The organism is Yoonia maritima (genome assembly GCF_043641945.1).
In the GTDB taxonomy this organism is placed as follows: domain Bacteria; phylum Pseudomonadota; class Alphaproteobacteria; order Rhodobacterales; family Rhodobacteraceae; genus Yoonia; species Yoonia maritima_B.
Window position 1 is genome coordinate 227,619 of record NZ_JBHZRX010000003.1, and the last position, 57,155, is coordinate 284,773.

60 protein-coding genes (2 of these 60 cut by a window edge) are annotated in these 57,155 nt (G+C 54.8%); 24 read left to right on the forward strand and 36 right to left on the reverse strand.

The window, feature by feature from the left end; translation table 11 throughout:
- Positions 1-545, forward strand: the 3' portion of a protein-coding gene (locus ACHUEV_RS07720; protein WP_394178599.1) for a 3-hydroxybutyryl-CoA dehydrogenase. It extends 331 nt beyond the left edge of the window; only the last 545 of its 876 coding nucleotides appear in the window; the start codon falls outside the window, past its left edge; the stop codon is at positions 543-545.
- On the opposite strand, the gene ACHUEV_RS07725 is transcribed toward ACHUEV_RS07720, so the two are convergent.
- Genes ACHUEV_RS07725 through ACHUEV_RS07755 form a run of 7 tightly spaced genes read right to left on the reverse strand, consistent with a single transcriptional unit; the run spans position 542 to position 5,878 of the window.
- Positions 542-1,420 (reverse strand): lysophospholipid acyltransferase family protein, encoded by an 879-nt coding sequence (locus tag ACHUEV_RS07725; RefSeq protein WP_394178601.1) that lies wholly within the window; start codon positions 1,418-1,420, stop codon positions 542-544. The two genes, ACHUEV_RS07720 and ACHUEV_RS07725, sit on opposite strands and share 4 nt — an antisense overlap.
- 36 nt (positions 1,421-1,456) lie before the next feature.
- Entirely contained in the window at positions 1,457-1,726 is a 270-nt protein-coding gene (locus ACHUEV_RS07730) for an HPr family phosphocarrier protein (protein WP_394178603.1), read from the reverse strand.
- Positions 1,723-2,118 (reverse strand): PTS sugar transporter subunit IIA, encoded by a 396-nt coding sequence (locus ACHUEV_RS07735; protein WP_394178605.1) that lies wholly within the window; start codon positions 2,116-2,118, stop codon positions 1,723-1,725. Before ACHUEV_RS07735 ends, ACHUEV_RS07730 begins: the two co-directional genes overlap by 4 nt.
- Positions 2,115-3,029, reverse strand: a complete 915-nt coding sequence (gene rapZ / locus ACHUEV_RS07740; protein ID WP_394178607.1) for an RNase adapter RapZ — start codon at positions 3,027-3,029, stop codon at positions 2,115-2,117. Before rapZ ends, ACHUEV_RS07735 begins: the two co-directional genes overlap by 4 nt.
- Positions 3,026-3,448, reverse strand: a complete 423-nt coding sequence (locus ACHUEV_RS07745) for an HPr kinase/phosphorylase (protein WP_394178609.1) — start codon at positions 3,446-3,448, stop codon at positions 3,026-3,028. The genes rapZ and ACHUEV_RS07745 overlap by 4 nt, the downstream gene beginning before the upstream one ends.
- A complete protein-coding gene (locus ACHUEV_RS07750) occupies positions 3,449-5,173 on the reverse strand; it encodes an ATP-binding protein (RefSeq protein WP_394178611.1) in 1,725 nt (574 codons plus the stop codon).
- A gap of 3 nt (positions 5,174-5,176) precedes the next feature.
- Entirely contained in the window at positions 5,177-5,878 is a 702-nt protein-coding gene (locus ACHUEV_RS07755; protein ID WP_394178613.1) for a response regulator transcription factor, read from the reverse strand.
- 300 nt (positions 5,879-6,178) lie between these two features.
- Between ACHUEV_RS07755 and ACHUEV_RS07760 the strand changes: the two genes are divergently transcribed.
- Together ACHUEV_RS07760 and ACHUEV_RS07765 are read left to right on the forward strand one after the other, a co-directional pair.
- Positions 6,179-7,777, forward strand: coding sequence for a phosphoenolpyruvate carboxykinase (locus tag ACHUEV_RS07760; RefSeq protein ID WP_394178615.1), 1,599 nt, complete (start codon positions 6,179-6,181; stop codon positions 7,775-7,777).
- Positions 7,778-7,837: 60 nt separating this feature from the next.
- Positions 7,838-8,374: a DUF3859 domain-containing protein gene (locus tag ACHUEV_RS07765; protein WP_394178617.1), complete on the forward strand. Its 537-nt coding sequence runs from the start codon at positions 7,838-7,840 to the stop codon at positions 8,372-8,374.
- 8 nt (positions 8,375-8,382) lie between these two features.
- Here the strand turns inward: ACHUEV_RS07765 and ACHUEV_RS07770 are convergent, their stop codons facing one another.
- Positions 8,383-9,153: a sulfite exporter TauE/SafE family protein gene (locus ACHUEV_RS07770; RefSeq protein ID WP_394178619.1), complete on the reverse strand. Its 771-nt coding sequence runs from the start codon at positions 9,151-9,153 to the stop codon at positions 8,383-8,385.
- A 147-nt stretch (positions 9,154-9,300) separates the two neighbouring features.
- Here ACHUEV_RS07770 and ACHUEV_RS07775 point away from each other — a divergent pair, with 147 nt between their 5' ends.
- Entirely contained in the window at positions 9,301-10,986 is a 1,686-nt protein-coding gene (locus ACHUEV_RS07775) for an acyl-CoA dehydrogenase family protein (protein WP_394178621.1), read from the forward strand.
- On the opposite strand, the gene ACHUEV_RS07780 is transcribed toward ACHUEV_RS07775, so the two are convergent.
- Positions 10,983-11,741, reverse strand: coding sequence for an IclR family transcriptional regulator domain-containing protein (locus ACHUEV_RS07780; protein ID WP_394178623.1), 759 nt, complete (start codon positions 11,739-11,741; stop codon positions 10,983-10,985). The genes ACHUEV_RS07775 and ACHUEV_RS07780 overlap by 4 nt on opposite strands.
- A 107-nt stretch (positions 11,742-11,848) precedes the next feature.
- On the opposite strand from ACHUEV_RS07780, the gene ACHUEV_RS07785 reads away from it, so the two are divergent.
- The 4 genes from ACHUEV_RS07785 to ACHUEV_RS07800 all read left to right on the forward strand — a co-directional run bounded on the left by ACHUEV_RS07785 (position 11,849) and on the right by ACHUEV_RS07800 (position 15,630).
- Positions 11,849-12,556 carry a 3-oxoacid CoA-transferase subunit A gene (locus tag ACHUEV_RS07785; protein WP_106746035.1) on the forward strand — a complete coding sequence of 236 codons (708 nt, stop codon included), beginning with the start codon at positions 11,849-11,851 and terminating at the stop codon, positions 12,554-12,556.
- On the forward strand, positions 12,553-13,236 hold the full coding sequence (locus tag ACHUEV_RS07790; RefSeq protein ID WP_394178625.1) for a 3-oxoacid CoA-transferase subunit B: 684 nt from the start codon (positions 12,553-12,555) through the stop codon (positions 13,234-13,236). Before ACHUEV_RS07785 ends, ACHUEV_RS07790 begins: the two co-directional genes overlap by 4 nt.
- Before the next feature lie 9 nt (positions 13,237-13,245).
- A complete protein-coding gene (pcaF, locus tag ACHUEV_RS07795) occupies positions 13,246-14,448 on the forward strand; it encodes a 3-oxoadipyl-CoA thiolase (protein ID WP_394178627.1) in 1,203 nt (400 codons plus the stop codon).
- A 153-nt stretch (positions 14,449-14,601) separates the two neighbouring features.
- Entirely contained in the window at positions 14,602-15,630 is a 1,029-nt protein-coding gene (locus ACHUEV_RS07800) for an SDR family oxidoreductase (protein WP_394178629.1), read from the forward strand.
- Here the strand turns inward: ACHUEV_RS07800 and recO are convergent.
- The 12 genes from recO to folK form a co-directional block, all read right to left on the reverse strand.
- Positions 15,627-16,352 (reverse strand): DNA repair protein RecO, encoded by a 726-nt coding sequence (gene recO / locus ACHUEV_RS07805; RefSeq protein WP_394179255.1) that lies wholly within the window; start codon positions 16,350-16,352, stop codon positions 15,627-15,629. The genes ACHUEV_RS07800 and recO overlap by 4 nt on opposite strands.
- A 267-nt stretch (positions 16,353-16,619) precedes the next feature.
- The gene (locus tag ACHUEV_RS07810; protein ID WP_394178631.1) at positions 16,620-16,946 is read right to left on the reverse strand and encodes a DUF1491 family protein; all 327 of its coding nucleotides are present in this window, start codon (positions 16,944-16,946) and stop codon (positions 16,620-16,622) included.
- Positions 16,947-16,958: 12 nt separating this feature from the next.
- Entirely contained in the window at positions 16,959-17,876 is a 918-nt protein-coding gene (era, locus tag ACHUEV_RS07815; RefSeq protein ID WP_394178633.1) for a GTPase Era, read from the reverse strand.
- On the reverse strand, positions 17,873-18,553 hold the full coding sequence (gene rnc, locus ACHUEV_RS07820) for a ribonuclease III (protein WP_394178635.1): 681 nt from the start codon (positions 18,551-18,553) through the stop codon (positions 17,873-17,875). Before rnc ends, era begins: the two co-directional genes overlap by 4 nt.
- Positions 18,550-19,383: a signal peptidase I gene (lepB, locus tag ACHUEV_RS07825; RefSeq protein WP_394178637.1), complete on the reverse strand. Its 834-nt coding sequence runs from the start codon at positions 19,381-19,383 to the stop codon at positions 18,550-18,552. The genes rnc and lepB overlap by 4 nt, the downstream gene beginning before the upstream one ends.
- Before the next feature lie 51 nt (positions 19,384-19,434).
- The gene (acpS, locus tag ACHUEV_RS07830) at positions 19,435-19,836 is read right to left on the reverse strand and encodes a holo-ACP synthase (protein WP_394178639.1); all 402 of its coding nucleotides are present in this window, start codon (positions 19,834-19,836) and stop codon (positions 19,435-19,437) included.
- Complete coding sequence (locus ACHUEV_RS07835) at positions 19,833-20,267, reverse strand: ABZJ_00895 family protein (protein ID WP_394178641.1); 435 nt, start codon at positions 20,265-20,267, stop codon at positions 19,833-19,835. The genes acpS and ACHUEV_RS07835 overlap by 4 nt, the downstream gene beginning before the upstream one ends.
- Before the next feature lies 1 nt (position 20,268).
- Positions 20,269-21,021: a pyridoxine 5'-phosphate synthase gene (locus tag ACHUEV_RS07840; RefSeq protein ID WP_394178643.1), complete on the reverse strand. Its 753-nt coding sequence runs from the start codon at positions 21,019-21,021 to the stop codon at positions 20,269-20,271.
- 48 nt (positions 21,022-21,069) lie between these two features.
- Entirely contained in the window at positions 21,070-21,732 is a 663-nt protein-coding gene (locus tag ACHUEV_RS07845; protein WP_394178645.1) for a DUF2062 domain-containing protein, read from the reverse strand.
- 24 nt (positions 21,733-21,756) lie between these two features.
- The gene (locus ACHUEV_RS07850) at positions 21,757-23,889 is read right to left on the reverse strand and encodes a RelA/SpoT family protein (protein ID WP_394178647.1); all 2,133 of its coding nucleotides are present in this window, start codon (positions 23,887-23,889) and stop codon (positions 21,757-21,759) included.
- Between the two features lie 39 nt (positions 23,890-23,928).
- Positions 23,929-24,282: a DNA-directed RNA polymerase subunit omega gene (rpoZ, locus tag ACHUEV_RS07855; RefSeq protein ID WP_090201487.1), complete on the reverse strand. Its 354-nt coding sequence runs from the start codon at positions 24,280-24,282 to the stop codon at positions 23,929-23,931.
- Between the two features lie 126 nt (positions 24,283-24,408).
- Positions 24,409-24,993 carry a 2-amino-4-hydroxy-6-hydroxymethyldihydropteridine diphosphokinase gene (gene folK, locus ACHUEV_RS07860; RefSeq protein ID WP_394178649.1) on the reverse strand — a complete coding sequence of 195 codons (585 nt, stop codon included), beginning with the start codon at positions 24,991-24,993 and terminating at the stop codon, positions 24,409-24,411.
- A gap of 100 nt (positions 24,994-25,093) precedes the next feature.
- On the opposite strand from folK, the gene ACHUEV_RS07865 reads away from it, so the two are divergent.
- From ACHUEV_RS07865 to ACHUEV_RS07890, 6 genes are all read left to right on the forward strand, one after another.
- Positions 25,094-25,672, forward strand: a complete 579-nt coding sequence (locus tag ACHUEV_RS07865) for a LabA-like NYN domain-containing protein (protein ID WP_394178651.1) — start codon at positions 25,094-25,096, stop codon at positions 25,670-25,672.
- 94 nt (positions 25,673-25,766) lie between these two features.
- Positions 25,767-26,717, forward strand: a complete 951-nt coding sequence (gene ispH / locus ACHUEV_RS07870; RefSeq protein ID WP_394178653.1) for a 4-hydroxy-3-methylbut-2-enyl diphosphate reductase — start codon at positions 25,767-25,769, stop codon at positions 26,715-26,717.
- Entirely contained in the window at positions 26,717-27,319 is a 603-nt protein-coding gene (locus ACHUEV_RS07875; protein ID WP_394178655.1) for a class I SAM-dependent DNA methyltransferase, read from the forward strand. The genes ispH and ACHUEV_RS07875 overlap by 1 nt, the downstream gene beginning before the upstream one ends.
- Positions 27,312-27,764 carry a ribonuclease HI gene (gene rnhA, locus ACHUEV_RS07880; protein ID WP_106358610.1) on the forward strand — a complete coding sequence of 151 codons (453 nt, stop codon included), beginning with the start codon at positions 27,312-27,314 and terminating at the stop codon, positions 27,762-27,764. Before ACHUEV_RS07875 ends, rnhA begins: the two co-directional genes overlap by 8 nt.
- The gene (locus ACHUEV_RS07885; RefSeq protein WP_106358609.1) at positions 27,761-28,387 is read left to right on the forward strand and encodes a trimeric intracellular cation channel family protein; all 627 of its coding nucleotides are present in this window, start codon (positions 27,761-27,763) and stop codon (positions 28,385-28,387) included. Before rnhA ends, ACHUEV_RS07885 begins: the two co-directional genes overlap by 4 nt.
- A gap of 118 nt (positions 28,388-28,505) precedes the next feature.
- Positions 28,506-30,050, forward strand: a complete 1,545-nt coding sequence (locus ACHUEV_RS07890) for a hypothetical protein (RefSeq protein WP_394178657.1) — start codon at positions 28,506-28,508, stop codon at positions 30,048-30,050.
- Between the two features lie 42 nt (positions 30,051-30,092).
- Here the strand turns inward: ACHUEV_RS07890 and ACHUEV_RS07895 are convergent, their stop codons facing one another.
- Together ACHUEV_RS07895 and ACHUEV_RS07900 are read right to left on the reverse strand one after the other, a co-directional pair.
- Complete coding sequence (locus tag ACHUEV_RS07895; protein ID WP_394178659.1) at positions 30,093-31,070, reverse strand: NAD(P)H-quinone oxidoreductase; 978 nt, start codon at positions 31,068-31,070, stop codon at positions 30,093-30,095.
- A complete protein-coding gene (locus tag ACHUEV_RS07900) occupies positions 31,067-31,765 on the reverse strand; it encodes a COQ9 family protein (protein WP_394178661.1) in 699 nt (232 codons plus the stop codon). Before ACHUEV_RS07900 ends, ACHUEV_RS07895 begins: the two co-directional genes overlap by 4 nt.
- Before the next feature lie 109 nt (positions 31,766-31,874).
- Between ACHUEV_RS07900 and rpsU the strand changes: the two genes are divergently transcribed.
- From rpsU to ACHUEV_RS07915, 3 genes are all read left to right on the forward strand, one after another.
- A complete protein-coding gene (gene rpsU / locus ACHUEV_RS07905; RefSeq protein WP_008231221.1) occupies positions 31,875-32,081 on the forward strand; it encodes a 30S ribosomal protein S21 in 207 nt (68 codons plus the stop codon).
- A gap of 141 nt (positions 32,082-32,222) precedes the next feature.
- Positions 32,223-32,822, forward strand: a complete 600-nt coding sequence (locus ACHUEV_RS07910) for a hypothetical protein (RefSeq protein WP_394178663.1) — start codon at positions 32,223-32,225, stop codon at positions 32,820-32,822.
- A gap of 226 nt (positions 32,823-33,048) precedes the next feature.
- Positions 33,049-34,008, forward strand: a complete 960-nt coding sequence (locus ACHUEV_RS07915; protein WP_394178665.1) for a Hint domain-containing protein — start codon at positions 33,049-33,051, stop codon at positions 34,006-34,008.
- Between the two features lie 16 nt (positions 34,009-34,024).
- Here ACHUEV_RS07915 and ACHUEV_RS07920 read toward each other — a convergent pair whose 3' ends face one another.
- From ACHUEV_RS07920 to ACHUEV_RS07940, 5 genes are all read right to left on the reverse strand, one after another.
- Complete coding sequence (locus ACHUEV_RS07920) at positions 34,025-35,059, reverse strand: Hint domain-containing protein (RefSeq protein ID WP_394178667.1); 1,035 nt, start codon at positions 35,057-35,059, stop codon at positions 34,025-34,027.
- Between the two features lie 241 nt (positions 35,060-35,300).
- On the reverse strand, positions 35,301-38,390 hold the full coding sequence (locus ACHUEV_RS07925; RefSeq protein WP_394178669.1) for a DNA translocase FtsK: 3,090 nt from the start codon (positions 38,388-38,390) through the stop codon (positions 35,301-35,303).
- An 11-nt stretch (positions 38,391-38,401) separates the two neighbouring features.
- Positions 38,402-39,577, reverse strand: coding sequence for an aminotransferase class I/II-fold pyridoxal phosphate-dependent enzyme (locus ACHUEV_RS07930; RefSeq protein WP_394178671.1), 1,176 nt, complete (start codon positions 39,575-39,577; stop codon positions 38,402-38,404).
- Positions 39,578-39,683: 106 nt separating this feature from the next.
- Complete coding sequence (locus tag ACHUEV_RS07935) at positions 39,684-41,012, reverse strand: amidase (RefSeq protein WP_394178673.1); 1,329 nt, start codon at positions 41,010-41,012, stop codon at positions 39,684-39,686.
- Positions 41,013-41,169: 157 nt separating this feature from the next.
- On the reverse strand, positions 41,170-41,400 hold the full coding sequence (locus tag ACHUEV_RS07940; protein WP_394178675.1) for a hypothetical protein: 231 nt from the start codon (positions 41,398-41,400) through the stop codon (positions 41,170-41,172).
- Positions 41,401-41,731: 331 nt separating this feature from the next.
- On the opposite strand from ACHUEV_RS07940, the gene ACHUEV_RS07945 reads away from it, so the two are divergent.
- From ACHUEV_RS07945 to ACHUEV_RS07955, 3 genes are all read left to right on the forward strand, one after another.
- Positions 41,732-42,979, forward strand: a complete 1,248-nt coding sequence (locus tag ACHUEV_RS07945; RefSeq protein ID WP_394178677.1) for a UbiH/UbiF/VisC/COQ6 family ubiquinone biosynthesis hydroxylase — start codon at positions 41,732-41,734, stop codon at positions 42,977-42,979.
- A 6-nt stretch (positions 42,980-42,985) separates the two neighbouring features.
- Positions 42,986-43,735, forward strand: coding sequence for a type I methionyl aminopeptidase (gene map / locus ACHUEV_RS07950; RefSeq protein ID WP_394178679.1), 750 nt, complete (start codon positions 42,986-42,988; stop codon positions 43,733-43,735).
- Positions 43,736-43,804: 69 nt separating this feature from the next.
- Positions 43,805-44,362, forward strand: coding sequence for a hypothetical protein (locus ACHUEV_RS07955; RefSeq protein WP_394178681.1), 558 nt, complete (start codon positions 43,805-43,807; stop codon positions 44,360-44,362).
- Here the strand turns inward: ACHUEV_RS07955 and ACHUEV_RS07960 are convergent, their stop codons facing one another.
- The 3 genes from ACHUEV_RS07960 to ACHUEV_RS07970 are packed head-to-tail and all read right to left on the reverse strand — an operon-like array spanning position 44,363 to position 46,119.
- Positions 44,363-44,542, reverse strand: a complete 180-nt coding sequence (locus ACHUEV_RS07960) for a Trm112 family protein (protein WP_394178683.1) — start codon at positions 44,540-44,542, stop codon at positions 44,363-44,365.
- On the reverse strand, positions 44,539-45,180 hold the full coding sequence (locus ACHUEV_RS07965) for an LON peptidase substrate-binding domain-containing protein (RefSeq protein ID WP_394178685.1): 642 nt from the start codon (positions 45,178-45,180) through the stop codon (positions 44,539-44,541). Before ACHUEV_RS07965 ends, ACHUEV_RS07960 begins: the two co-directional genes overlap by 4 nt.
- A gap of 27 nt (positions 45,181-45,207) precedes the next feature.
- Positions 45,208-46,119, reverse strand: coding sequence for a tetratricopeptide repeat protein (locus ACHUEV_RS07970; protein WP_394178687.1), 912 nt, complete (start codon positions 46,117-46,119; stop codon positions 45,208-45,210).
- A gap of 107 nt (positions 46,120-46,226) precedes the next feature.
- Here ACHUEV_RS07970 and ACHUEV_RS07975 point away from each other — a divergent pair, with 107 nt between their 5' ends.
- Both ACHUEV_RS07975 and ACHUEV_RS07980 read left to right on the forward strand, forming a co-directional pair.
- Complete coding sequence (locus ACHUEV_RS07975; RefSeq protein WP_394178689.1) at positions 46,227-46,856, forward strand: GDSL-type esterase/lipase family protein; 630 nt, start codon at positions 46,227-46,229, stop codon at positions 46,854-46,856.
- Positions 46,853-47,287, forward strand: a complete 435-nt coding sequence (locus tag ACHUEV_RS07980; protein ID WP_394178691.1) for an NUDIX hydrolase — start codon at positions 46,853-46,855, stop codon at positions 47,285-47,287. Before ACHUEV_RS07975 ends, ACHUEV_RS07980 begins: the two co-directional genes overlap by 4 nt.
- On the opposite strand, the gene ACHUEV_RS07985 is transcribed toward ACHUEV_RS07980, so the two are convergent.
- Both ACHUEV_RS07985 and rbfA read right to left on the reverse strand, forming a co-directional pair.
- Entirely contained in the window at positions 47,254-47,970 is a 717-nt protein-coding gene (locus tag ACHUEV_RS07985; RefSeq protein WP_394178693.1) for a phosphodiester glycosidase family protein, read from the reverse strand. The two genes, ACHUEV_RS07980 and ACHUEV_RS07985, sit on opposite strands and share 34 nt — an antisense overlap.
- On the reverse strand, positions 47,970-48,365 hold the full coding sequence (rbfA, locus tag ACHUEV_RS07990) for a 30S ribosome-binding factor RbfA (protein WP_106746183.1): 396 nt from the start codon (positions 48,363-48,365) through the stop codon (positions 47,970-47,972). Before rbfA ends, ACHUEV_RS07985 begins: the two co-directional genes overlap by 1 nt.
- A gap of 97 nt (positions 48,366-48,462) precedes the next feature.
- On the opposite strand from rbfA, the gene dapB reads away from it, so the two are divergent.
- Positions 48,463-49,272 (forward strand): 4-hydroxy-tetrahydrodipicolinate reductase, encoded by an 810-nt coding sequence (dapB, locus tag ACHUEV_RS07995; protein ID WP_394178696.1) that lies wholly within the window; start codon positions 48,463-48,465, stop codon positions 49,270-49,272.
- A 14-nt stretch (positions 49,273-49,286) separates the two neighbouring features.
- Here the strand turns inward: dapB and ACHUEV_RS08000 are convergent, their stop codons facing one another.
- From ACHUEV_RS08000 to truA, 3 genes are all read right to left on the reverse strand, one after another.
- Positions 49,287-53,552 (reverse strand): translocation/assembly module TamB domain-containing protein, encoded by a 4,266-nt coding sequence (locus ACHUEV_RS08000; RefSeq protein ID WP_394178698.1) that lies wholly within the window; start codon positions 53,550-53,552, stop codon positions 49,287-49,289.
- On the reverse strand, positions 53,549-55,324 hold the full coding sequence (locus ACHUEV_RS08005; protein ID WP_394178700.1) for an autotransporter assembly complex protein TamA: 1,776 nt from the start codon (positions 55,322-55,324) through the stop codon (positions 53,549-53,551). The genes ACHUEV_RS08000 and ACHUEV_RS08005 overlap by 4 nt, the downstream gene beginning before the upstream one ends.
- Positions 55,325-55,426: 102 nt before the next feature.
- Positions 55,427-56,194 (reverse strand): tRNA pseudouridine(38-40) synthase TruA, encoded by a 768-nt coding sequence (gene truA, locus ACHUEV_RS08010; protein ID WP_394178702.1) that lies wholly within the window; start codon positions 56,192-56,194, stop codon positions 55,427-55,429.
- A 94-nt stretch (positions 56,195-56,288) separates the two neighbouring features.
- On the opposite strand from truA, the gene ACHUEV_RS08015 reads away from it, so the two are divergent.
- Positions 56,289-57,155 carry the 5' portion of a YcjX family GTP-binding protein gene (locus tag ACHUEV_RS08015; protein ID WP_394178704.1) on the forward strand. Its footprint extends 546 nt past the window's final position, so 867 of the gene's 1,413 nt are visible here — the first part of the coding sequence; it begins with the start codon at positions 56,289-56,291; its stop codon lies beyond the right edge, outside the window.

Consider the following 57,155-nt stretch of genomic DNA (forward strand, 5'->3'; position numbering starts at 1 on the left):
AGACGATTCTAACGTCGAACACATCGTCGATTTCGATCACACGCCTTGCGTCGCGCACGGACCGCCCTGAAAAGTTCATGGGCTTTCACTTTATGAACCCGGTCCCGATCATGCAGCTTGTGGAGCTGATCCGCGGAATTGCAACTGACGAAGCAACGTTCAAAGCCTGTTTCGAAGTTGTGGAGCGGTTGGGTAAGACATCTGCCACAGCCGAAGATTTCCCCGCGTTTATCGTGAACCGCATCCTGATGCCGATGATCAACGAAGCGATCTATACCCTTTACGAAGGTGTCGGATCGGTCCAGTCCATCGACACCTCGCTGAAGCTGGGTGCGAACCATCCGATGGGTCCGCTCGAGCTTGCAGATTTTATCGGGCTCGATACCTGTCTGGCGATCATGAACGTGTTGCACGATGGACTAGCAGATACGAAGTACCGGCCTTGCCCGCTGCTTACCAAATATGTCGAAGCAGGTTGGCTGGGCCGCAAGACTAAACGCGGCTTCTACGATTACCGAGGCGAGACACCAGTCCCGACGCGTTAATTGCCCAAACCCAAGGTCTGTTCACGCAACCACGCCATAAACGCGCGTGGCTCTTTCAGGCGGGTCTGGATTTCGTCGTTATCAAACGGTTTGCCGATAACCGGCTTCTGCGGCTTGCCGCAGGAATGCACGATTTCATACAAAAGAAGACCTTGGCGTAGCGTCGCAGAAACCCGGTTCGCCATTTGATACCAGCGCGAATTCGATCCGGGAAAGAAGCACGGTACAACCTGTGCACCCGAAGTACGGATCATCTTGGAAGTAAACACGTTCCATTCAGCCTCGATCGCGGGGCCGAACATTGTCTCGGATGAAGCGACAACACCAGACGGAAATAGCGCGATCAATCCACCCTTCTTAAGATGCTCCATCGCGGTTCGCCGCATCTCGACCATTTGCTTTTGAGCGTCAGGCTGGTGCGGGAACGGCACCGGGATCATGAAAGCACCGGCTTCTGGGTCAATCCCCGTTAGGATAGAACGCGTTAGAATGCGATAGTCAGTGCGGACACGGCCAATCATATCAGCAAGGATCATCCCATCAACCATCCCATGAGGGTGGTTTGCCACCAACACCGTCGGACCAGATTTAGGAATATTGTTAAGCTGTTCTTGCGGCGTCAGTAGGTCAATTCCCATCACGCCCAATGTGGCCCGCCAAAAATCCTGACCGTGGAATTTTCCCAAGCCTTCGAACTTGCGGATCATACGAATAACCCTGACCTTGGCAGTCATCCATTCGATGGTACGAATGACATTGCGCCTCAGCGGGCTATCGAACGTATTGGAATATGTAAGGCTACGACGGTCATAGACATGCGGCGCCTCGTTCGCCGCTACCGAAGGTGTTTGAATATTCCGGGTCGTTTCAGTCACGGTAATTCTTCCTATCGGGCCAATATGAAATGACCGTTAGCTCCCTTCGCCGAACTTGTCAGCGACCAAGTCAGTGATTGCAGCACAAAGAGCATCAGCCTGCGGGCCACGCGTTTCAACATCGATATAAGTCCCGATTGATGCGGCAAGCATCAAAAGACCCATTATGCTATCACCACTTGCGCTTTCACCATCTTTACTGACGGTCGCTTCGGCGTCAAATTGTTCTACCAGTTCAACCAGCTTGGCTGATGCACGCGCGTGCAGGCCCTTAATGTTTTCGATTTTTAGTCGGCATGTTGTCATGCGTGAGATCCGCCATTGTGGCTGTTAATATATTTATGCGCAGCAGTGATCGCAGCCTCGACCGCATCAGGAACTGTGCGGCGACGCGACTTGGCAAGCTTAATAAGCATGGGAAGATTGGCACCGTATAAAATACGGCGATTCTCGGGGCTGCACGCCCGTAGCGATAGATTTGAAGGTGATCCACCAAACATGTCTGTCACGATAACAACGCCGTCGCCCGTATCCACCGCATCGGCAGCATCACAGATTTCGGCTTGTTTGGCGGCGCGGTCGTCCTCGGGGCCAATGGCAATACTGATCACGCCCGTCTGTTCACCAACGACATGCTCAACCGCAGCAAGATATTCCTGCGCTAGCCCGCCATGTGCCACAATGACAATACCAATCAAACCTGGTGTCCCTTGTTACCCAGCGCATCGCGCCGTTCCATCTCTCGGTGCCGTTTAGACACATGCCACCCGTCTTTCGCAAGAGCAGATGCAAGTTGTTCGGTCACAGCGACCGAACGGTGTTGCCCTCCTGTACACCCAAACCCAATCGAGAGGTGCGATTTGCCCTCTTCCTTGTGGGCAGGCAACAGCAGATCAACCAGTGATTTCATTCTGGCAAAGAACTCTTTGAACCGCGGATCAGCCGCAACGTATTCTGCAACAGCCGCATCGCGACCATCCAGTGGGCGCAATTTCTCTTCCCAGTGTGGATTTCGCAGAAATCTGCAATCAATCACAATATCCATACCACGCGGCAGGCCGCGTTTGTAGGAAAATGAATGTATCGTAACGCCTAATTGCCGGCCATCACTTGGCGCGAACCACCGTTCGATCTCTGCCCGCAAGTCATGTGGTGACAGTCCTGTCGTATCGACTAGCACGTCAGCACGTGCCCGAACGGGGCTTAACAACTCACGCTCGCGTGCGATGCCAGCCAATGGCGTACCAGCAGGAGCCAACGGATGGCGACGCCGCGTTTCGGAATAGCGCCGAACCAATTCTTCTTCGTCAGCGTCTAGATAAAGCACCTGCGCGGCGCGATCAGGACGCGACGCAAGCTGATCGATCGTCTCAATAAGCGCATTCGCACTAAAATCGCGGTTTCGAACGTCTAGCCCCAACGCGAGCGGACGACTAGGCGGCGGCCCCTCAAGCAGTCGCGGCAACAGCGAAAGCGGAAGATTGTCGATTACTTCGAACCCCAGATCCTCAAGCGACCTAATTGCGGTAGAACGTCCAGCACCAGAAGGACCCGTCACCAATACGATGGCAGGCGAAGGCTGTTGTGCCTGTGGGGATTGCGGCGTCATCGGTTACTCCAACCTGCTTTCAACACTTGCAGGATTGCTGGCACAAAGTGATCACCTGCTACCCGATGAATCAAGGGGGTCTGGAGTCCGCACACTTCAACATAGCGCCTTTTTGGCAACCTTTCCTGTTCGGCCTCGTTCAGATCGACAACAAGCTCCACATGCGCCTGCGGAACCGAACCCGCATTCAAGATGCCGACGCCTCGTGCCTCCACCAATCCAGAGATCGTGTCTGGGCAGCGCGCGATGAGTTTTGGGCCATCACGTTCTAAAACAACGCGATCATCAGCGACCAAATCACACCCATACGCCATCAATTGCAGCGCGACCGATGATTTACCTGAACCTGACGCGCCAGTGATAAGGACGGCAGCGTCGCCCCATGCGACACAAGAAGCATGAACAGTCTGCTGTTCCACTTACGCAGGAAGCCCAACGACAAAACGCGCACCCAGCGGCTCTGACTTTGGATCAGTATCTGTCGGGCGGATGTTTTCGGCCCAGATCACGCCATCATGCGCCTCAACGATCTGTTTAGAAATCGCCAGACCAAGGCCAGAGTTATTCCCAAACTGACCTTCGGGGCGTTCCGAATAGAAGCGCTGGAAGATTTTGCTTAAAGCATCGTCAGGAATTCCTGGGCCAGTATCTTCGACCACTACAAGGACACGATTGTCACGCTTGCGCGCCCAGACCCGGATCGCATCGCCATCCTCACAAAACGAAATAGCGTTCGTGATCAAGTTAACGAATACCTGTGCCAATCGGCCTTCCAATCCCCTGACATGGATTGTCTCGTCGGGAAGGTCGGCAACAAAATCAATACCCTTGCCTCTCGCGTCCTTGCCAAGGAACTCGATAATGTTGTGAAGCATCTTGATAAGGTCAAAGGCTTGCTCTTCTTCCTTCACCAACTCACTGTCTAGGCGTGAGGCATTAGAAATATCGCTGACTAGCCGGTCGAGCCTTTTTACGTCATGGTCGATGACTTCCATGAGACGTTGGCGCTGATCCTCGCGCTTTGCAAACGGCATAGTCCCAACCGCCGACCGCAATGAGGCAAGTGGGTTCTTAATCTCGTGAGCAACGTCTGCCGCGAACTGCTCGTTGCCTTCGATACGCTCGTACAGCGCAGCAACCATGCCACGCAACGCGCCTGAAAGACGCCCAATTTCGTCGGGCCGGGCAGTTAGATCAGGAATGCGCACTTTACCCGGCGACATTTTGCGAGCATTTCTATCATGACTCGCCTCCGCAGCGGTCGCTAGATCAGCGAGCGGGTTCGCAATAGTCGACGCGAGAACAAGGCTAAGCCCGATGCTCACAAGTATCGCGACCAAAAACAGGCGCAGAACCTGTTCGCGCTCACGCTGAACAAGACTATCAACCTCACCTGCAGCAGTCTTAACCGCAATTACGCCTACGGCTCCGTCGTTATGCATAATAGGTGTCGTGACGATGAAGTTCGTTGCGCCACCAATCGTCGTGGTTTCTAGGTGTGTTCCGCGTTCAATAGCCTGACGAACATTTTCCTGCGACAATGCAAGTAGCTGTTGTTCCGGCGTCAGTATCTCACCTCTGTAAGCACCGATCGCTGCAAGCGCGTTCCAGATCTTGCCCAAGAAATCGGTCAGCACCGTACCTCCGGCATGATCTTCCAGTTCAGCAACTTGCGCCGCGTTCAAGCTACCTTTTGCGGTCGCAACTAGTGTCGCATCCAGAGAATAGACCGACACTTCGACTCCACCACGCAAGCTTAGGCCAGCCAGTGTTTCGGCAGGGTCTATTCCATCGGCAGTGACGAAATTCACGGGTGCGGAGGTTGGTAGCTGTGCCTCAAACACATCTGAAATCAAACGGGCCTCGTTCACGAGGCCGCGAGCGCGTTGGTACGCGAGATGGTCGCGCGATGGGTTCATATACAGAACACCAGCGATCAGCAGAATCATTGCGATCAGGTTGATTGTGACAATTTTCCGCGCGATCGGTGAGCTTCGCAGCGCGAGTAAACCGCGCCGAGGCGCAGCGACTTCAGCTTCGGAATCCGGGAGTATCCAATCATCACCAAGAACAAGATCAGGATCGCGCGCAGCCGCACGTACGGACTGCAGGTCTCGGACGTCAATCTTGGGTGCGGCGGTCATGCCTTACTCTTCGTTGTAGCGATACCCGATACCATAGAGCGTTTCGATCGCTGAAAACTCGTTATCGGTGTTACGCATCTTCTTACGCAGCCGCTTAATGTGGCTGTCGATGGTACGGTCATCTACATAAACTTGGTCGTCATAAGCGACGTCCATCAATTGGTCGCGGCTTTTTACGAAACCTGGACGTTGGGCCAGCGCCTGAAGCAGCAGGAATTCTGTCACGGTCAGGGAAACATCGCGGCCTTTCCACTTCACCGCGTGGCGCAGTGGATCCATCACAAGTTCGCCACGAACCATGACCTTTGTTTCTTCAGTTTCTTCAATCTCTTCGCCAGCAATAGCGTCTTGGCGACGAAGAAGCGCCCGAATACGCTCAACAAGCAAACGCTGCGAAAACGGCTTTTTGACGTAGTCATCTGCACCCATCCGAAGGCCCAGCACCTCGTCAATTTCGTCGTCTTTCGACGTCAGAAAGATCACTGGCATCGACGTCTTCTGGCGAAGGCGCTGCAACAGATCCATACCATCCATACGTGGCATTTTGATATCTAGAACAGCCATATCAGGCATACGTTTGTTAAACGCCTCAAGCGCAGATTGACCGTCGTTATAGGTCTCAACCTCAAATCCCTCGGCCTCTAGCGTCATAGACACGGAAGTCAGGATATTACGATCGTCATCGACCAATGCAATTCTGGACATATAGCTGTTTCCTTCGTGGTCGCGTCTGTGGCGGTTGGTTTAGTCTAGTTGTTTTCATCCTTTTAGTCAGGCGAATCAATCCCAAACTAGCGCATCGCCACATTATTGCCGTAATTGGTGCCGTTTTGCATGTTTGCCCGCTAACATTTCACGGGCTTTCAAAAAGATAGCGCTACTGGTTGCGCTAACATGCGAATGGTTGCGCTAACTGTGGCAACGCGGGCTATCCGGCCGCGAAAACTTGGTGTTAATGAACTCTATCGCAGGCCATTCCGGCCATATCATTTAAGGAGCGAACCCATGGACCAAGGTGCGGTCAACCCATCGATGAAACTTGAAGATCAAGGCATCAAAGGGCTGGGTTATGTATATTACAACCGCTCTGAAGATGAATTGCAAAAAGCCGCAGTCGCCGCTGGCGAAGGCGTGAACGGCAAAGGTGGCACTTTCCTGGTGACGACGGGCAAGCACACTGGCCGGTCGCCGAAAGACAAATTTGTTGTTCGCACACCATCCGTCGAAGACAAAATCTGGTGGGAAAACAACCCGCCAATGGACCCAGCCAAATTCGACGCACTCTACAATGACATGCTAGAGCACATGAAGGGTGGCACTTATAACGTCCAAGACCTGTTCGGCGGCGCAGACCCTGAGCACCGTCTTGATGTGCGCGTTGTGACCGAACTGACTTGGCACGGGCTGTTTATCCGTCATCTGCTGCGACGCCCTGATGCGTCCGAGCTCGAAACATTCGTCCCAGAGTTCACGATTATCAACTGCCCAAGCTTCAAGGCGGACCCGGCAAAGCATGGCTGCCGTTCTGAAACAGTGATCGCGCTGAACCTAGAGGCAAAGCTGATCCTGATCGGCGGGACTGAATACGCAGGCGAGAACAAGAAGTCTGTGTTCACGCTGCTAAACTACCTGCTGCCAGAAAAAGACATCATGCCAATGCACTGTTCTGCGAACCACGCGCCGGGCAACCCTGTCGATACGGCGATCTTCTTTGGTCTGTCCGGCACAGGTAAAACCACGCTTTCTGCAGATCCATCACGCGTTCTAATCGGCGATGACGAACACGGCTGGTCCGACCGGGGTACTTTCAACTTCGAAGGCGGCTGCTACGCGAAAACCATCGGCCTCGATCCAAAGGCAGAGCCTGAAATCTACGCAACATGTTCAATGCCGCACACGGTTATTGAAAACATGGTCTTTGATGAAGAAACGCTCGAACTTGATTTCGAAGATGACAGCCTGACCGCCAACATGCGTTGCGCGTACCCGTTGAACTACATCTCAAACGCGTCTGATACTGCGCTTGGCGGCCACCCAAAGAACATCATCATGCTGACATGTGATGCATTCGGCGTGCTGCCTCCGATCGCGCGACTGACACCAGCGCAGGCGATGTACCACTTCCTGTCGGGCTTTACGTCCAAGGTCGCAGGCACCGAACAAGGCGTAACAGAGCCAGAGCCAACATTCAGCACCTGCTTTGGTGCGCCCTTCATGCCGCGTCGTCCAGAAGTGTACGGCAACCTATTGCGCAGCAAAATCGCAAGCCATGGCGCGACCTGTTGGTTGGTAAACACTGGCTGGACTGGGGGCGCATATGGCACCGGATCACGGATGCCAATCAAAGCAACACGTGCCCTGCTCGCGGCTGCACTTGACGGGTCACTGTCCGAAGGCACCTTCCACAAAGATCCAAACTTTGGCTTCGACGTTCCTGTCGCAGTGGATGGGGTCGATAACGCACTGCTGAACCCACGCAATACTTGGGCAGACAAAGAAGCCTACGACACGCAGGCAACAAAGCTTGTACAGATGTTCAGCGACAACTTTGAAAAATACGTTCCGTTCATTGACGACGACGTGAAATCAGCCGCCATCGGCTAATCTGTAGGGTGGATTTCAATCCACCTTACGTCAAAGAATTACCTACGCTAAGGTCAGCCCATGAAACATTGGCTGACCTTTTTTCTTTTGATACTCGTGCCGACACTCGGAAGCGCTGACCCCGACATGGTCAGTTCAGAAATCACATCCATCGAAATTGGAATTGTCTGCCCACCTGACCCGATTAGCGTAAAACCTGCGCCAAATACGCTTGCGGGCGCCACACACATCATCGACGAATCCCCACCTTTTGTTTCCAATAGTCAGATCGTACCAGCAGCCTACGGCGTCGGATTTGGGGTGAAATCACTCGCGCGACGCGAAGAAGGCCTAGAAGGCGTGACGATCGCAATCACCCATCCGCCAATGGGCGACGCGGGCACAACAATGCAAAGCTTTGGAACACGTATCAGCGGGATCGATCCGTCAATTTCGTTCTATCAATTTGACTATGGCTACGAACTTCAGCCCGGCACTTGGACGATGACAGCGCTACGAAACGGCAAACCGCTTTACGCTGTCACTTTTGAGGTCGTTGCCCCCGAACGCCTGCCCGAACTGGCAGCAGCTTGCGGATACATCGACCTGCTTTCGTAGGGTGGGTTTTAACCCACGAGCCCCCGACGGATCAGGTTTGCACCAGCAAGCACCAACACCCAAAGCGTCGCGCGGCGGAACCGTTCTTGGTCAAACCGATCACCTAATTTGAATCCCAACCACATCCCGGCAATCGCAGGCAACACAAGCAACGCCGACAATTGCCACGTCTGGGCATTCAACACGCCGGACCGCAGATGCCCAAGAAACAGCATCACAGACCCCAGCCCATAGATGACTCCCTGCACGGCCATTTGACGGGCACGAGGCGTATCAAGCGCGAGTAGATATAGAACCGTCGGCGGGCCCCATGTGCCGGCCAAACCGCCCAGCGCGCCCGACACTGCACCAGCACCCCATTCGAAAACGCGTCGATGCTTTGGGGGGATACGGGGGTGCCATCCCACCAACTGGATCGCACATAACCCGACAACCGGCACGCCTAGCACGATGAACATCGCATTCGCTGGAATGCTGCGTAGAAACTGCGCCGAAACGAGGATCATCACGCAGACCACAAGCACATAACGCCAATGTTCCTTTAGACTGTCCCATGCAGACCCTAAGCCCGCACGGGCGACCTGCATTCCGTTCGTAACCACAATCGGAATGATCACACCGGCCACAACAATTTGTGGTTCGATCAAAATCCCCATGCCGGAAATCATGATCAATGGCATCGCAAAACCGACAGCCCCTTTTACAAAGCCACCAAGCAATGTCACGGCGCAAGCAAAGATCAATAACGACAGCGGGAGGATATCAAGCAAGTCAAACATACCTGTGCATACGCCGTTCCTAACCGACTGACAGCCCCAATTTCGTTACGACACTTTCGTTCCAAAAGTAATACGTTTGTGAATTAATATTGCGCTGCAACTGCAAACATATTATCTCTGCACCTGCAAACTAAGGGGAATCGACGGATGCCACATGATGGACAGGACATGACACAGACCAGCAACCCAATTCTGGCCGATCTATTGCAGCTATGCGATGTCGCGCTTCCTGCCGTCGACTATGTAGTGACACGCGCCAAAGCCGCAGTCCGCGAGACCGTTACAGACGGTGACCGCGTTTCTGCTCGTCTGATTGAAGAAAACCAAACCGCCGCCCATGGGCTGGCGTGGCTGGCAACCTACGCCCAGTCCCTGCAACAAATGCAAAACTGGGCGACTCGCTTGCAAGCGGACGGTAAATTCGGAGAGGTCGAACAGCTGATCCACCAGATCGCATTTGGTGAATACCTCTGGCAGATTTACGGCGGCATCCCGATGAGCCAAGGCGAGATCCTGCGCCTTCAGGATATCGGCCTGACCCAAGACGAAATGCGCGCACTGATGCTGCCCGAAGTGATGACCCTCACGCAATCAGGCAACACCCAAGCTGCACGCACGCGGCTAGTCGAACTGATGCAAGAACAGTCTGCGAATGTGACCGTCGGGGCGACTGGCCTTGATGATGAACTCGAAATGATCCGCGAACAGTTCCGCCGCTTTAGCGTTGATAAGGTCGAACCATACGCCCACGACTGGCACCTAAAAGACGAACTAATCCCGATCGAAATCATCGAAGAGATGGCCGAGATGGGCGTTTTCGGCCTGACCATCCCCGAAGAATACGGCGGCTTTGGCCTGTCCAAAGCATCCATGTGCGTTGTGTCCGAAGAACTGTCGCGCGGTTATATCGGTGTTGGTAGCCTTGGCACCCGGTCCGAAATCGCGGCCGAGCTGATCCTTTGCGGCGGCACCGAAGAACAAAAACAACATTGGTTGCCCGGCATCGCCAGCGCCGAAATCCTGCCAACAGCCGTCTTTACAGAGCCTAACACTGGGTCTGACCTTGGTTCACTACGTACCCGCGCGGTCAAAAAGGGCGACGACTGGGAAGTCACCGGCAATAAGACGTGGATCACCCACGCTGCACGTACCCACGTGATGACGCTGTTGGCCCGTACCAACCCAGACACGACCGACTATCGCGGCCTGTCCATGTTCCTTGCAGAAAAGACACCCGGCACCGACGAAGACCCATTCCCAACCCCCGGCATGACCGGCGGCGAGATCGAGGTTCTTGGCTATCGCGGGATGAAAGAATACGAACTTGGCTTTGACGGTTTCAAGGTCAAAGGCGAAAACCTGCTTGGCGGTGAAACTGGCAAAGGGTTCAAGCAATTGATGCAGACGTTCGAAAGCGCGCGCATTCAAACCGCGGCCCGCGCCATTGGTGTCGCGCAATCGGCGCTGGATGTCGGCATGCAGTACGCCCAAGACCGCAAGCAGTTTGGAAAATCGCTCATCGAGTTCCCACGTGTGTCAGGCAAGCTGGCCATGATGGCCGTTGAGATCATGATCGCCCGCCAACTGACCTATTTCAGCGCCGCCGAAAAAGACAATGACCGCCGCTGCGACCTAGAGGCTGGTATGGCGAAGTTGCTTGGTGCGCGGATCGCATGGGCTTGCGCAGATAACGCGCTGCAAATCCACGGCGGCAACGGCTTTGCGCTTGAATACAAGGTCAGCCGTATCCTGTGTGACGCACGTATCCTGAACATCTTTGAAGGTGCTGCCGAAATTCAGGCACAGGTTATTGCGCGTCGGGTACTGGATTAATTCAGGACGCGTTGCAGGCCAGCCTGCACCTTTTGCAATAGCGGCAGATAGGCGGTGACCAGATCATCGACTTCTGCCTGCACTGCGGCTACCCCGATATTCAGCGCCGCAACTGTTTGCCCACGCGTATTGCGGACGGGAACAGCGATAGACCGCAAGCCCATCTCGACCTCTTGGTCGATCAACGCGTATCCATCACGACGTACCTGATCCAAACGGGCCATCACATCAGCCGGGTCGGTCAGGCTGGTCGCGGTGCGTGGCGTTAGGTCGCCTTGCTCGATCAGGGCGCGTGCCTCCTCCTCTGGCAAAGCAGCCAACAGCACCCGCCCCATCGACGTGCAATGCGCTGGCAAGCGCGAACCGGGCATCAACCCAATCGACATAACGCGGGTCTGTGCAGCACGCGCAACATAGACAATCTCTGTTTCGTCCAGCAGCGCAACAGACGACGATTGCCCGGTTTGCTGCGATAGCTGATCCAGCCACGGCTGCACGATCTGCGGCAATGGCAGTGCGGCCAACGCGCCCATCCCCAACCGCAACACGCGTGGGGTCAGTTGAAAAAATTTCCCATCATAATCGGCATAGCCAAGTTCGTTTAACGTCAACAAACAACGACGCGCCGTCGCGCGATCCAGCCCCGCATTGGCCGCCGCCTCTGCCACCGAAAGGCGAGGGGTTTCAGCGCTGAACGCCTCGATCACCCTTAATCCCTTAGCGAATGACGATATAAAGTCCGTCCGGTTTACCATGCGAACGGCCTGTATCACATTGTGAACAAAAATCACAATACGCACGTTTTAGATTGGCCTGTCATGCCTAGGGCGTAGTTTCTTTCCATCCCTGCCAAGAGGTTCCAATGGACAAGACACTACATTCACTCGCCGACGCTGTGTCGGTTATCCCCGATGGGGCGACGATCATGATCGGCGGCTTCGGCGGCTCTGGCGCGCCAATCGAACTGATCCACGCGCTGATCGATCACCGCCCACGCAACCTGACTGTGATCAATAACAACGCAGGCAACGGCCATATCGGCATTGCCGCGATGATCGAACAAGACATGGTCGCGAAAATGGTCTGCTCTTTCCCGCGTTCCAAAGACCCTCGCGCGTTCACCGAACGTTACCTTGCGGGCAAGATCGAGCTCGAAATCGTACCCCAAGGTACGCTTGCCGAACGCATTCGTGCGGGTGGTGCTGGCATCCCGGCGTTCTACACCCCCACCAGTTTCGGAACCGAATTGGCCGAAGGTAAGCCAGTCGAAGAATTCGAAGGGCGGTCATATGTGCAAGAACGTTGGCTTAAGGCGGACTTTGCTTTGGTCAAAGCCGAACGCGGCGATACCCACGGCAACCTGACCTACAACAAGGCAGGCCGCAACTTTGGCCCGCTCATGTGTATGGCCGCGAAAAACACCATCGTTCAGGTCAGTGAATTGACCCAACCCGGTGCAATCGACCCCGAAACCGTGATCACCCCCGGCATCTTTGTGAACGGCGTGATCGAGGTGCAAAACCCAGCCCAAGAAGAAGTGCTTAACCTCGCAGAGGCGGTATACCCATGACCCAGATCGACGACATCAAACTAAGCAACGCGCAAATCGCATGGCGTGCCGCACAAGACATCGACGATGGGGCCTATGTGAACCTTGGTATTGGGTTCCCGGAAATGGTTGCCCGCTATCAACGCGAAGGCTGCCAAGCGATCTATCACACTGAAAACGGCATCCTTGATTTCGGCGCACCACCTGCACCCGGCGAAGAAGACTGGGACCTGATCAACGCTGGCAAAAAAGCGGTCACGCTAAACCCCGGCGCATCGTTCTTTCACCACGCAGACAGCTTTGCGATGGTACGCGGTGGGCACTTGGATGTAGCAATCCTTGGCGCTTATGAAGTTGCCGAAACGGGTGACCTTGCGAACTGGTCCACTGGTCGTGGCGGCGTTCCTGCTGTTGGCGGTGCGATGGATCTTGTGCACGGCGCAAAACGCGTCGCGGTCATCACAGATCACCTGACCAAAAAGGGCGATCCCAAACTGGTTTCAAAGTGCTCACTGCCGCTGACTGGCGTTGGCTGCGTGACACGTGTTTACACATCGCTTGCCGTTGTCGACATCGAAGACGGTCACTTTGTCCTGCGTGAAAAGCTGCCTGCGATTTCGCTCGACGATCTCCAAGCACTGACCGGCGCAACGCTGCACACAACAGACACCGTGGGCGATCTGATCGTCCCTGAACTGTAAGGTATCACAATGACCCAAGCATATATCTGTGACTACATCCGCACGCCTATCGGGCGCTTTGGCGGGGCGCTTGCCCCTGTCCGCGCTGACGACCTTGGTGCCATACCGCTGCGCGCACTCATGGCGCGCCACGACATCGACTGGGCGACCGTAGACGAGGTCTACTTTGGCTGCGCCAACCAAGCAGGCGAAGACAACCGCAACGTCGCACGCATGTCCGCCCTATTGGCAGGCCTGCCCGAAACCGTACCGGGGTCAACGGTAAACCGCCTCTGCGGGTCCGGCATGGACGCGCTGATTTTGGCCGCACGCAGCATTAAAGCAGGCGAGGCTGACATGATCATCGCGGGCGGCGTCGAAAGCATGAGCCGCGCACCATTTGTAATGCCCAAAGCGACAAGCGCCTATTCCCGCGCGAACGAAATCCACGACACCACTATCGGCTGGCGCTTCGTGAACCCGCTGATGAAATCGCAATACGGCGTCGATTCAATGCCAGAAACTGCAGAAAACGTGGCCGAAGATTTCAACGTGTCGCGCGAAGACCAAGACGCCTTTGCGCTGCGTTCCCAGCAAAAGGCAGGGGTCGCGATGGAAAACGGTACGCTAGCACAAGAAATCACACCAGTGACCATCCCACAGCGCAAGGGTGAAGCGGTTGTTGTCGACACAGATGAACATCCACGCCCACAAACCACAGCCGAAGCATTGGCCAAACTGCGCGCGCCATTCCGCGAAGGCGGGTCAGTGACCGCAGGTAACGCGTCCGGCGTAAATGATGGGGCAGCCGCGCTGATCATCGCGAACGAGGCCGCAATCAAACGCCATGGGCTGACACCAATCGCACGCGTCATGGGCGGCGCAAGCGCCGGCGTTGCGCCGCGGATCATGGGCTTTGGCCCTGCCCCAGCGTCGCAAAAACTGATGGCACGGCTTGGGCTAAACGCTGATGCATTCGACGTAATCGAGCTGAACGAGGCCTTCGCATCACAGGGTCTCGCCACGCTGCGCGCCCTTGGCATTGCCGATGACGATGCGCGGGTAAACCCGAACGGCGGCGCCATCGCACTAGGTCACCCGTTGGGCATGTCCGGCGCAAGGATCGCAGGAACGGCGGCCCTACAAATGCAACGAACCGGCGGCAAATACGCACTGGCGACGATGTGTATCGGCGTCGGGCAAGGTATCGCCGTGGCACTGGAAAGAGTCTAACTAAGCGAAATGCAGCCCCAAAACACCTTGGGGTTGCATCTTTGACGCAGGTCGAGCCAATTCGACAAATGCACATAGCCTGCAAAGCGTGAACCGGATACTTCTACCAGAGAGGTCATTCTTGGACCGCCCCTGATTATGTCGGAGCGTATTGTGCCCAAAACTGTTCTGCTCACCGGCGCGTCCGGATACATTGCCAAACACATTGCACTCCAACTTCTTGAAGCAGGCTATCATGTTCGCGGCACCGTCCGGGATATTGCCCGCAGCGCTGAGGTCAACGATGCGATTGCAGCGCATTTGTCGGATACCGACAACCTCGACCAGCGACTTACATTTGCCGCGCTCGATCTGAACAGTGATGACAATTGGGCCGATGCGATGGCCGGGATCGACACTGTACTGCACACGGCATCACCGTTTCCGATGGTCCAACCCAAAGACGAAAACGACCTGATCCGGCCAGCTGTTGATGGGGCAGTACGGGCGCTAAAAGCTGCCAACAACGCGGGCATCAAACGGGTCATCATGACATCGTCCACTGCGGCGATCAACGGATCCGCGCTCCCTCCGGGTGATACAGCCTATAGCGAAACGAATTGGACCAACCCAGACGACGCCGACATCACGCCCTACACAAAGTCAAAAACACTGGCAGAACTGGCCGCTTGGGACTACGTCCGCGACCACGCGCCAGAAATGAAGCTCACGATCATCAACCCCGGTTTCGTAGTTGGCCCGCCACTGGACAATAAATTTGGCACATCGGTGCAGGTCATCGAACGAATTCTACGCGCCAAAGACCCCATGCTTCCCAACTTCGGCTTCACTGCTGTCGATGTCCGCGACGTGGCGGAAATGCACGTGCACGCAATCCAAAACACCGAAACCTTCGGCCAACGGATCATGACAGTGGACCGATTTATCATGTTCGCCGAAATGGCCAAAGCGATCAAAGCAGCCTACCCCCAGCGTCGGGTGGTTACGCGAACGGCCCCTGATTTCGTTGTTCGGCTACTGGGCATATTTGATCCCGCAATCAGGCAGATTGTCCCGTCGCTAGGACGCATCGAAAAGATCGACAACAGCCGTGCCATGAAAACACTAGGGCGCGGGATGCGACAAACGCCCAAAAGCGTGGTCGAAACCGCCGCGCATCTCATCGACAATAACCTGATTTAGGTACGGGCAATCGCCTCGATCAACCGCGCACGCGCCGAAGGCACCGGACGGTCACCCATCGACTTTACCAACCGATGTTCAAGGAAATACCCTGTCGTCCGCAACGCAATGACGATCTCTTCATTTGTGGCGTCGCCCTGCCCCGCCAATACAGGCGGAAGTGGCAGTAACCGATCCGCCCATTCGCCCGCCGCCTGACGGCTTACCGCGCGCCCAGATTTGGGAGACACATATACCAGCTCTTCGTTCGTTCCGCGCACGGCGCAGGCCGACAAATCCATCCCAAATCCCATTTCCTCTAGCAGCGCCTGTTCCCACCGAAGATAGGCCAGCGGCCAAAGCTCAGACTGCCCCAACAAATCCAGCAAGCTAATCGTCCGCTCATAAAGTTCAGAGTGCGGTTCCCGCTCTGGCAAAACGAGCACAAGTATGGCGCACACCGCGTTCAACCCCGCCAACGCAAGCCGATCCCCCATAGCGACCGCAGCGCGGCTACGGATAGGTTCAACCGTGAATGACCCTAAATGACTGTCCAGCCGCGCCTTCCAAGCCACCGAAAGCTGCGCACCGGGCTGTAATGTTGGGGCAACCTTACGACTGGTCCCACCGCGCACCACGCCGGCATGCAGACCATGGGCCGCGCTAAACACCTCAATAATAACAGAGGTTTCGCCAAAAGGTCGCGCAGCCAGCAACGCCGCCTCATCGCGCCATTCGATCATTGGGGTAATATCCGGACCATTTCGCCATATCAGACGCCAAGCCACAAAATTGCAAGCCTCGGCCGCCTCCGGCGGGAGTATCTTAGGCAAGATGATACGAACGACCATCTTGCCCATGTGAAAGGCATGCGCCCCATCACCTTGCACGGCCATCGGCTCTCCAGCCTGTACCGCGCTGTCTTTGTAGCAAAAGGTACTTAACAACCTGTTACGACGATGCCGCCAAACATCATCTTGCCTAAAATACTCCCGCCGGAGGCAAGAAAGTTATTCTAAACCCGGTTCATCCAACAAGTGACGGCCCTGCCGGTCCTCAACTTCGATCACCCATAGGTCAGGATCAAACCCACGTTGCTTGCTGATAGAGCTATCGACGGCCGCCTCATCACCCTCGGTCAAGACAACCCATTTGCGTTCACCCGTCAGCAGGTCAAAGCTACGTTGATAGCATGACGCCTGCCCGTCCAGCGTGTTCAGCTTGATCAGAACCGCCCCGGCGGTACTGTCACCGCGAGCAACGACGAAGGCAGGGATATCCAGCAAGCGTAGTCGTGTCAGATAGGCCGACACCCAGATGTCTGCTGTCAGCCGCATCAGTTTACAAGATCACGCATTGCCGTCTTTGAAATCGAGACCCATTTCTGAGTAGCGCTCAGATTCCTCAAGCCAGTTTGGCCGCACCTTAACCTTAACGAAAAGGTGCACACGTCGGCCTAGGAATTCTTCCAACTCTAGCCGGGCGGCTTGGCTTACCGATTTAATCGTTTCGCCACCTTTGCCGAGCACGATACCCTTATGGCCGTCGCGCGCGACATAGATCAGCTGGTCAATCCGGGCAGAACCGTCGGGGCGTTCTTCCCAGTTTTCAGTCTCAACCGTCAGCTCATATGGCAGTTCTTGGTGCAGACGGAGCGTCAGCTTTTCGCGCGTCATTTCGGCTGCGATCATCCGCATTGGAAGGTCAGCGATTTGGTCTTCGGGGTATAGGTACGGTCCTTCTGGAACCTGCTCGACCAACCAGCTACGCAATGCGTCACAACCGTGACCACGTTCGGCGGAAATCATGAACGTTTCAGCAAAGGGATAGGCGTCGTTCATCTCTTTGGTCAGCGCGAGCAGCACCTCGGATTTCACTTTGTCGATCTTGTTGATCGCCAGCGCGACCTTCGTCTTGCCAGCGCGTTCTTCAAGCGTCTCCAAGATCGCCTTTACACCGTCTGTCATGCCGCGATGCGCTTCGATCAGCAAAACGACGACATCCGCATCAGCGGCGCCACCCCAAGCGGCAGCGACCATCGCACGGTCAAGACGGCGACGCGGTTTGAACAGGCCCGGCGTATCAACAAAAATAAGCTGCGCATTTTCTTCCATCGCGACACCGCGAATACGGGCGCGTGTGGTTTGCACTTTATGGGTCACGATCGACACTTTCGCGCCAACCATACGGTTCAACAGCGTCGACTTACCCGCATTCGGCTCACCGATTAGCGCAACGAATCCCGCTTTTGTTGGGGCATCAGTCATGACTTAACTTTCTTAAGAAGGGCTGTCGCAGCAGCCTGTTCGGCATTGCGCTTAGAACCAGCGGTCGCTTGCTCGGATGGACCGGATTCAAGGCGTACCTCAATGGTAAACACAGGTGCATGGTCAGGTCCAGTACGCGCGACCTCTACATATTGGGGTGGTACCTCGCCACGGGCTTGCGCCCATTCCTGCAACGCGGTTTTCGCATCCCGGGCATCAACGGCGACATTATTGATCCGCTTGCCCCACAGGCGCAGGACAGCTGAACGTGCTGCCTCAAATCCACCGTCTTGGTAGACGGCTGCGATCACAGCCTCCATCGCATCGGCCAGTAGCGCCTCTTTCCGGCGGCCGCCGGATTTCATTTCGGAACGACCCAGCTTTAGCACAGCGCCCAGATCAATTTGTCGGGCGACATCGGCGCAAGCCTCGCGACGAACAAGCGCGTTATAGCGCGGCGCAAGCAGCCCTTCGGGTGCGGATTGGTCGGCCAAAAGCAATGCCTCGGCCATCACCAGCCCCAACACACGGTCGCCCAAGAATTCTAACCGCTGGTTATCATCGCGGTGCGGGCTGACCATCGACGAATGGGTTACAGCGCGTAACAACAGTTCTGGCTTCGCAAACTGATAGCCAAGCCGGTCGGAAAACGCAGAGAGTTCAGCTGAAATCTTCAATCGAGTGCCTTAAAGAAACGATCGCTGCGCCATGTCCAGAAAAACAGCATGGACCGGCCAGCAGATGAAAAGATAACACGATCCGCGCGACCAATCAGGTCTTTGCGTTCGACAAAGCCTACGCCGTTGCCGGCCTGGCTGAACCGGCTATCAGTCGAGTTGTCACGGTTATCACCCAAGAAGAAGAACTCGCCTTCAGGGACAACGAAGACAGGTGTGTTGTCTTGCGGGCGTGGCCCGCTGTTAAGAATGCTGTGGCTCACACCATTCGGTAGTGTTTCGATCTGACGTTCTTTGATGCAGTCGGCACCTTCGCCAACTACGCCATTGATACATGATGGCCGGCGCCGTTCGGGGCCTTGCGGTTCCATCACTTCGATGAATGGGTCAGTATCCTCAACCACAACGGCCACATCATTGATATAAAGCAGCCCGTCTTTCATCTGGATGCGATCACCCGGAACACCAATCAGGCGCTTAATAAAATCGCGGCCGGTAACAGGGTGACGGAACACGACGATATCGCCACGCTCTGGATCTGAACCGAACAGGCGGTCGTCAAAGTCCTCGGCAAATCCACAAACATCGTCAGCACCGATATTCAAGAAGGGCACAGATGGGCAGGACGCATAGGAATAGCCATATGCCATCTTGTTCACGAACAAGAAGTCACCGACCAACAGCGTGTCTTTCATTGACCCTGACGGAATCCAAAACGGCTGAAAGAACACGCTTCGAAAGACGCCCGCAATAATGAGCGCCCAGAAGACGGTTTTGACCGTTTCGATGATAGCACCCATCGGTCCTGTTTTTTCGGCTTGTTCGGCCATTCCAAATCCTTTTTGGTGTTTGAGGCTACATGAGGGGGTGCGTCCGCCCTGTCAAGCGGCGGGGAGCGCCTCTATGACCACAAACGCTTGTGCCCAAGGGTGATCGTCGGTCAAAGTCACGTGAATGACTGCGGTGTGGCCGGGTGGCGTCATCTCATCCAGCCGTTCTTTGGCCCACCCCGTGACCTGCATGGTTGGTTGTCCGCTACGTAGGTTTGTGACAGCCATGTCTTTCCACGAAATACCCATAGCGAGCCCTGTGCCCAACGCCTTTGAGCATGCCTCTTTTGCGGCCCAGCGTTTGGCATAGGTACCAGCAACGTCTTTCCGACGCTCAGCCTTGGCCTGTTCAATTTCGGTGAACACCCGATTACGAAACCGATCACCAAACCGATCCAGCGTACCCGAGATACGTTCGATATTCGCGAGGTCAGTGCCAATCCCCAAGATCATTTGGAACGCCTTGCCTCAATCAGCTTTAGCTGGTTCTTGCAGCCCATACGCAGGAAAAAGAAATTGCAAAGCGCGATCATCGCAACCAAGAAAACGACAATGCCGATGATCAGGCCCGTCGATGGCGGATTGCGCAATATCTGCTCATATCCCGGCAGGTTCGTGACGACCGTCGCGGTAAAAAGAACCAAAAAGCCAGCCGCGATAAGTGTTCCCAAAATCACAAATGTTTTGGTTTCAGCGCGTGTCGGCATCCTGCCGTGCTTCGTCGCGAATTTCTGGCCTTCAATCATCGCGGCCGCGAGGGCCGGTGCGATTGCCACGAACCCAGTCGATAGGTTGATACCAGTCAACTGCCGCAACAAACCAAGCAAGATTGGCAGACCAATCGTTAGGCCAATGACCACACCTGTATAACGCATATAGTTCATATCATACCCCTGCCCGCGCAGCGTCCATACAACGGCGCATTTCTTCAATTGCAGGGCCTAGGCCACGGAAGATCGCTTCGCCGATGATAAAGTGGCCGATATTCAGCTCTTTGACCTGTCGTAGCGCAGCAATTGGGCCAACGCTGTCATATGTCAGGCCATGGCCAACATGGACTTCTAACCCCAGTTCAAACGCGTAGGCCGCCATGTCGGTGATCTTTGACAATTCACTGTCGCGTACATCCCAACGCTCTTCGGCCCAAGCATCAGCATAGGCACCTGCGTGCAGCTCGATGACGGGCGCACCAATGCGCGCGGCGGCTTCGACCTGTTTTTTATCAGCAGCGATGAAAAGCGACACCCGCGATCCAGCATCAACAAAGGGCTTAATGTAATGCGCTAGTTTGTTGTCCTGCTGCGCAACCTCAAGCCCGCCTTCGGTTGTCTTTTCTTCGCGCTTTTCTGGAACAAGACAAACGGCGTGGGGTTTATGACGCAATGCAATTGCCTGCATTTCATCAGTCGCCGCCATTTCAAAATTGAGCGGCACCGAAAGCTGCGCAACCAGCCGATCAATATCGCTATCAATGATATGACGACGGTCTTCGCGCAGATGGGCGGTGATCCCATCAGCACCCGCCTGCTCAGCGATCAAGGCGGCACGCACAGGGTCAGGAACGTCGCCACCGCGCGCGTTACGCACTGTCGCAACATGGTCAATATTCACGCCAAGACGCAGTTTATCATGTGCCATCTGCATTCCCCTTTTCACGCAAGACCCTAAGGTCATCCGCGACCTTCGTCATTCATTGTTTGAGATTTTATTGTTGAGTTGGCTCAGCTTGTTGCGCAAGGCCTTGCGACGGCGGTTTTGATACGCCGTGATAACCGGTACGCAAATGTAATAGGCCAGCGCGCCACAAATAATGCCCGGAATAATGCCTCCGACCAGATAGGGCAAAAACACCTCGTGGTAAAATTCGGCCAGACCGCGCCAATCCGCTGTGGCGCTTGTGAACATCGCCATAAAGTTATGCGAGATGTCGGAAAACGCGCTACCGAACCGACAGCCTAATCCACAAAAATCAGGGTCGCGATGCCCGATGCCAAACAAGGCCGCGTTAAACGGGCGCCCCAACAGCCAATGCCCGGCAGACAGCGCCGTCACCCCGATTGGGATATATGTCAGCGGATTGCCAAAGAAGGTGCCTATCAGCGCCGCAAAGATATTGCCCCGCATCATACGCGCAATAATCGCGGCGCAGACAAAGTGAATTCCGTAGAATGGCGTAAAGGCAGTGAACACCCCTGCCGCAATCCCGCGCGATATTTTCTCGGGTGTATCAGGAAGACGACGAACACGGTGTTTGACGTATTCAAACGCGCGGGCCCACCCGCCGCGAGGATAGAAAAAGTCGAGAACGATCTGCCAGATCGGCCTCCTATCCCTGCGTTTAAACACCAAAACCTTTATTCCTTCCCCTACGGGTCAACTGCGCCTTACATTCGCGAGCGCAGGATCGCGATGCCGTACGATCGACGACACGTTACTATCCGCCTCTAAGGCGGTCATGACACGGTGCAGATGTTCTGCATCGCGTAGATCAACGTCGATCAAAAGCCTAAAATAATCTGGTTTCCGGTCGATGAATCTCAGGTCAGAGATATTGGCGTTCTGCTCGCCTATCAATGTGCAAATTCGTCCCAGTACCCCGGAATCATTTGTAATTGTCACGTCAAATGTCACAGTATTGACCGCCGCGTGCGTGCCTTCATGCCAATGCAGATCAACCCAACGCTCGGGTTGTTCTTCGTAGTCAGCAAGCGCCTCGCAATCGATGGCGTGCACAACCACGCCTTGCCCGCGATAGGTAATACCCAAAATACGCTCACCCGGCACAGGCTGACAGCACGGACCGCGCCGTTGTACTTGATCAGCGGCCAACCCAACGACAGCGCGCTTTTCATCAACTTCGTCGCCATCCCGGGCTTCTAGTTCTGGATAGATTGCGCGAACAACCTCGCGACCAGTGATTTCGGCGCTACCAAGCTGGGCAAGCAATTCCTCGACATCCGCAATAGCAAGCGCCTTCGCCGCTGTACGCAGCGCCTTATCGGTTGCTTTTTTGCCGACGTTTTCAAACGCGACCCGAGCCAATTCACGGCCAAGCCGTACGAAACGACCACGATCTTCTTCGCGCAAACTGCGACGGATCGCTGTTTTCGCACGCCCGGTGACGGCGATTTCGATCCAAGTTGCTTGCGGGGTTTGGCCCTCGGCTGTGATGACCTCAACCGATTGACCATTCTTCAGACGTGTCCAAAGCGGCACGCGAATTCCGTCAACCTTCGCGCCGACACAAGCGGAACCAATCCGCGTGTGGATAGCATAGGCAAAATCAATCGGGGTCGCACCGCGCGGCAATTTGATTACGTCACCTTTGGGCGTAAAGCAAAACACCTGATCGGTGTACATCTCAAGCTTTACCGCCTCGAGAAACTCGTCGTGATCTTGATCTTCATCAAGCCGTTCGGTCAGTGATGCGATCCAATGCACAGGATCAACCGCAAAGCGGTTTTCAACGAGCTCACCGTTCTTATAGGACCAGTGCGCGGCAACGCCGGTTTCGGCAACCTCGTGCATCTCGCGGGTTCTGACCTGAACCTCGACCTGTTTCCCATCACGGCCAGAAACAGTGGTATGGATCGACCGATAGCCGTTGCTTTTGGGTTGGCTAATGTAATCCTTAAACCGGCCCGGCACCGCACGCCAACGCTGATGGATCGCACCTAAGACACGATAGCAATCGGCTTCGGTCGCGACGATAATTCGGAAACCATAGATGTCGGAAAGGCGGCTAAAGCTCTTTTCCTTTTCCTGCATCTTGCGCCAAATTGAATATGGCTTTTTCGCACGTCCAGTCACTTCGGCCTGAATGCTCGCCTTTTCAAGCTCAACCCGCATGTCGGCAGTGATCTTTTGAACCACATCCCCTGCTTCACGCTGCAAGGTAATAAAACGGCGGATGATCGAACTACGTGCTTCGGGGTTCAACACCCGGAACGATAGGTCTTCCAGCTCTTCTCGCATCCACTGCATACCCATGCGACCAGCAAGCGGCGCAAAGATATCCATGGTTTCGCGGGCTTTTTGGGCCTGCTTTTCAGGGCGCATCGATTTAATCGTGCGCATATTGTGAAGACGGTCGGCCAATTTCACCAGCGTCACACGCAGATCGCGCGACGTGGCCATGAACAGCTTGCGAAAGTTTTCGGCTTGCTTGGTCTGTGTCGACGTCAGCTGCAGATTGGTCAGCTTAGTAACACCATCGACAAGATCGGCGATTTCACGACCAAAGCGTTTCTCGACCTCGGCATAGGATGCCTTGGTATCTTCGATCGTGTCGTGCAGTAGCGCGGTGACCAATGTCGCGTCGTCCATCTGCTGTTCCGCAAGGATGCAGGTGACAGCAACAGGATGCGTGAAATACGGCTCGCCGGAATGACGAAACTGCCCCTCGTGCATTTCAGCACCAAAGGCATAGGCATCACGCAACAGGTCTTGATTCGTGTTGGGGTTATACGTGCGGACCAGAGAGATCAGTTCGTCGGCAGTCGTCATCTGGTCCCGCACCTATCTTTGTAGGCCGGCAAAGGCCTATTAGCGTTGGCCTTGCGCTTCCATAAGCGCGCGCAGCAGTTTCTCTTCGGACATATCGTCTTCGACAGGCTTGTCAGCTTCTGCACCCATCAACAGGGACATGCTGTCTTCTTCAGGTTCATCGACTTCGATTTGTGTCTGATTCGCTTCGATCATGCGCTCGCGCAGATCGTCGGCTTGCTGTGTTTCCTCAGCGATTTCACGCAAAGAGACGACAGGGTTTTTGTCGTTGTCGCGGGCTACGGTGATCGGCGCACCAGCAGCAATTTCGCGGGCACGATGGGCCGCAAGCATCACAAGATCAAAACGGTTTGGAACTTTATCGACGCAATCTTCTACGGTGACGCGGGCCATGGGCGTACTCCAGTCAGACAAGGGGACTTAGCAAGAGGCTTATCTATTGCCAAAATTTAGGATTGACAAGGGGCCGTTCCCCGAAGTCCGGCATAAAATTCGCCGCAATCGTCGATGCCGAGTTTCCTAGTCGGACAAGCGCACCACTTCAGCCAAGTCATTGGAAGGTAAGGCATCCCGCATTTCACGAACCGTTTTACCGGAAATAGGATGACGCCAATCGGGGGCCACATCACACAGCGGAACCAACACAAATGCGCGATCTTGCAGGCGCGGGTGTGGAAGAATCAGTTCTGTTGGGGTTTCGACCTGCTGTTCGGACAACCCAAGATCACGCCATCGCGCAAAGGTAGTGTTATCGGGCTGCACCAATTCACCCACACCAATCAAATCCAAATCCAAAGTCCGCTGCCCCCAGCGCTTTGATCGCGTACGAAGCGCCCGCGCTTCTACTTGGTGTAATTCATCCAGCAATTCAGCTGGTGACAGATTCGTATGAATTGCCATCGCAGCATTTACAAAATGGGGGCCTGACCCCTTTGGAAAGGCCGGATTCGTGTATAAACTGCTCGAATTATGCGGTTTCACTGACATATCAGCTAAAAATTTCATAGCTTTTTGTACAGTTTCCCTAGGGTAACCTAAAATTGAATTTTCGTTGCTACCAAAGGCGATAAGCGCCAAACTACAGTTATCCAATATTTTCGCCACTTGTCAGGTTTTACTAAAACATTACAATATTCGCACCCTTGCACAATACACACCACTCACTGAGTGCAGGGCAGCGCGAACAATTTTGAAAGGAAATTTCATGTTTTATCGGGACGAGCGTCTTGCGCTCTTCATCGATGGCTCCAATCTTTACGCAGCCGCTAAATCTCTTGGTTTCGACATCGACTACAAACTACTCCGCCAAGAATTCATGCGTCGTGGCAAAATGCTGCGGGCTTTCTATTACACAGCCCTGCTGGAGAATGACGAGTATTCACCAATTCGCCCTCTGGTAGATTGGCTGCACTACAACGGCTTCACGATGGTGACTAAGCCTGCAAAAGAATACACGGACAGCATGGGCCGCCGCAAGGTCAAAGGTAACATGGACATCGAACTAGCTGTCGATGCTATGGAACTCGCGCCACATGTCGATCACGTTGTGCTTTTCTCTGGCGATGGTGACTTCCGCCCGCTGATCGAAGCACTGCAGCGCAAAGGCGTACGGGTTTCGGTCGTATCCACGATCCGCAGCCAACCGCCAATGATCGCAGATGAACTGCGTCGTCAGGCTGACAACTTTATCGAACTCGACGAATTGCGTGACGTTGTGGGCCGCCCCACACGTGACCCACGCCCAGAGTACGCTGAAGAAGCGGCCGTAGCTGAAGAAAGCTAATGACATTGGCGTCAGGCGGGCAACTGTCTGACGCCATCCTCTGGACGCCACGGCGTCAAAGTCTTACCTCTGTAGCAACCGCCGGAGGATACAGATGAACAAGCCCCCTCTTACCCTATACCTTGCCGCCCCGCGCGGCTTTTGCGCAGGCGTAGACCGCGCAATTAAGATCGTCGAAATGGCGATCGAAAAATGGGGTGCGCCCGTCTATGTGCGGCACGAAATCGTCCACAACAAATTCGTCGTAGATAGCCTGCGTGATTTGGGCGCGGTGTTTGTCGAAGAACTTGACGAATGCCCGGATGACCGCCCCGTAATCTTTTCCGCGCATGGCGTCCCCAAGGCCGTTCCAGCCGCCGCCGAAAAACGCGAAATGATCTATGTCGACGCTACCTGCCCGCTGGTGTCTAAGGTTCATATCGAGGCACAGCGTCATGCCGATAACGGCCTTCAGATGATCATGATTGGCCATGCAGGCCACCCCGAAACCGTTGGAACCATGGGGCAATTGCCCGATGGAGAGGTCCTGTTGGTCGAAACCGTCGAAGACGTCGCAACAGTGCAGGTCCGCAACGCTGAACAGCTGGCATTCGTGACTCAAACCACCCTATCGGTCGACGACACGATCGACATCGTCGCGGCGCTGAACGCCCGCTTCCCCAAGATCGTCGGCCCCCACAAAGAAGACATCTGTTACGCGACCACCAACCGCCAAGAATCCGTCAAAGCGATCGCACCCAAATGCGATGCGATCCTTGTGGTCGGCGCACCGAATTCATCAAACTCCAAACGATTGGTCGAGGTAGGCGCCCGCGCAGGCTGCGCCTATTCTCAACTCGTGCAACGCGCGACCGACATCGACTGGCGCGCGCTTGCTGGCATCAAAACGATGGGGATCACCGCCGGGGCATCAGCCCCCGAAGTCCTGATCAACGAAGTCATCGACGCGTTCCGCGACAAGTACGACGTCACGGTTGAACTGGTGGAAACCGCCAAAGAAAACGTCGAATTCAAAGTCCCGCGCGTGTTGCGCGAACCGGCATAATGCCAGACGCGAAAACAATCGCGATCTATAATGAAAAAGCAGCGGAATATGCGGCGCTGACCAAAACCGCCAAACCCGACGAGTCGCTTCAGGCATTTATCGACCTGATGCCCGAAGGTGGGCGCGTGCTCGATCTAGGTTGCGGCCCAGCGACAGCTTCGGTGCATATGCGCGCTGCCGGACTGTCACCTGATCCTGTCGATGCTTCTCCTCGGATGGTCGAATTTGCCAACCAAAACCACAACATCGGCGCGCGGGTAGCTACATTTGACGACATCAAAGGGACGGACGAATACGATGGGGTCTGGGCCAACTTTAGCCTCCTGCACGCACCAAGACAGAAGCTGCCAGAGCACTTTTCCGCCATCCATCAGGCGTTAAAACCTGCAGGCATTCTTCATCTTGGCATGAAGACAGGTTCCGGCACCGCCCGCGACGCAATAGAACGGCTCTACACCTACGTCAGCATTGATGAACTCAAAAACATGCTAACCAACGCAGGCTTTGCCATTGTTTTCACGCGTGAAGGCGTTGAAAAGGGGCTCGCTGGAACAGCCGACCCATTCGTTATTATGCGTGCCAAGAAAGAGACCAATGCCTGAACTATTCGCCTACACTGACGGAGCCTGCTCCGGTAACCCTGGCCCCGGTGGTTGGGGTGCTCTTTTGATCGCACGCGACGGAGATAAGGTTCTAAAAGAACGCGAATTGAATGGTGGCGAGGCCCACACGACCAACAACAAGATGGAACTGCTTGCTGCGATTACCACGCTTGAAACGCTGGATCGCCCAACCAAACTGACCATCGTGACCGACAGTTCTTATGTCAAAGATGGGATCACTGGCTGGATCCACGGCTGGAAGAAACGTGGTTGGAAAACGGCCAGCAACAAACCCGTCAAAAACGAAGACCTGTGGCGCAGGCTTGATGCCGCCGTACAGACACATGACGTGACGTGGGAATGGGTAAAAGGGCACGCCGGACACCCAGAAAACGAACGCGCTGATGAACTCGCGCGCGCGGGCATGGCCCCGTTCAAGAAATGACACTACTCGCATTCCTCGACTACGCATCGGTGTTTGTGTTTGCACTCACAGGCGCGCTGGTCGCCAGCCGCGCACAACTAGACTTGGTCGGGTTTGTGTTCATCGCCAGCCTGACCGCAGTCGGCGGTGGGACCTTGCGCGATATCATCCTAAATCGAGACGTCGTGTTCTGGGTCGATCACCCCGCCTACATCGGGGTTGCGGCGCTGGCGGCACTACTGGTTTTCCTGACAGCCCACCTACTGGAAAGCAGATATAAAACCATTCTGTGGCTAGACGCATGTGCACTTGCCGTCGCCGTACCCGCTGGCGTCGCAGTCGCGCTCGCAACCAATCAACCACCTAGCATCGTGATCATCATGGGCATCATCACTGGTTGCTTTGGCGGGCTGATGCGCGACGTAGTCTGCAACGAAGTCCCATTGGTGCTAAAACAAGGTGAACTATACGTCACCTGCGCAATGGCCGGCGGCATCGCAGCCTCAATCGCGCTTTACTTCGACATCCCAGAACCAACGGCACTCCTCATCTGCGCAGGAAGCGCCTTCGCCCTCCGCGCCGGAAGCATCCAATTCGGCTGGCACCTCCCCGTCTACAAAGCTTATCCACCAAGGCAAAAGTAGCCTGCGGGCAGCAAATTAGTTGCGGTAGTCAACCAAGAGCCGACCGTGTTAAGCATATGTAATGAATTTGACGCGCACTAGTGGGCACTACGACTTTGAACGAGAATGAGGCAATTTCATGCCGTACAAGACAAAGTACGTATTGTTACTAATCGCCCTAGGTGCGCTTACGATCTTCTCTCCAGCAGGTTCGGAGTGGGCTCCTTTTTACTTTCTTTTCCCGCCGTTTTGGGCACTGCTGTTTGTACCGAGTTTGCTACTGTACGCACTGGGTGCAGCCCCAACCATATTGGCTCCGAAACATCATCAATTTCTGGGCTGGAGCCTATCAGCGATTCTACTTTGCTCAATTGCATTTGGCCCTAATTTGGCCGGACGCTGGATGGTTGATCGCGCGCTAAATAAACTTATAGATTCCCAAGTATCTACTGTACTGGAACAATCTCCATCCCATGTTGCACTGATCGGGATGGACCCCTACCTAAATTGTGCGCAAATTTGCCGTCTGTTGTTAACTGAACGCGATGTATCACTCGTAACCGTTAAGCGCTCTGCACACGACGACGCACGAAGCCAAACATATATGCTGGCTCAGGGTAGCGTTTGCCTAGACCCACGCGCAGCCAATTGCATTACACACGAAGAAACCTTGGTGCCGATAGACCTTACAGTCACATTAGAAAAGCGAAACCCGGACTCGAGCACTGATCCTGGGATGCGCCCCGGTTATCTTGTGGATATCGATGCCCTAACGATCGCCCGTTCGTCCGGAATTGTTGTCGCAACTAGCTACGGTGCCTCTGCGCGGACTGCTACGCGCCCCGGTATCACCCTCAAGAATATTACCAGCAAACCAGGTTTCAATCCGGTGCCACATTTTCTTACGGAAATGAACCGGCTTCGCGAATTGGATATCGCCGAAACACTCATCGCGACTGGTTTGTTTAGCGTAGGCGATAAGGATAAACTAAACATCAACACTGGAGCCTATGAAATCGCTGGCCCTGGCAGCAGTTCCTTGCGCAGACTGCCCCCAGACGCGGTGGCAGATCAGGACATTGCGGCGCTGCTAGCATCCAATGTCGAACAATTCGACCATCCGGCCCATAATCGGATAAGAGAGTGGATCACACTTTCAGAAAACAGGACCAATTGGCAGAATCATGACATCGCGCTGGTAGTCGCATTGATACAGGACGCCCGAGTACCTAACAGTATAATCTGGAAGTTTGGCAAACCAATGGCCAATTATACACCCTTGCGCGATGCGTTAATGACACCGATTCTAGCCGGTCTCTCCGACCCGGAGCGCAACCAGAGCTTTTCCAGTCTACTTCACAGTGCGGCACGGGCGGGTATGCAACCTGCCAATCTGGCTATGTATGCAGATGAGTTCAGCGAAATCTATCTCGCCGCAACATCGCATGATGTGCTTGATCCGCTCATTCCTATCTTTGGTCTGAACGCAGCGCCTGAATTGTCCGAACCAGAAGCCGCGAGTCAACCCGGGACGGCCGGGCCGCCAACCGAATTGATGGGGCGCAAATTAACGCGATCCGATTGCGTCCCTGATCTAGGGTATTGTCGCCATATTTACCTTGCGCCCGGCGCTGACATGCCCAGCAATTCCCCTGTTACGGTGACGATCACTCCGACAGAGTAGCCTCGCTGATGCCATCTTGCCGAAACAACATGCTGCTCATTGTCACTTACCGACCCTCAGAACAATCTTTCCAATATGCGCACTGCTTTCCATCCGCGCGTGGGCGAGCGCTGCGTCCTCCATAGCAAATTCTTGATCCATGACAGGGGTAACTTTGCCCGCTTCGATCAACGGCCACACCTTGGATCGTAGCTCGTCCGCAATGCGCGCTTTGGCTAAATCCGACTGTGGGCGCAGGGTTGATCCGGTCACCGTCAAACGCCGCATCATAAGTTGCATCAGGTTCAATTCAACCTTTGGCCCTTGCAGAAACGCGATCTGGACCAGCCGTCCGTCATCAGCCAAAGACTTCAGGTTTCTCTGAATATACGGGCCGCCAACCATATCAAGGATCAGATCAGCCCCACCAACAGCTTGCATTTTTTCAACAAAATCGATGTCTCGATAGTTGAACGCAGCTTCGGCACCTAGCTCGATGCACGCCCCGCATTTTTCGTCGTTGCCAGCGGTGGTAAACACGCGTGCGCCAAAAGCTTTGGCCAGTTGGATGGCCGTCGTCCCGATCCCGGAACTGCCGCCATGCACCAAGAACCGTTCGCCCGCCTGCAAGCCACCACGCATGAACACGTTAGACCAAACAGTGAAAAACGTTTCCGGCAAACAAGCCGCTTGCGCCATACTAAGGCCTGCGGGGACAGGCAAACAATGTGCAGCAGGTGTCGTGACATATTCAGCGTAGCCCCCGCCCGGCAACAGCGCACAAACCTGATCACCGGCAGCAACCGATGTAACACCTGCGCCCACGGCGACAACTTCACCAGATGCTTCTAGCCCCGGAAGATCGCTCGCATTCTTAGGTGGATTATACAGCCCCGCCCGTTGCAATGCATCCGGTCGGTTCACCCCGGCAAACGCGACCTTAATCAATACATCATCATGGGCGGGCTCTGGCATTGGTCGGTCAGCTAACTTCAACACATCCGGCCCACCCGGCTGGGAAATCTCAACGGCCTTCATCATTGCGGATCCTTCCAAACACCCGGCAAGTCATCGGGGACTGATCCCGCAGGGGCCCGTACGCCGGATAGAATTTTACCCAACGGTCCCGTGAACGGCTTTAGCAATGGGTTTGCATTCACCTGCGCCTTCACCTTCTCGAATTTCATGACATCATCAATACGGCGGTCGATAAATGCATCAGTCGCCTGACCGTCCAAACTGTCGTCACCCAGCCAATACAATACAACAGACGCATACACAGCAGAAAGGGTCATGCGCTTGCTGTACCAATTCGCATCACGTGACGTATCACCAAGCGCATTCCAAATCGCGTCGGCAGTGCCCCAGATCAACTTTGCCCCATCCGCAGCCATATGTGGCATCGCAAACAGGGTGGTTCCACGGCGGACGACTTCTTTGTCATCGACCGCCGACAAGCGCAGGCGGATCGCGGTTACAACTTTGTCACGGAAACGTAGTTCCGATAGGTCAGTCGTCTTTAACGCCGCGACCATCGCCGCATCACCCTGTTGATGAAACGCTATCGCCAAATCAACAGCCCCGCGCGGACAGGCTGCGGCGGCAAAGGCTTCGGGAATTTCTGTTTCCTGCACGGCCATTTTAAAGGCCGCAGGTGACCAACCGTCAAAAGCGACATGAGGTAAGATCGCATCCAGTAACTTGGCTTTATCAGGATCAATAGCAGTCCGTTTCATCAGGTCTCTCCTTGCCGCGGTAGGGTACTAGACAAACTAGCCCACCTTTGCTATCTGCCCACTTCCTGCAATTTTTGCAAATCCAACTTAGAGAGGTGGTGAAAACCACATGCAGGTTAGTGTTCGTGATAACAACGTCGATCAGGCGTTGCGTGCTCTGAAAAAGAAACTTCAGCGTGAAGGCGTTTTTCGTGAAATGAAGCTTAAGCAACATTTCGAAAAACCGTCAGTTCGTAAGGCGCGTGAAAAAGCAGAAGCTATCCGCCGTCAGCGCAAGCTGGCTCGGAAGAAGCTCCAGCGCGAAGGTTTGCTCTAAGCAACCCAACGTGACAAATTTGAACCCCGTTTGAGAAATCAAACGGGGTTTCTTTTGTCAGATGCAACTTTTGGTTTCAATGCCAACTGATCTATGGAACTAATCACGGCAATTGAATTTCCTAACGAAAAGAGGCTCATGATGGCATTTGTTCGTAATCTATTGGTATTGACCTGTGGTGTGGCTGTATCTGCCTGCGATGCCGTAGAGGGCATTGGCGAAGGCAACACACCTGATACTGTGATCGTCACGCTGTCAGATACAGGTGAGATTCCAGACCAGGGCTTTGCGGATGATACTGGAACTGGATCAGATCTGACTGTAGTTGACGGCGCACTGACAGGTTATGCCTACGAATATGGCCTAATCGAAGGCACAACTACATTTAAGGGCGTTGCAGGAATTACACCAGATTCAAACCCTGGCGCGGAAATCACAACAGGCACGGTTACTTACGACGGCTCTTACTCACTTGCGCATGTGGAAATTGATGAAGTTAATAACGTCAACGGGGACATCTCGCTTACTGCAGACTTTGGTAATAGCAGCGTAACAGGCGCAGACGGCTCACTGATTGTTGCCGGGAACTTCAATGGTACTACTCTATCTGGGACGGTCATATATGACGGTATTTCAGCAGACCTTTCTGGTGTTGTCGGAACAGAGGCACTAATTGGTGCATTTGCTGGGAACACAAGTGACGAACTTGTTGTTGGCGGCATTGTTGCAACCGCTGAATAGCTAAATATCTACCTCACGATAATTCTAAGCCCGCCTAAAAGATCAGGTGGGCTTTTTGCATTGTCATACTCGGCAATTCTCAAATTACTCACTTTTTGGCGTTTTTGATTGCTTATTTGATTGAATTAATAAATCATGAACAACGTCAGGTTGCTTAATGCAGCTAAACATCAATAAATACGACCCACTTGCCTGACTGAAAATCTATTCGGAATAGAATCCAAAGATGGCAATTATTACCCTCACGTTCCCTCCTGGTACCGTCGCTGAGATCAGCGGCGGTGGCCAGAAGACCGTAGATTCTGTCAATACATCAGAAATTGTTCTTAACATTGATGACGTAAATAACGACGGCCTCATTTCAAACGCAGAATGGGATGCATTTATCGGTGCCGGTGGTGGCAACGATACTGGGGCAGAGTTCTATTTATTCTCCAAAGGAGCTGGCAACAGCGGCACGCTCTATGCAACGGATGGCACCCCATTCACCGTCGGCCAAAACGTCACGACGATCGCAAATGGCCTTAGCAACACTTTTGACGCTGACGTAAGCGCGATAGTCCCCCCGCCAATTTGCTTCACCGCTGGTACCCGCGTGCTGACAAGTGAAGGCAATCGCCTAATTGAATCCCTTCGCGTTTGCGATCAGGTTGTGACACGCGAACATGGGCCGAAAAAAATCCAATGGATTGGGCGCCGAAAAATTTCGCGAGCACAACTCAATTCAAATCCTAAACTACGCCCCATCAGAATCAAAAAAGGTGCCTTGGGTCGTGGCCTTCCCGAACGTGACCTGATCGTGTCACGTCAACATCGCATGCTGGTGTCCTCACCGATTGCCAAGCGTATGTTTGGCTCTCCTGAGGCGTTGATACCAGCGACAAAGCTGACATTGCTTCCCGGCATCGAGGTCCTAGAGAATATGAATGGTGTCGAGTACTTTCACATTCTCTTTGATCAACACGAAATCATATTCGCCGAAAATGCCCCCAGCGAAAGCCTATTCACCGGACCTGAGGCACTAAAGTCCATCCCACGGGAAAGCGTTGAAGAGATCTTAGAAATCTTTCCCGAGATTGCGACCACCGGATATCAACCAATTCCCGCTAGCTTCATGCCAAATGGCAAGCGGCAGAAGAAATTGGTCGAACGACATGCCAAGAACAAAAAACCCTTGCTGGCTTAAGAGTCCGCGCATCTACCTAAGACATCAGGACTGGCACTTCGTAGCCCTTGATGACACGCCGAACTGTTTCCATCCCAAAGTCTAACGACTCGTCCAACTGCGGAAACAAGGCAAAAATCTCTGATTTCGTTTCATCGTCAAACGCCGACACGGTACGTGCCGCTGGATGAAAGCTTTCTGTTTCTGCGCCTTCTGACACAATGATTTGATGGCTATCGAACAGAATATGGAAATATTCGACCTCATCATTCATGTCGCTTAGGTCGGACACAAAACGGATGCCGTCAACAAAACCAATCAGTGCCTTCACAGGAACGAGCCCCTCATGCTCACCAAAGAACATCTCAAGCTGTGGCCCGCGCAGAAGCACCCTATGGCTTGGTGAAAGCAGCAAATCGCGCGTCGGTGTACCTTGGCCAAGCGCACCAGCAGGCACTAATACCGGCCGCCATTCAGGACGAAGGCGGGTATCTGCTGCCGATACTACACGCGAGCTGATCCAACGAATTGGGCATGGGCCGTCGTCCAATGTGTTGACCAGATCACCAACCTTTAGGTCTTCAACGCGGACTTCGCCGTCTGGCGTCATTATGCGCGTGCCGCGTACAAAACAAATCAGCACAAAATTGTCGAGGATCAGTTGCGACGTGGAAGTTGGCTCCGTCGGACCAAAGCCAAATTGCCCTCGGATAATGAGATCAGGGTTATCGTAGGGCGAAGTAAACGTGATCGACACATAGTTTGTTTGGCCATTATCAACGGTCGCAGAACCGATGTCGGTAAAGCCACTTGCGCCATTCACATCCTGCAACTGGATGTTCAATCCATAACCACCATAGGCGTCCATCACAGCAGTCATATCAAATGTCAGCGTGTAGGTTTGCCCTGAAACGAGCGCTACGTTCTGAATAAGCTTATCTTCATTCTGAACGTCGTTGGGACCGCCGTAAACGACCGAACCTTCAACAACGGTGGGCGCCGTTGCACCACCTTGCTCTACTGTCCAGCCTGCCAATCCGTCCGAAAAGTCACCGTTTGCGATTATTGGCATCTTATACAACCTTACCCATGGCAACATCAGCTATGAGCTGAGCAATGATTAAGTGAATATTGTGACATAAGAGAATGCCGTATTCTACCTCTCCGAACGGATAGCAATTAACCCAACAGTCGTATGCTGAGAACTGACACCCATCGCAGCAGCGAGGTTCGCAAAACAAAGTAGCCGCCGAAAAACTTCAGCGGCTACGGTAAGAGTTACGCTTCCATCCGGTTAGACGGTGACCGGCGCGTTAATGCTGTTCAGGCACCAAGATCTCGCGCTTACCAACGTGGTTAGCCGAACTGACCACACCTTCGTCTTCCATCTGCTCAACCAGACGTGCAGCCTTGTTGTAACCAATCGCCAGTTTGCGCTGGATATACGAGGTCGAACATTTGCGGTCTTTGATCACAATCGCGACTGCCGTGTCATACAGCGCGTTTTCACTATCGGACCCATCGCCAAGGCCAAGCACCAGATCAATGCTGCTTTCGGCTTCCTCTGACGGGCCTTCGACAACACCAGACATGTATTCTGGCGGACCAAAGCCCTTAAGGTGGTTCACGATTTCTTCGACTTCTTCATCGCTGACAAACGGACCATGGACGCGGGTAATCTTGGAGCCGCCCGCCATATAAAGCATGTCACCCATGCCCAACAGCTGCTCAGCACCCATTTCACCAAGGATCGTGCGGCTATCGATTTTCGACGTCACTTGGAATGAAATCCGAGTTGGGAAGTTCGCCTTGATCGTACCGGTGATAACGTCAACCGACGGACGCTGTGTTGCCATGATCAGGTGAATACCCGACGCACGCGCCATCTGCGCAAGGCGCTGAATGCAGGCCTCGATCTCTTTACCAGCAACCATCATCAGGTCAGCCATCTCATCGACGATCACGACGATGTAAGGCAGCACCTCTGGCGCAAACTCTTCGGTCTCGAACACCGGATCGCCCGTTTCATCGTCAAACCCGGTTTGGACAGTGCGGCTGAACATCTCGTTCTTGGACAGCGCGTCTTTGACGCGGCCGTTGTAGCCATCAATGTTCCGCACGCCCATTTTGGACATCTTGCGGTAACGCTCTTCCATCTCGCCCACGACCCACTTCAGCGCAACAACTGCCTTTTTCGGGTCAGTCACAACCGGGGACAACAGGTGCGGAATGCCGTCATATACGGACAGTTCCAGCATCTTGGGGTCGATCATGATCATGCGGCATTCTTCGGGCGTCAGCTTGTAAAGCAGCGACAGGATCATCGTGTTGATCGCCACCGATTTACCTGAACCTGTGGTACCCGCGATCAATAGGTGAGGCATCTTTGCAAGGTTCGCAACGATAGGCTCGCCGCCAATGTCTTTGCCCAGCGCAAGCGGTAGCTTTTGGTTACCATCACCAAAATCACGGTGCGAAAGGATTTCGCGCAGCACAACCTTTTCACGGTTCTCGTTAGGCAATTCGATACCGATCACGGTACGACCCGGCACGGTTGATACACGTGCAGCAAGTGCAGACATCGAACGCGCGATATCGTCAGACAGGCCGATAACACGGCTCGCTTTCAAACCCGGTGCAGGCTCAAGCTCGTACATGGTAACAACGGGGCCGGGGCGCACGGATGTGATTTCGCCTTTAACACCATAGTCATCCAGCACGCTTTCCAACATGCGCGCATTCTGTTCCAGCGCATCATCGCTCAGGTGATGGCGCTGAACATCAATTGGGTTCATCAATAGATTAAGTGGCGGGTGCTCGTAATCTGCGTATTTGTCGTCAAACGCCAATGCAGGTTGGGCTTCTGCCTTTGCTTGGCGCGATGGCTGTGGCGCACGCTTTGGCGGATGCTGAACGACGGCACGTGGTTCAGGCGTCGGTGCAGCAACCGGTGCCGCAGCAACCCGCGCCGTAGCAGCTGGTGCTACGGGAACATGCGCCGGTGGAATCGGCATATGTGGCGCTGCAACATAAGGTGCCGCGTCCATGTTTGGCTGCGTTGTGTCCTCATCATCCAGCTCTGGCATCGGCTCAAGCTCGGCGATTGGCGCGCGTTCTTGCACAGGCGCTGGTGCAGGTGCGGGCATGGGTTCCTGAACAGCAGGCTGCGCGGCAACGACAGGCTCTTCGCGATTACCAAAGACAAGCGGTTTAGGACCGCGACCAGCCGTCAGTGACGGCTCAATACGTACACCAGTCGGCGAAGGGGGGATCTCACGCGCCTTAATCGCATTGGCGATACGTGTGCTAACCCGCTCAGAGTCATTGGCGAGCGGCGCGATTGGCTCAATCGGCGCAGGCGTCACCAACTCTGGCTCTGGCATTGGGTCATTGCGCTTCAACAGGCCAGATAGAAAGCTCCCGCCAGTTGCAGGTGCTGGTTCTGGCATTGCGACAGGCTGCGCCTCAACACGCGGTGCTTCGATGTTGCGCGACGCGGTTAAGGGCGGCGCAGGTGGCATCTTTGGTGCACCACCAGTCACCGGTGGTTCAGACACAGGCATGGCAGGGCGTGCACGAACAACTGCGGCAGCACGGGCCTTAAAATCGGGTACGCTTGGAGCTGGATCGGCAAACGTGTCCTCTAACACATCTTCATCCATGAAATCAGTTGTTGCCCTGCGCTCCGCTGCGGTGGCGCGATATGTTTGCAGGTTGGCGTTCATGCCCTGTGCAGCCTTTGCAGACAATGCAGCGCCCTTGCCAACAAGCTTAAGCAGTGTCGCATACAGCATCACTGTCCCAAGCAGCAGGAACCGCCCAGCAATACGCAACTCAGGCCGAGTAAACCCAAGCGCAAAAGCCATCAAAGCAACCAGAGCAACGCCTGTCAGTAACGACAGCAGCTTAACGCCAAAAACTGCGCCAAACGGAACGATGGTCAGGATAACACCCAAGACAGTATCACCAAAAAGACCACCCATGCCAAAATTGGCGGGCCATTCAGTGCCCGGGGTCAGCGTCGCCGCATAGACAGCACCAACAACTATCGCGACAGGGGCAAAAATGATGCGGCCCATCGCACGGTCTTGACCGTGGTGCAGCACAAAACGCGCACCCCAAGCGATTAGCAGCACAGGCACAACCCAAATTCCAAGACCAACAACCATCATTATCGGCGCAGCAATAGACGCACCAAAATGGCCCAGCCAGTTTTGGACAGGGGCATCAGTCGCAGAAATCCAGCTGGGGTCGTCAGGCGAATAGCTACCGACGATCATGGCAATGATCAGGCCAACAAAGCCAAGCCCAAGACCCAGCAATTCTTTGCTGCGCTTTTCAAGCGCTGCTTGCGTTGCACTATCCAAAAGAGGGTCCCGCTGCCGTGTTTGATATGATGCCATCTTTACCGTCCTCAACCATACAAACAGTCACGGATCAAAGTCAGTCCGCGCTGCATTTCTTGTGTTGGGGCCACCATTGCGACCCGAATGTAACCTGCGCCGGGGTTCTCACCCGCGACATCGCGACTTAGGTACGCGCCGGGCAGAACCCGAACACCTGTTTCCTGCCATAGCTTCATTGCTGCAGCTTCGCCGTTTTCAACAGGCAGCCATAGAAAGAAACCCGCCTGTGGCGATTGATATCCCGGCACCTGCCCGAATATCTGATCCGCGATTTCGTATTTCTGATGATAAAGCGCGCGATTTTCTTCGACATGCGCTTCGTCATCCCAGACCTTGGCTGCAACTGCCTGCAGCGGCTCTGGCAAAGGTGCGCCCGCAAAGGCGCGTAGCTGCCGAATACGCGCGATGGATTTTGTACCACCAGCACAGAACCCAGACCGCAAACCCGGCAGGTTCGACCGTTTCGACAGCGAATGAAAAATCACCACCCGATCAGGATCTGCACCCATCTCGGTCGCGATTTGCAATGCACCAACTGGCGGCGTGTCGCGATAAATCTCAGAATAGCATTCATCAGCAAAAATGACGAAGCCATGCTTTTCGGCCAGCGTGATCAACGCGCGCCAATATTCCGCATCAGCCACCGCACCCTGTGGGTTGGCCGGCGAACAGATATACGCAATCGTCGTGCGCGCCAGAACGTCATCCGACAGCGCATGGAAATCGGGCAAGTGACCGCTGCTTTCGGTCGCCGGAACATAAATCGGTTCAGCCCCGACCGACAGCGCGGCAACAGCATACACCTGATAAAACGGGTTCGGCGTCAAAATGACAGGCTGGCCGTTCTTTTCTTCAGGGCTCAACGCCATCGCAGCGTTATACAGCCCTTCGCGCGTACCGTTCAGCGTCAGGATTTGGTCATGTGCAAGGTCCAGCCCGTAACGGCGGTTCAAAAACCCGGCGATCGCATCAAGCAAATCATCAGTGCCGTTATTGTTCGGATACTTTGCAAAGCCCTGCAAATTGGCCGCAAGGATATCGCCCACGAACGCAGGAAACGCATGGCGCGGTTCGCCAATCGTCATATTGATCACGTCCGAGGCCGTTGTCGGTACGTCAAGTAACGCACGCAAACGGGGCCACGTCGCAACCGGGAGGTTCGAAAACCGCTCGGGGAACACCATAACTGCCTCAATTCACGGGATCATTTCGCCCCGTTTTTTACCAAAGTAGCGTGATGCCACCCTGTCTGTCCAGAACTAGCGGCGAATCGTTGTGATTTTGTGGCTTTTACGCCAGCGCTTGTTCAGCGGCGGCACACAGGCGCAACAGCGCGGCCTCGCCGCCATTTTGCCCATTAAACATGATCCCGCAGGATGGAACGCCAGTGGGCAAAGTCACAGACGTCAAATCAAGCAGGTTCGCCACACGTGTATTACGCAGCGCCAACAGGTTCTCGGCCTTATAATATTCATCGTCCGACAACAGCCGATCAGCATGCGGCGGCAATATCGGCGCCGTCGGCATAATCACCGCATCAAACTGCGCGACCTCGGCTGCGTATTGCTTACGGATATCACGCAGCAGGTTCCAACCGGCAACGTAATCAGGACCGCTCACATCCTTGCCACCACGGACGCGCTCCAAAATCTGCGGGAACATCTTTTCTGGGTTCGCCTCAACCAGATCACGCCACCAGCCATAGCTATCTGCGGCGTATAGATTTCCCGCCACATTGAACGCATCAAAAAGCTGCGAGAAATAGCGGTGCTCAACAATCGCGCCAGCGTTCTGCAACCGTTCAACCGCACTTTGGAACGCCGCCCGCGGCGCATCACGCACGTCATCGGGAACGATGGTATCCAACACCATCAACCGAACACCCTTTAAATCTGTGTGCCCCAAATCAACGGCTTTCTCACCTTCCAACGCAGCATACAAAAGCGCGGCATCCTCGACCGACCGGCACAACGGGCCTACCGTATCAAAGGTCAGGCAAAGCGGTACAACGCCATCCAGCGACAACCGCCCATGCGTGGTTTTCAAACCAACCAGATCGTTCCAAGCAGACGGGATACGCACTGATCCGCCTGTATCAGACCCTATTCCAGCCGCCGCCAACCCAAACGCAACCGAAGTCGCAGCGCCCGAAGACGACCCACCAGCAACCGCTTCATGGTCGTTCACACAAGGCGGCGTTGCCGTGATCGGGTTAAGCCCAAGCCCCGAAAACGCGATCTCGGACATGTGGGTTTTACCAAGGCAAACCAACCCGGCGGCAGTGGCATTTTGCAAAACCAACGCATCCTGCGTCGGCACACGGCCCTCCATCAACGCAGTCCCCGCCTCGGTCGCGACACCAGCGGTATCAAACAGGTCTTTCCAAGACACAGGCACACCATCCAACGGCCCACGACGAAACCCAGATTTCGCGCGCTCAGACGCAGCAGCCGCCTCGGCCCGCGCACGATTATGCGTCACCCGCGCAAAAATACGATCTCGGAACTCATGCGCATCAATGGCATCCAGATACACATCCGTCAGAGCAACCGGATCAATCTCCCCCGCCCCAATCGCACGACCCAAATCAGCCGCCGTCATCCATCGCCAGTCTTGCATGTGAATTCTCCTGTCTTACTGCGACCCTAGCGGGGAGGAAAACGGAGAACAATCGAGGAAACACGACGCCTAGCACATTGCGACCCTGAGGCTAACACGGTGTTTGCATCATGGGACGAAGTAACCATCTAACGAAATATTATTTCTGCGGTTTTCCTTATAATTCTCCGGCCCATTCACTAGCACAGAGGAGCGCTTCCGAAATTTCCTTTATCGCTTCATTGGGACCTGACACATCCCAAATATGTTCCCAGCCACCAGTCGAATACCTTTCCACTACGACATGATCGCGCCATTTATTCAGCCAGTTTTGCACCCAAATGTAATTGTGCGACGGATGGTCATCAAAGTCGCCTACAAAGATTGTAGCTTTCTGAATATCAGGCAAATTTTTTCCAGTCTGGTAAATGCGAGCGATGGAATTGGAGCTAATCCTAAGAAGATCAGCCTGTCAATTTGGGTTCCAAGCAGACATTCCGTGATGTTTGCATCCATGGCCACTGATGCACTGACATTCTTGAACAATCGAAAATCCCTTCCAGCCCCACCGCACGCCCGCTTAACCACGCCTCCGCCGCCAAACATGCCCGACGCTTTGCCGACGTAAATCCGACGCATCGCCGACCGCTCATTTCCTAACAAAATAACGCGTTAACCCACGATTCGCGCTAAACTGCAAAAACCACCGTACGGTGGTCACCGCAGCGGCCAAGGATCGCATGGACAATCTGGCGTGCAGGGTCATATTACGCCCTATGGATACGGATATCATCATCGTAGGTGGCGGGCTGAACGGCCCGGCCTTGGCACTGGCCGCTGCACAGGCAGGCTTTGCTGTGACAATCATCGACAGCTTGGCCATTGATCGGCGCAAACGCCCTGATTTTGATGGGCGCAGCTATGCTTTGGCGCTGTCGTCGAAACGCCTATTGCAGGGCATCGGTGTATGGGATGCCGTCGACGATGACGCCCAGCCGATGTTGGAAATCAAGGTCACCGATGGCCGCGCTGGCGAAGGGCCGAGCCCGTGGATGCTGCATTTCGATCACGCCGAAATCGAAGAAGGCCCGATGGGTTTCATGGTCGAAGATCGCCACCTGCGCCGCGCGTTTCTGGACGCGATGGCAGAGGAACCTTTGATCACCCAACTCTCCAAAGAAACCGTTATTTCACAGGCAATCCAGAACGCCCAAGCCAGCGTAACGCTCGCCTCTGGCAAGGTGGTAACTGGACAAATTCTGGTAGGATCTGATGGCCGCCGCAGCGGCACCGCCGAACGCGCCGGGATCAAACGGACTGGCTGGGGATACGGCCAAACCGCCGTAGTCTGCGCCGTCGCCCACGACAAACCGCACGGCGGTATCGCGCACCAGTTCTTCATGCCCGGTGGCCCGCTTGCCATCCTGCCGCTTACCGAAAATCGCAGTTCAATCGTGTGGAGCGAAACCGACGCCCGCGCCACCGAACTTGCCGCGATGAATGACGAAGATTTCCTTGATGCGCTACGCCCCGCCTTCGGCAGTTTCCTTGGCCAAATCAGCCTGACCGGCGCACGTTTCACCTATCCGCTAGGCCTCACGCTCGCCAACAGCCTGATCGGTGATCGCCTCGCGCTGGTAGGGGATGCCGCCCACGGGATGCACCCTATTGCGGGGCAAGGATTGAACGCTGGACTACGCGACGTGGCTGCTTTGGCCGAGGTCCTATCAGACGCACGCGCACGCGGCGAAGACATCGGCGGCCCGCAAGTTTTGGAACGCTACCAACAATGGCGGCGGTTTGACACGGCGACGCTCGCGCTTGCCACTGACACGTTCAATCGACTGTTTTCCAACGATAACCCACTGCTACGCGCCGCGCGTGATATCGGCATGGGCGCAGTCAACGCCATCCCAGGTCTACGTCGCGGGTTCATCCGCGAAGCAGCCGGGCTAACCGGTGATTTGCCAAGGTTAATGCAGGGGTAGCCATCAATGACCATTACCAAAGAGGACGAACTAGACGGCCTAAAGGAAATTGGCCGCATCGTTTCCAACACAATGCACACGATGGCCAACGCAATCGAATCCGGCATGACCACCGCTGAGCTAGACGACATCGGCCGAAAGCTGCTGGAGCGGGAAGGCGCGGTATCTGCCCCGCAATCCGCCTATGACTTTCCCGGCGCAACATGCATTAGCGTGAACGAAGAAATCGCCCACGGCATTCCGGGCGACCGCGTTATTGCGTCCGGCGATCTGGTCAATATCGATGTATCCGCGTCAAAGAATGGGCTGTTCGCTGATACCGGCGCAACATTCCGCGTTGGCAAGGTCCGCCCCTCGTTGGATCAGCTGTGCCGCGACGGCAAACGCGCAATGCAGATTGGGATCAAAGAGGTGCGCAGCAACCGGCCGCTTGCGAATATCGGTAACGCGATCGGACGCTTTGCAGCAGATCAAAACTATACGCTGATCCGTAACCTCGCCAGTCACGGCGTTGGTAGATCGCTTCATGAATATCCGACAGAAATCGCAACATGGCCGACCCGCAGTGACAGGCGACGGATCAGCAAGGGGCTGGTTTTAACCGTCGAACCATTCTTGTCCAAGGGCGGCATGTGGGCGACTGACGGTGATGACGGATGGACACTTTACAGCGAACCTCAGGCACCCGTTGTTCAATATGAGCATACTGTTGTCGCGACGGACAAGGGCGCGATTGTTGTGACCATGCCCAGTTAAGCACGGACTAGACTGAACGGAGGTCTGATGTAGTCTGGTCCCGAAGAATCACGACGTTTTGAGAAACGGATGCCCGACGAAGTCACACCGCCTTTTTTCGATATCCGCCGATCAGCTAAACGGCGGATGGTTACACGATTTATTTTCGTTCCCTTAATGGCCATCGGGCTTATCTATTTTGGCTTGCGCCTAATTCCGGACAGCTTTGGCCTTGGGATGTCGATCGACGACATTGGCGACCTCAACTTCTGGAGCATTCTTGGTATTTTCTTGGTCTGCACTGGGGCATATAATCTTATCAAAGAAGCCCTTTTTGCATATCGGTCGCGCAAACCGTCTGGATACTGGCATTTTCGCCTAACGTCTGACGATTTGCTTTGGCATGTGCCGCAACATGCGCACGGCAAAGAAACCGGTTTCCATGCAAAACTAGCAGACATCAAAGAAGTCGAATTTCGCACGCTTGAGCGGTATGAACAATCTGATCTGCGCAGTTACTGGGTGCACTTTAACGGTGGCACCCCGTCAATTGAGCTCAAGGATTATTCAGGGATAAGCCTAAGTTGGCTTGCTAAGAAAATTGGAGAATCCGGTGTGCCTTACAACGAAACGCGTAGAACGTACTGATCAATCCAGCTTACGCGCTTCGTCCACCAGCATCACGGGGATGCCATTGCGAATAGGGAAAGCAAGTTTAGCATTTTTCGACACTAACTCTTGTTTTTCTGCGTCATAGGTCAGCGTGGCTTGGGTCATCGGGCAGACCAAGGCCTCTAGCATCTTTGGGTCAAACTGTGGTTCTGTCATTGTAATATCTCGTCCCCTGATCCGCCACGTAGGGCGAATTGGATTAGTGTTGTGAGCGTCTCGCGGCGCGTTGTGAGTGAGGGTGCCTCAAGCAAGGCTTGTTTGTCTTCGGGGTCGAAGGGGCACAGCATAGCGAGCGAATTGATCAGCAGCTCATCGTCAGCATCACCCAAGCTGTCCCAATCAGTAGACAGGCCCTTGTCTTCGAAGAACCGACCGAGCGTTTTCATAAACGGCTCGCGCTCAAAACCGGGGTCTTTCTCGGCTGCGCCAAGGTCACGGTCAAAGCCTTTCCAATCGACTTTGCAGCGGCGATAGGGCGTAAAGCCGTCAACCTCGTTCGCGATCCGAAACCGCGATACGCCAGATAGGGTGATCATATAGCGCCCATCTTCCGTTTCGGAAAAGGCAGTGATCCGTCCAGCGCAACCGATGGTGTGCAGCCGACTACTGTCATCGGGGCGTGCATAGGGTTGCACCATGCCAATCAGCCGGTGCGATGTTTTCAGCACGTCATCCAACATCGCCAGATAGCGCGGTTCGAACAGATGTAGCGGCAACCGTGCGCGCGGCAAAAGCAACGCGCCCGGGAGAGGAAACACTGGAATGACGTCAGGCAGGTCTGCGATTGGTATCATGGCAGATAACCTAGGCCGATACGCCGATCATGCAAATATCAACGATGACAATTTCCGGCGGCCATTCAAAACAATTGGGTCTTTGGCCTCTCTGGCGTCGAAAATTGTGAACAACTGCGCCTTGGCGGCCCCATCGTTCCAATCGCGATCACGGCGGAATAGTTCGAGCAGCTGATCGACCGATTCTTCGACTTGACCGTTTGCATGCAGTGCAATTGCCAGATCAAACCGGGCCTGATGGTTTGCCGGGTCAGCCTCGACCGCGGCCTGCAGATCCGCAACAGGACCAGCGTTCGCTGCCTCGCGGGCAAGGGTAATTTGTGCATGCGCTGCTTCAAGCAACGGATCATCCGAAATCTCTGCAGGGGCACCGTTCAAGATAGCCTCGGCCTGATCAACGTCATCCAATGCCAGATAAGAACGGACCAGCCCAGCATAAGCCGGCGCACTATTTGGTTCTTCTTGCAGGATCGCAGCAAAGGTTTCAGCCGCGTCAGCGACTGCGCCCTCTTCTAGCATCTGGTCTGCGGCCTCGATAGCAGCAGAAAGCCCTTCAGCCTCTGGATCACCGCCAAGTGCCGCGATTTTTTCGACGAATGCCTCAATCTCGGATGGTGGCAAAGCACCTTGGAAACCATCGACGGGGCGTCCTTGAAAGAATGCATATACCGTTGGGATCGACTGAACCTGCAACTGACCCGCGTAGGCTTGGTTCGCATCGACATCGACCTTAACCAATTTAACGCGCCCGCCTGCCTTGGTCACGGCGGCCTCGATTGCGGGGCCAAGCGTTTTACATGGGCCGCACCAAGGCGCCCAGAAATCCACGATAACGGGTACGGTTTGCGATGCTTCGATAACGTCCGCCGCGAATGTCGCGTCGGTCGCGTCTTTGATCAGATCAGCGGGGGCCTGTGGGGTGGCGTCCAATTCCAGCATGTTCTGTCTCCTTATACGTTTGTTACCGCATATATGTGCGTTCCTGCACGATAGGCCAAGAGGCAATGACACTTTACCAATAACGTTTCCACACATAGCGTGCAGACATGACAAAAACATTGATGACATTTGGCGACAGTAACACGCATGGAACGCCACCGATCCAGAAGCGCGGGGTATATGCACGCTATGGCCGTGAAACCCGGTGGCCAACGGTGGCGCTTGCTGATCTTGGATCAGACTGGGAGCTGGTCGAGGAAGGGCTCCCCGGACGTACCGCCGCCTATGCCGACCCAACGATGGGTCCGCACATGAACGGGCAGCTGGGGCTACGGATTGCGCTAGAAAGCCACGGACCCATTGATGTGCTGACGATTATGCTCGGCACGAATGATCTGAAGGCACATTTTGGCCTGACCGCCGAAGGCGTTGCTGCAGGGATCGCGGGCCTTCTCGCCATCGCAAATTCCGAAGAATACCAAACAAGACACAGCGGCTTCGAAGTCTTGCTGATCTGTCCACCTTTGGTGCTTGAACAAGGGCCAATCTCTGACGTGTTCTATGGCGCGGCGGCCAAGTCAGCTCAGCTTGCGCCGCTTTATGCCGGGCTTTCGGCACATTGGGGTGCTAAATTCTTGGACGCGGGCCAGCATATCGGACCAAGCCAAATCGACGGCGTGCACTTTGATGCTGACGCCCAAATCACCCTAGGCCATGCGGTGGCCGCGGCGCTATGATCCCTAAACTTGCTGCCATCGCCGTGGTGCTTCGCGGCGACCACGTGCTGCTTGCCCAGCGAAAAAACGAACCCGATGCCGGGCTGTGGGGTTTTCCGGGTGGGCATGTTGAATTCGGTGAAACGGCGCTGGACGCGGCTGCTCGCGAGTTATTTGAAGAAACGGCCATCGTCGCAGAACCCGCATGTTATCTAACAAACCTCGACATCATCACACATGATACGAATGGGACTATCGAACATCATTTCTTGCTAGCAGCCGTCCTATGCACCTATCGATCAGGCACGCCAAACGCATCCGACGATGTAAACGAAGCAAAGTGGTTTGAGATCGCTAAGGTTCCCGCACTAAGAACAAGCGCCGATGTCGTAGAAGTCATCGCGCTGGCGCAATCCGTCTACTCGACCACCCCAACCATCGGGCCTAGCTGAAATCCAAAGTCCGAGCGCCGAAGGTCGGTAGAATAAAGCCGCGAGACTTTGCCGTCAAAATACAGCGCGTTGGGTAGTTTCAAGAAATCGCGGAAGAAGCTGCCAAATTCGTGGAATGTCACTGCGTTGTTGGAAATCGCGAATACGGCTGTTGCGCCGTCTTCCGTGACCCCAACCCCATTCCGCAGATAGCGAGACGTGCTGTCGACCAAGAACCGTGGATGCAGGTCACCATCAATCACGAGCATTGGGCCAGATTGCGTCGCATCGCGGCATTCAGGCGTTCTATCCAAATAATCAAGAGTTTCATAAATCTGCGCGGCGTCATCGGTAAGGCAGAACACGCCATTGGGTAGCAGTCCAAAGTTTCCCGGTCCCGCGTTTGGGATCACGCGCATTTCTTCGATACCGTTTTCAATGTAGTGACCGACGGGCGCACGATCATCGTGGTACATCCCGGCGTTCATCGCAAAGACAAGCGTGCCTTCTGTCGCGAAATCATCAACGGCCGAAAAACTGCCCAGCACTGCGCCTTCGTCATCGCGAAGGAATAACCGCAGGTCTTCGGTCGCCGCGTCAACGCTGCAGGTGGTGTAGCTGTTGCCTTCGTAAGATACGTCTGCGCAGGTGACAGCTGCCGCCGGGGCGGCCATCCAAACCAACGCAAACGCCACCGCGCGCATTAGTCGTCGATGTCCTGACGCACGTGGTCTTCGGCCAACAGGGCGCGGGTCGCGTCCATTTGATCGAACGTACCATCAATTTCGAACCGCAGTTCAGGTGCGAACTTCATCGTGCCGCCCTTCACCACAAGATGGCGAATTTCATAGCGGTTACGACGCATCGCAGCCAAGGCTTCTTCTTTGCCTTGCCCACCAAGCGGCAGAATGAACGCCGTTGCGATGCTAAGGTCCGGCGTCATGCGCACCTCGCCCACGGTGATGGACATGCGGTTAAGTTCAGGGTCATGCACGTCACCACGTTGCAGAACTTCGGATAGGATGCGACGAAACTGTTCGCCCACGCGCAACATACGTTGTGTGGGTGCCTTGCCGTCGCGATTTGATTTCTTTGCCATGTCCCACATTTATGCCTCTTCTGCGCCAAAGCCAAGCAAGGCTTTGCGTCAGCGGCAAACCATGGCTAATAGGGAACAAACGCGAAGGAACAAACCAATGACAGATACTCCAGGCATCGTAATCACCGGCGGATCAGGCAAAATGGGCCAGATGCTGATCAACACGGTTCTTGCGTCGGACAAATGCCGCTTGGTCGGCGTGGTTGATCGTGCTGGACACGAATGGATTGGTCAGGACGTTGGCACCGCGATGGGCGGTCAGCCAGTTGGCGTTACCGTAACTGACGACGCGCTAGAAGCCTTTGCCAAGGCGCAGGCTGTTATTGATTTCACAGCACCTGCCGCGACCGTTGCTTTTGCGGAACTCGCCGCCCAAGCCCGCGCGGTGCATGTGATCGGCACGACTGGGCTGACTGATGATGATCTTGCCGCAATTAACGCCGCTGCGCGCCACGCCGTTGTGGTTCGTGCGGGGAACATGTCGCTTGGTGTGAACCTACTGGTAAAATTGACCCAAAAGGTTGCCGCCGCATTGGACGAAGATTTTGATATCGAAGTGATCGAAGCCCACCACCATCATAAAGTCGATGCCCCATCAGGCACCGCCCTGATGCTAGGCGAAGCGGCAGCAGAAGGCCGCGGTGTCGATCTAAAGGATGTACGCGATAGCGGGCGCGACGGGATCACAGGCGCACGCAAACGTGGCGACATCGGCTTTAGTGCGATCCGCGGTGGTGATATCGTTGGCGAACACGACGTGATGTTCGCAGCCGCCGGTGAACGTATCGTTCTACGTCACCTCGCGACTGACCGCGCGATCTTTGCACGCGGTGCGCTCAAGGCCGCGCTTTGGGGTCAGGACAAAGGACCAGGCGAATATGACATGATGGATGTTCTTGGGCTGTAAATCACTGAGCTCGGTCAATAGTCCCGTTCAAAGAACACACCGACACTGGTTTCACCATCTTGATCAACGCTGCCTTTGGCGGTGATCTCGTTGGTGATATCTAGGTTCAGGTTGATTTCTGTCTCGCCTTCGCTGGTGATCGTAACATCGGTATAGACGTTCTCGGACAGGTATTTACCGCCACGCACGGCTGCATTGCCTTCTTCGTCTGTTGTGACGTCAAAATCATCTAGCCCAATATTTTCACGTAAGCGGTCCACAGCACCGCCGCCCTTACCAGCAAGAGTGCTGATCGCCGAAGCCAACTGAACCGCCTGAAGCGGGCTGATGCTTTGCAGGTCGCGACCAAAGATAAGCTGCGAAAGGACTTCGTCCTGAGGCAATTCTGGGACTGATTCAAAAGTGACTTCGGGTTCGTTCGCAGGCCCCTCAACGATAATGTTGATCGTTGTTCCCGTCGTGGACTGAGTTGTCGCGACAAGCCGGATGTATGGCGCAAAATCTCCCTGCATTGTCGCGCTGCCTTCGGTCAGGTCGAACCGCTGTTGCAGAATATCGATGCGCCCACGCATCAATTCAAACCGGCCAACAGGTACCACATTCGCCGTTGTCCCCCCGATGGTCAGCCGGCCACCAAGTTCTGCATCAAGCCCCCGACCGCGAATAAAAATTCGCGATGGTGCGTCGACGACAATGTTCAACGGGTAAGCTCGCTTTGAACCACCGCCAGAACCACTGTCGCTGCTTGCGGTCTTAAGTACGCCTGCCCGCAGCAGCGTTTGCCTAACGGCGGTGCTTTCACCCACGTGCACCACATCAGGCAGATCACCAAGCGAACTGATGCTAGATGACGGCACCTGAATATCGGTTTGCCCCAATGTCAGCCGCCCTGCGATGCGCGCACCGCCATCCACCGGCCCCTTCATGGTAATCGTGCCATTCACCGATGTGGAATATAGCTCTGGGTCTTGCTGCACGACATTGTCGAAAACGAGGGCAAGATCAGCTTGTTTTGTACCTGTCAGGCCAAGAGGGCCACGGACAGATATGCTCCCGCCGCCTTCGACTTGAGCACGCAGATCAAACTGCGCATCATCGCCACTTAAGCTGATCTGACCACCAATATCTGATAGCGCTTGCTTTAAGGTCGGCGCGGTCAGTCGTCCGTCCACAAATGTTACGCGACCATTCAGCGAAGACAGTTCGGGCTGCCCATTTATACCCAGATTGAAATTAGCCGTTCCGCTTAAGCGCCGTGGATCAATTGCTGCGTTCGCCAGCGCAAGCGGCGCGCTGCCATTGATATCTAAATCCATACGGCCACTTTGGTTAACTTGACCGCTGATATCGGCACGTAACCCGCCGGGCCCAGTACCCGTGGCATCAATGCCCCAGTTCCCGGCTTCGTCCAGTGATGCAGATCCAGTCGCCCGAATTGGGCCGCTGATCTGATCAGTCAGAACACCGACATCGCGCAAACTGGCGTTAAACCTACCTTGTCCGTATCCAGTCGCACCATTCAATGCACCCACGATTGATACCTGAGGCGTTGAAACCTCGAGCGTGCGAACTGCCAGCACACCTTCGGACAGACCGACGGTCGCATTTACCCGCCCGGTCCCTGCGATCAACGGATCGACGGTAGGGTTGCCGATGCTCAGGTTTTCGCTACGCGCCTTAACGTTTGCATCAAAGCGGCTAAGATCAGGCAGAACGCTACCCGACGCCGTTAGCGAAATACCACCTGACAAAGGCTGCCCGACAAGTGCTGCGAAGACACCCAAGTCTGCCGCATCAGCAGTCAAATCGCCCGAAACTTCGTAACTGTCTTCGGGTGCGGCAACCGTCGCATCAAGCGCGATATTCGTGTCCGGTCCGGTTAAGCGTAGAACTGTATCAGTGGTTTTCCCGACGCCTGGAACCGCGTTTAACGTCAGCGCAATTGGACCGCTCAAGCTAGGTTCTAGAACGGCGGCGTCGAACAGACGTAGGTCTATGTCAGCGGTTGTCGCGCCTTCGGCACGCAACCCTGCGTCGCCACGCAGAACCATCGCTGGGGTTAGCACCGACAGGTCAGAAATCAGGTATGAATCTGCTGTTGGATGCGCAACAGAAACGCTGAATTGACCTGCACCAGCAAGCAGCGGGTCGGCACGTTCGATGCCCGTGACCAAGTCTTGGGTCTCGCCCTCCACATTGACGTCAAAGCGCAATTGATCGCTTAGCAACACACCATTCGCCGTGACATTCGCAGCACCCGCCAAAGGCCGACCTGCAATTGCTGCATAACGCGACAGATCGGATACCGCAGCGCGCAACTGTCCATTTACCGTCTGGCCATTCTCGGATGGGTTAACCGTTGCACCACCCGAAAACGTCGTCGCAGGTGCAGTACCGTTAACGGTGATATCAATCACGCCATCTGCATCACGCTTAACGTCGCCTGCCACTGTCGCACGACCAATCAGATCGGGCATGACTTTGCTGACGTCGCGCAGTATGGCATTGAATTGCGCAGCGGTTTGTTCACTGGTCAACGAAGCCGTCGCCGTAACCCCGGCAGCAGGCGTTTGGATTTGCAGTGACTCTAGCCGGGTGCCTTCGGTGTCGCGCACCGCTGTAGCGGCAATTGTACCCGCCCCAGCAAGAACAGCATCAGCCTGCTCAATACCAATCGATAAATCTGTCGTCTGCCCTGTCAAAGCAACGCTGTACAAACCATCCAACGGTGTCAGCGCAGCCTGAAGATCAACGTTTGCCGCACCGCCCAGCTCATTCCCGGCAAGTGTCGAAAACCGCTCAAGGCCTGCAACCTTCACGTTGGCGACGATTGACGACTGAAAGCCTGACTTTGGCCCGTCAACATTGCCGCTAGCGCGAATATCAATGCCCGCGCCGCTTAGGGTGAATTGGCCAATCTCGGTCGGTTCGTCTTCGATACGGGAGGCAGTAAGCACGCCTTCGATCCGATCACCAAAAGCACGAGCCGCCCCGGCATCGTCAAGCTGAAGCCCTTTTGCGCCATAGGCAAGGTTCGCAGTCACCTGCCCGATCAAATCACCCTCGCCGGGTTTGAGTATCCCGCCACCACGCAAGCTAAGATCGTCGATCAACAATCCGGGTCGGTCGAAGCCAAGAACCGAAATATCCGCGCGCCAATCATCGGCGACAGATACATCGTAGCTGATCGCAAGATCGACACCATTCACATAGGTTTTCGGACCCGACAGCGGCAACAATACAGCCTCGTCTGTGACCGGGGTAATTGCACCTGTGAGATCAATAAGCTCTGGCCAGCCTTCGTCCCCAATTTGCAAGGCGCCGGACAACCTTACGCGACCAGCGTCCAACGCAATGGCGGGGATGTCGACGCGGCCTGTATCTGACAATACCGCTTGGGCCGAAAGCTGTGCGTCGGTGCCAAAGAACCCTTGGTATTCTGGATTGAACAAGGGTGAAATATCGCCGCCAACATTCAGGTCAATGCGCTGCTGACCGTCAGCATTCAACAGCCCAAACGTGCCAGTCAGGCGGTCTTGGCCCTCGGTCGCGATTGCAAGGGTTGCGTTATAGTCATCGATTGGCGCGTTACCTTCAACAGCGAGCTTGATCGCGGGCCGTCCGGGTAAATCAAGAATACGGGCGGCAATACCATCTGGCCCTTCTTCGAGGTTCAAAAGCAAATCAAGAACACGGGTGGCGTTCGAATAAGCTCCGTTGATTTCAAATACGCCCGATTTATCGCCTAACCGGGTGGCAATTACGCTTGCATCACCTTCACCACCGCCCAACGACGCCTGCCCGGATAGGCTCACGGCAATGGGTTCGCCCAAGAACGCCTCACCCAGCTCAATCCGGTCGACGCTTAGTTGGTCAAGCGCAATGCTGACTGGCAATTCAGGCAAGGCAAATGGCGTCGCTTCGGCAGCGGGACCTGACGCGGTTCCCTCGGATACGGGGGGGCGCGATACGACGATACGTTCGGCGCTCAGTTCTTCGATATCGATCGCACCACGTAACAGCGCACTGCGGCTCCACACCAGAACAACATCTTCCAAGGTCAGCCAAACACCCTCGGCATCAGCCACTGTCAGCACGTCAATTGAAGCGTTCGAACTAAGGGCGCCCTGAAAACCGATGATGTTCACGTCACGGCTGACGCCAGACAGATTCTCTTCGATCAGTTCTGTCAGGTAACCCTTGTCTTCTTCCTCTTGGGTTTGCGCGACCACAGCTGAGGGCAAAAGCAGCGCACATATGAGCGGCAGAAACTTTCTCAAAACGCTTGTCCAATCCCGATGTAAACCTGCACGTCTTTACCGACGTTATCGCCGCTCGCCTGCGTGCCAATATCCAGCCGGATCGGCCCGATCCCGGTTTCATAACGTAAACCAATGCCTGCACCTGCATGCCAATCGCCATTTTCTAGCGGTAGATCAGTGTCGCCGACCTGCCCGACATCATAAAACCCAACCAAAGAAATTTTTTCCCGAACGAGATAGCGCGCCTCAAGCTGGGCACCAGCAAAGGAGGTGCCACCAGTCGTAACCGCACTTCCGCTCTGAACGCTATCGATGCCCAAAGATTTATACGGTTGCCCACGCACGGTCCCACCACCACCAGAGTAGAACAGATAGTCTGCAGGTGCTTCGTCGATGTCGGCACCAACAATGCTGCCGAATTGCAAGCGACCAGCAAAGGTCAGCTGTTGCTCTTCACCAAGACTGTAGTAGCCACGCGTATCGCCGAACAATCGCACACCCTTGATTTCAGTTCCAAGACTGACAAATGGTGTGGCGGACAGGTCCAGATAATAACCTTGCTTAGCGTTCGTTTCGCTATCGCGACGGTCGTATGTTGCGTCCAATGGCAGCGTCAAAAGGGTGTATTCACGCGTACCAAGATCGCTTTCTTCACGCGCAGTTAGCAAACCAACGCCCACCCGGACGGTCAATTCTTCGCTTAAAATACGTGAAAAACCCGTCTCAATCGCGAATTTGTCGATCAGGTAATCGGGTTCATCCTCGCGGGACAGTTCCGACGTAAGAAAGAATTCCGTGTCCGGCCCAAATGTCGCAGGCCGAGTGAAATTACCGCGGATACTGTAATCTGTCCCGCCGGTTTCACCGTCGATACCAGCGACTTCTACGTCGACGCGCAATCTTTCAGCACCGCCAAGCAGATTGCGGTGCAGCCAGAACGACGAAACGGTCAAACCGTCAATCGTTGACATCTCTAGGCCGAAACCGAAACGGCGCGGCTTGGCCTCATCAAGCTGCACTTTCATTGGCAGCACGTTACCTTCGCTAAGGCCGTCCTCTCGGGTCAAAGCAACGCTGTCAAATGTACCTGTCCGACGCAACCGGCGTTCGGCTGCATCAATCTCGGCGGGCGAATACACTTCGCCTGTAGGCAAGCCCGCAATCTGACGTACACGTGCAGTGCTAACGTTTTCGTTTCCACCTACCGATAGGTCACCAAAGCGAACGAGCGGACCAGTATCAAGCGCCACTGCAACATCCAGCTTTTCGTCCTGATGGCGCGCTGTGACGCGTTGTGACGTGACTTTTGCAGTCGCATATCCTTGATCACGCCAGCTATTCAGACCAGACGAAACCGCAGAAGAAATCCGACCAGATCGCGCGGTTCGGCGTGGCCCAAGGTCTTGAGGCAGCTCTGTACCCGGTGGCAAAGGAGCAATTGAGACTTTGCCAAAAGTAAAGCGTGGCCCGGGCGTCACGTTTATGATGACTTCTGAAATGCTTGAAGGTGCCGATAATGGCGCGATGTTTGACGCTTCGATACCGTTTACGGTGATCGAAATCTGACCAGCATAGTATCCTTCGGCGTAAAGTGCGGTCAAAAGCCTACGGTAATCAGCACGCGCTGCAGCAATATAATCTTGCGGTGCCGCAGTATCATCCAAGGCACGCAACAAAGACGCATCGTCCAGCGCACCACGGGCGCGGTTACTATTTAGCTTAACATCTTGCGCATGCACGGCATTGGCCGCGCACACCAAACCTAAAACGAGCCACTTTAGATCGGTCACTTGTTGCCCCCTACACTGGCTAACCGGTTCACCATGGATTGGTTCCTATAGACACTAAACAAGCATCGGAACATTTACCATTCACATACGCGCAAGTTGTGATCAGGCAAAGGGATCAATCGGGTATTGCACTCCAGCCAAGTATAACCCCTGTGGTGGAGATACTGGACCACATGCCGCACGATCTTTGGCTTGCAAAGCAGCAGTCACATCGTCCGGGGTCCACGCCCCCGCGCCAACACGTTCAAGCGTTCCAACAAAGCTACGCACCTGATTATGCAAGAATGACCGGGCGCGGACATGGAACCGATATTCGGTACCATTCGCGTGCTGAATCTCTTCGATCCGAAGCTCATCCAACGTCTTTACAGGGCTTTGGGCCTGACAGATCGATGATCTGAAGGTCGTGAAATCATGCAGTCCGATCAAACGATCTGCGCCCGCTTGCATGGCTTTGACATCCAACTGATAATTGACCCGCCACATCTGCCCGGCCTCGAAAGTGAGTGGTGCGCGCCGAGAGACTAAGCGGAAGACGTACTGACGTTCCAGCGCGTTGAAACGCGCATGCCATTCGTCATCGACCCGCGCACAATTCACAATCGCTACGGGATGCGGCTTGAGGTGATAGTTCAACGCTTCGTTCAGCCGAAACGGGTCCCAGTCACGTTCCATATCGCAATGGGCAACCTGCCCTGTCGCATGAACGCCTGCATCGGTCCGACCCGCAGCGCTGATTGTTTGGGCACGCGGTTCCAGTTTCGCCAAGGCAGCTTCGATTGTGCCCTGCACAGACGGCTGGTCATTTTGGCGTTGCCACCCTTTGAAGGGCGCACCGAGATATTCAACAAGAAGGGCATAACGTGGCATTCACCCCGATTAGGGGCGAGAGGGCGTAAAATCAATCCCTACACATCCGCCGAACTCAGCCCTATCTTGATGACAAGCATCGAAAGGGCCGCAATTGGTTATCGCAACTATCGCAGATCAGATTACACGTGCCGCGGCCGAAGTGACTGATACGCTGACATCTCCGTTCGCTGATCCGGTGATCCGCCTTGGTGTGACTGGACTCTCACGCGCGGGCAAGACTGTGTTTATCACATCGCTGGTCGCAAACTTGATGGATCGCGGGCGTATGCCGCAACTGGCTGCCGCTGCGAACGGCAGTATTCAAACGGCCTACCTGCAACCTCAACCCGACGATACCATTCCTCGCTTTGCCTATGAAACGCATTTGGGGTGCCTGACGGCACCGGAACCCAAATGGCCCGAAAGCACCAATCGGATTAGTGAACTACGCCTATCGCTGCGCGTTCAACCTAGCGGGCTGTTGTCCGGCTTATCCGGTCCACGGACTGTACATATTGATATTGTTGATTATCCGGGAGAATGGTTGCTTGATTTGGCATTGCTAGATCAATCCTATGAGGAATGGTCCGCCGCTGCCCTTGCTCGCGCCGCAGGCCGACCGGGAGGCGACAGCTATTTACAACTTTGTAATGATACCGACGCAAATGCTTCGCTTGATGAACCTACAGCCCTACAACTTGCCGAGGTCTTTACGACCCATCTCAACGAAAGCCGCGCGGCGGGATTTTCAGACTGCACCCCGGGACGGTTCATGTTGCCGGGTGAACTGGCTGGATCACCCGTTTTGACGTTCGCCCCGCTCCCCGGAAGCGGCTTTTCAAGGAAATCGCTGGGCCGCGAATTTGAGCGTCGTTTTGAAAGCTATAAGCGCAACATCGTGCGCCCTTTCTTTCGGGATCACTTTGCCAAGATTGATCGCCAAATTGTGCTGGTTGACGTTCTGGGTGCGATCCACGCT

Coding starts and splice junctions, on each gene's coding strand:
- ACHUEV_RS07730 (WP_394178603.1), bottom strand. CDS start 1,726: ATGACAACATGCCGACTAAAAATCGAAAACATTAAGGGCCTGCACGCG.
- rapZ (WP_394178607.1), bottom strand. CDS start 3,029: ATGACGCCGCAATCCCCACAGGCACAACAGCCTTCGCCTGCCATCGTA.
- ACHUEV_RS07750 (WP_394178611.1), bottom strand. CDS start 5,173: ATGACCGCCGCACCCAAGATTGACGTCCGAGACCTGCAGTCCGTACGT.
- ACHUEV_RS07755 (WP_394178613.1), bottom strand. CDS start 5,878: ATGTCCAGAATTGCATTGGTCGATGACGATCGTAATATCCTGACTTCC.
- ACHUEV_RS07760 (WP_394178615.1), top strand. CDS start 6,179: ATGGACCAAGGTGCGGTCAACCCATCGATGAAACTTGAAGATCAAGGC.
- ACHUEV_RS07765 (WP_394178617.1), top strand. CDS start 7,838: ATGAAACATTGGCTGACCTTTTTTCTTTTGATACTCGTGCCGACACTC.
- ACHUEV_RS07770 (WP_394178619.1), bottom strand. CDS start 9,153: ATGTTTGACTTGCTTGATATCCTCCCGCTGTCGTTATTGATCTTTGCT.
- ACHUEV_RS07775 (WP_394178621.1), top strand. CDS start 9,301: ATGCCACATGATGGACAGGACATGACACAGACCAGCAACCCAATTCTG.
- ACHUEV_RS07780 (WP_394178623.1), bottom strand. CDS start 11,741: ATGGTAAACCGGACGGACTTTATATCGTCATTCGCTAAGGGATTAAGG.
- ACHUEV_RS07785 (WP_106746035.1), top strand. CDS start 11,849: ATGGACAAGACACTACATTCACTCGCCGACGCTGTGTCGGTTATCCCC.
- ACHUEV_RS07790 (WP_394178625.1), top strand. CDS start 12,553: ATGACCCAGATCGACGACATCAAACTAAGCAACGCGCAAATCGCATGG.
- pcaF (WP_394178627.1), top strand. CDS start 13,246: ATGACCCAAGCATATATCTGTGACTACATCCGCACGCCTATCGGGCGC.
- recO (WP_394179255.1), bottom strand. CDS start 16,352: ATGATCGAATGGCGCGATGAGGCGGCGTTGCTGGCTGCGCGACCTTTT.
- ACHUEV_RS07810 (WP_394178631.1), bottom strand. CDS start 16,946: ATGCGGCTGACAGCAGACATCTGGGTGTCGGCCTATCTGACACGACTA.
- era (WP_394178633.1), bottom strand. CDS start 17,876: ATGACTGATGCCCCAACAAAAGCGGGATTCGTTGCGCTAATCGGTGAG.
- lepB (WP_394178637.1), bottom strand. CDS start 19,383: ATGGCCGAACAAGCCGAAAAAACAGGACCGATGGGTGCTATCATCGAA.
- acpS (WP_394178639.1), bottom strand. CDS start 19,836: ATGATCTTGGGGATTGGCACTGACCTCGCGAATATCGAACGTATCTCG.
- ACHUEV_RS07835 (WP_394178641.1), bottom strand. CDS start 20,267: ATGAACTATATGCGTTATACAGGTGTGGTCATTGGCCTAACGATTGGT.
- ACHUEV_RS07840 (WP_394178643.1), bottom strand. CDS start 21,021: ATGGCACATGATAAACTGCGTCTTGGCGTGAATATTGACCATGTTGCG.
- ACHUEV_RS07850 (WP_394178647.1), bottom strand. CDS start 23,889: ATGACGACTGCCGACGAACTGATCTCTCTGGTCCGCACGTATAACCCC.
- rpoZ (WP_090201487.1), bottom strand. CDS start 24,282: ATGGCCCGCGTCACCGTAGAAGATTGCGTCGATAAAGTTCCAAACCGT.
- ACHUEV_RS07865 (WP_394178651.1), top strand. CDS start 25,094: ATGTTTTATCGGGACGAGCGTCTTGCGCTCTTCATCGATGGCTCCAAT.
- ispH (WP_394178653.1), top strand. CDS start 25,767: ATGAACAAGCCCCCTCTTACCCTATACCTTGCCGCCCCGCGCGGCTTT.
- ACHUEV_RS07875 (WP_394178655.1), top strand. CDS start 26,717: ATGCCAGACGCGAAAACAATCGCGATCTATAATGAAAAAGCAGCGGAA.
- rnhA (WP_106358610.1), top strand. CDS start 27,312: ATGCCTGAACTATTCGCCTACACTGACGGAGCCTGCTCCGGTAACCCT.
- ACHUEV_RS07885 (WP_106358609.1), top strand. CDS start 27,761: ATGACACTACTCGCATTCCTCGACTACGCATCGGTGTTTGTGTTTGCA.
- ACHUEV_RS07890 (WP_394178657.1), top strand. CDS start 28,506: ATGCCGTACAAGACAAAGTACGTATTGTTACTAATCGCCCTAGGTGCG.
- ACHUEV_RS07895 (WP_394178659.1), bottom strand. CDS start 31,070: ATGATGAAGGCCGTTGAGATTTCCCAGCCGGGTGGGCCGGATGTGTTG.
- ACHUEV_RS07900 (WP_394178661.1), bottom strand. CDS start 31,765: ATGAAACGGACTGCTATTGATCCTGATAAAGCCAAGTTACTGGATGCG.
- rpsU (WP_008231221.1), top strand. CDS start 31,875: ATGCAGGTTAGTGTTCGTGATAACAACGTCGATCAGGCGTTGCGTGCT.
- ACHUEV_RS07910 (WP_394178663.1), top strand. CDS start 32,223: ATGGCATTTGTTCGTAATCTATTGGTATTGACCTGTGGTGTGGCTGTA.
- ACHUEV_RS07915 (WP_394178665.1), top strand. CDS start 33,049: ATGGCAATTATTACCCTCACGTTCCCTCCTGGTACCGTCGCTGAGATC.
- ACHUEV_RS07920 (WP_394178667.1), bottom strand. CDS start 35,059: ATGCCAATAATCGCAAACGGTGACTTTTCGGACGGATTGGCAGGCTGG.
- ACHUEV_RS07925 (WP_394178669.1), bottom strand. CDS start 38,390: ATGGCATCATATCAAACACGGCAGCGGGACCCTCTTTTGGATAGTGCA.
- ACHUEV_RS07930 (WP_394178671.1), bottom strand. CDS start 39,577: ATGGTGTTCCCCGAGCGGTTTTCGAACCTCCCGGTTGCGACGTGGCCC.
- ACHUEV_RS07935 (WP_394178673.1), bottom strand. CDS start 41,012: ATGCAAGACTGGCGATGGATGACGGCGGCTGATTTGGGTCGTGCGATT.
- ACHUEV_RS07945 (WP_394178677.1), top strand. CDS start 41,732: ATGGACAATCTGGCGTGCAGGGTCATATTACGCCCTATGGATACGGAT.
- map (WP_394178679.1), top strand. CDS start 42,986: ATGACCATTACCAAAGAGGACGAACTAGACGGCCTAAAGGAAATTGGC.
- ACHUEV_RS07955 (WP_394178681.1), top strand. CDS start 43,805: ATGCCCGACGAAGTCACACCGCCTTTTTTCGATATCCGCCGATCAGCT.
- ACHUEV_RS07960 (WP_394178683.1), bottom strand. CDS start 44,542: ATGACAGAACCACAGTTTGACCCAAAGATGCTAGAGGCCTTGGTCTGC.
- ACHUEV_RS07965 (WP_394178685.1), bottom strand. CDS start 45,180: ATGATACCAATCGCAGACCTGCCTGACGTCATTCCAGTGTTTCCTCTC.
- ACHUEV_RS07970 (WP_394178687.1), bottom strand. CDS start 46,119: ATGCTGGAATTGGACGCCACCCCACAGGCCCCCGCTGATCTGATCAAA.
- ACHUEV_RS07975 (WP_394178689.1), top strand. CDS start 46,227: ATGACAAAAACATTGATGACATTTGGCGACAGTAACACGCATGGAACG.
- ACHUEV_RS07980 (WP_394178691.1), top strand. CDS start 46,853: ATGATCCCTAAACTTGCTGCCATCGCCGTGGTGCTTCGCGGCGACCAC.
- ACHUEV_RS07985 (WP_394178693.1), bottom strand. CDS start 47,970: ATGCGCGCGGTGGCGTTTGCGTTGGTTTGGATGGCCGCCCCGGCGGCA.
- rbfA (WP_106746183.1), bottom strand. CDS start 48,365: ATGGCAAAGAAATCAAATCGCGACGGCAAGGCACCCACACAACGTATG.
- dapB (WP_394178696.1), top strand. CDS start 48,463: ATGACAGATACTCCAGGCATCGTAATCACCGGCGGATCAGGCAAAATG.
- truA (WP_394178702.1), bottom strand. CDS start 56,194: ATGCCACGTTATGCCCTTCTTGTTGAATATCTCGGTGCGCCCTTCAAA.